55 protein-coding genes, 1 tRNA gene and 1 pseudogene (1 of these 57 cut by a window edge) are annotated in these 56,020 nt (G+C 68.4%); 34 read left to right on the top strand and 23 right to left on the bottom strand.

Translation table 11 applies throughout. The annotated features are described in order from the left end of the window. The 5 genes from C5E05_RS10995 to C5E05_RS10975 all read left to right on the top strand — a co-directional run. Positions 1-330 carry the final stretch of a LuxR C-terminal-related transcriptional regulator gene (locus tag C5E05_RS10995; protein ID WP_181059535.1) on the top strand. 564 nt of this gene lie to the left of the window's left edge, so 330 of the gene's 894 nt are visible here — the last part of the coding sequence; its start codon lies beyond the left edge, outside the window; the stop codon is at positions 328-330. Positions 331-528: 198 nt separating this feature from the next. Continuing rightward, entirely contained in the window at positions 529-1,404 is an 876-nt protein-coding gene (locus C5E05_RS10990) for a MetQ/NlpA family ABC transporter substrate-binding protein (RefSeq protein WP_104341953.1), read from the top strand. 151 nt (positions 1,405-1,555) lie between these two features. Next, the gene (locus C5E05_RS10985; protein ID WP_104341952.1) at positions 1,556-2,608 is read left to right on the top strand and encodes a methionine ABC transporter ATP-binding protein; all 1,053 of its coding nucleotides are present in this window, start codon (positions 1,556-1,558) and stop codon (positions 2,606-2,608) included. Then, entirely contained in the window at positions 2,605-3,264 is a 660-nt protein-coding gene (locus C5E05_RS10980; RefSeq protein ID WP_104244057.1) for a methionine ABC transporter permease, read from the top strand. The genes C5E05_RS10985 and C5E05_RS10980 overlap by 4 nt, the downstream gene beginning before the upstream one ends. Before the next feature lie 157 nt (positions 3,265-3,421). Then, the gene (locus tag C5E05_RS10975) at positions 3,422-3,880 is read left to right on the top strand and encodes an NUDIX hydrolase (protein ID WP_104244059.1); all 459 of its coding nucleotides are present in this window, start codon (positions 3,422-3,424) and stop codon (positions 3,878-3,880) included. Here the strand turns inward: C5E05_RS10975 and C5E05_RS10970 are convergent. Further along, entirely contained in the window at positions 3,877-4,797 is a 921-nt protein-coding gene (locus C5E05_RS10970; RefSeq protein WP_104341951.1) for a DMT family transporter, read from the bottom strand. The genes C5E05_RS10975 and C5E05_RS10970 overlap by 4 nt on opposite strands. 68 nt (positions 4,798-4,865) lie before the next feature. Between C5E05_RS10970 and C5E05_RS10965 the strand changes: the two genes are divergently transcribed. Next, on the top strand, positions 4,866-5,735 hold the full coding sequence (locus C5E05_RS10965; RefSeq protein ID WP_104300360.1) for a LysR family transcriptional regulator: 870 nt from the start codon (positions 4,866-4,868) through the stop codon (positions 5,733-5,735). 34 nt (positions 5,736-5,769) lie between these two features. Here the strand turns inward: C5E05_RS10965 and C5E05_RS10960 are convergent, their stop codons facing one another. After that, positions 5,770-6,315, bottom strand: coding sequence for a hypothetical protein (locus C5E05_RS10960; protein WP_104244064.1), 546 nt, complete (start codon positions 6,313-6,315; stop codon positions 5,770-5,772). Positions 6,316-6,506: 191 nt separating this feature from the next. Here C5E05_RS10960 and C5E05_RS10955 point away from each other — a divergent pair, with 191 nt between their 5' ends. Together C5E05_RS10955 and C5E05_RS10950 are read left to right on the top strand one after the other, a co-directional pair. Then, positions 6,507-7,046: a peptidylprolyl isomerase gene (locus tag C5E05_RS10955; protein WP_104244184.1), complete on the top strand. Its 540-nt coding sequence runs from the start codon at positions 6,507-6,509 to the stop codon at positions 7,044-7,046. A gap of 21 nt (positions 7,047-7,067) precedes the next feature. Then, the gene (locus C5E05_RS10950) at positions 7,068-7,943 is read left to right on the top strand and encodes a rhomboid family intramembrane serine protease (RefSeq protein WP_104307578.1); all 876 of its coding nucleotides are present in this window, start codon (positions 7,068-7,070) and stop codon (positions 7,941-7,943) included. Between the two features lie 157 nt (positions 7,944-8,100). Here the strand turns inward: C5E05_RS10950 and C5E05_RS10945 are convergent. Then, positions 8,101-8,334 (bottom strand): annotated as a pseudogene (locus tag C5E05_RS10945) (cell division protein CrgA); the annotation flags it as partial. A 151-nt stretch (positions 8,335-8,485) separates the two neighbouring features. Here C5E05_RS10945 and C5E05_RS10940 point away from each other — a divergent pair. After that, on the top strand, positions 8,486-9,376 hold the full coding sequence (locus tag C5E05_RS10940) for a class E sortase (protein ID WP_181059533.1): 891 nt from the start codon (positions 8,486-8,488) through the stop codon (positions 9,374-9,376). Beyond that, positions 9,376-9,570 carry a hypothetical protein gene (locus tag C5E05_RS10935; RefSeq protein ID WP_104244072.1) on the top strand — a complete coding sequence of 65 codons (195 nt, stop codon included), beginning with the start codon at positions 9,376-9,378 and terminating at the stop codon, positions 9,568-9,570. Before C5E05_RS10940 ends, C5E05_RS10935 begins: the two co-directional genes overlap by 1 nt. Before the next feature lie 85 nt (positions 9,571-9,655). Here the strand turns inward: C5E05_RS10935 and pknB are convergent, their stop codons facing one another. From pknB to C5E05_RS10900, 7 genes are all read right to left on the bottom strand, one after another. Further along, on the bottom strand, positions 9,656-11,431 hold the full coding sequence (gene pknB, locus C5E05_RS10930) for a Stk1 family PASTA domain-containing Ser/Thr kinase (protein ID WP_104244186.1): 1,776 nt from the start codon (positions 11,429-11,431) through the stop codon (positions 9,656-9,658). 184 nt (positions 11,432-11,615) lie between these two features. Beyond that, positions 11,616-13,415, bottom strand: coding sequence for a protein kinase (locus C5E05_RS10925; RefSeq protein WP_104341948.1), 1,800 nt, complete (start codon positions 13,413-13,415; stop codon positions 11,616-11,618). Then, positions 13,412-14,872: a penicillin-binding protein 2 gene (locus tag C5E05_RS10920; protein WP_104244076.1), complete on the bottom strand. Its 1,461-nt coding sequence runs from the start codon at positions 14,870-14,872 to the stop codon at positions 13,412-13,414. Before C5E05_RS10920 ends, C5E05_RS10925 begins: the two co-directional genes overlap by 4 nt. Further along, the gene (locus C5E05_RS10915; RefSeq protein ID WP_104307581.1) at positions 14,869-16,263 is read right to left on the bottom strand and encodes an FtsW/RodA/SpoVE family cell cycle protein; all 1,395 of its coding nucleotides are present in this window, start codon (positions 16,261-16,263) and stop codon (positions 14,869-14,871) included. Before C5E05_RS10915 ends, C5E05_RS10920 begins: the two co-directional genes overlap by 4 nt. Beyond that, positions 16,247-17,497, bottom strand: coding sequence for a Stp1/IreP family PP2C-type Ser/Thr phosphatase (locus C5E05_RS10910; protein WP_181058074.1), 1,251 nt, complete (start codon positions 17,495-17,497; stop codon positions 16,247-16,249). Before C5E05_RS10910 ends, C5E05_RS10915 begins: the two co-directional genes overlap by 17 nt. A gap of 2 nt (positions 17,498-17,499) precedes the next feature. Beyond that, on the bottom strand, positions 17,500-18,090 hold the full coding sequence (locus C5E05_RS10905; protein WP_104341947.1) for an FHA domain-containing protein: 591 nt from the start codon (positions 18,088-18,090) through the stop codon (positions 17,500-17,502). After that, complete coding sequence (locus tag C5E05_RS10900; protein ID WP_104244082.1) at positions 18,087-18,797, bottom strand: DUF3662 and FHA domain-containing protein; 711 nt, start codon at positions 18,795-18,797, stop codon at positions 18,087-18,089. Before C5E05_RS10900 ends, C5E05_RS10905 begins: the two co-directional genes overlap by 4 nt. A 222-nt stretch (positions 18,798-19,019) precedes the next feature. Here C5E05_RS10900 and C5E05_RS10895 point away from each other — a divergent pair. Together C5E05_RS10895 and C5E05_RS10890 are read left to right on the top strand one after the other, a co-directional pair. After that, positions 19,020-19,104: transfer RNA gene (locus tag C5E05_RS10895), tRNA-Leu, on the top strand. A 227-nt stretch (positions 19,105-19,331) separates the two neighbouring features. Next, complete coding sequence (locus C5E05_RS10890; protein WP_228496671.1) at positions 19,332-20,813, top strand: MFS transporter; 1,482 nt, start codon at positions 19,332-19,334, stop codon at positions 20,811-20,813. Positions 20,814-20,910: 97 nt separating this feature from the next. Here the strand turns inward: C5E05_RS10890 and C5E05_RS10885 are convergent, their stop codons facing one another. After that, the gene (locus tag C5E05_RS10885) at positions 20,911-22,185 is read right to left on the bottom strand and encodes an alpha-amylase family glycosyl hydrolase (RefSeq protein ID WP_104341946.1); all 1,275 of its coding nucleotides are present in this window, start codon (positions 22,183-22,185) and stop codon (positions 20,911-20,913) included. Between the two features lie 121 nt (positions 22,186-22,306). On the opposite strand from C5E05_RS10885, the gene C5E05_RS10880 reads away from it, so the two are divergent. Then, a complete protein-coding gene (locus tag C5E05_RS10880) occupies positions 22,307-23,227 on the top strand; it encodes an aldose 1-epimerase family protein (RefSeq protein ID WP_104341945.1) in 921 nt (306 codons plus the stop codon). A gap of 67 nt (positions 23,228-23,294) precedes the next feature. Here the strand turns inward: C5E05_RS10880 and C5E05_RS10875 are convergent, their stop codons facing one another. Then, on the bottom strand, positions 23,295-24,224 hold the full coding sequence (locus tag C5E05_RS10875) for an N-acetylglucosamine kinase (RefSeq protein WP_104244088.1): 930 nt from the start codon (positions 24,222-24,224) through the stop codon (positions 23,295-23,297). Positions 24,225-24,302: 78 nt separating this feature from the next. On the opposite strand from C5E05_RS10875, the gene C5E05_RS10870 reads away from it, so the two are divergent. The 4 genes from C5E05_RS10870 to C5E05_RS10855 all read left to right on the top strand — a co-directional run bounded on the left by C5E05_RS10870 (position 24,303) and on the right by C5E05_RS10855 (position 27,446). Beyond that, positions 24,303-25,010 carry a hypothetical protein gene (locus tag C5E05_RS10870; protein WP_104341944.1) on the top strand — a complete coding sequence of 236 codons (708 nt, stop codon included), beginning with the start codon at positions 24,303-24,305 and terminating at the stop codon, positions 25,008-25,010. A 190-nt stretch (positions 25,011-25,200) separates the two neighbouring features. Continuing rightward, positions 25,201-26,019 carry a CoA ester lyase gene (locus C5E05_RS10865; protein WP_258063482.1) on the top strand — a complete coding sequence of 273 codons (819 nt, stop codon included), beginning with the start codon at positions 25,201-25,203 and terminating at the stop codon, positions 26,017-26,019. A 162-nt stretch (positions 26,020-26,181) separates the two neighbouring features. Then, positions 26,182-26,646 (top strand): peroxiredoxin, encoded by a 465-nt coding sequence (locus C5E05_RS10860; RefSeq protein ID WP_219819525.1) that lies wholly within the window; start codon positions 26,182-26,184, stop codon positions 26,644-26,646. A 101-nt stretch (positions 26,647-26,747) separates the two neighbouring features. Next, positions 26,748-27,446, top strand: coding sequence for a GNAT family N-acetyltransferase (locus C5E05_RS10855; RefSeq protein WP_104341943.1), 699 nt, complete (start codon positions 26,748-26,750; stop codon positions 27,444-27,446). Positions 27,447-27,491: 45 nt separating this feature from the next. Here the strand turns inward: C5E05_RS10855 and C5E05_RS10850 are convergent, their stop codons facing one another. From C5E05_RS10850 to nucS, 4 genes are all read right to left on the bottom strand, one after another. Then, on the bottom strand, positions 27,492-28,700 hold the full coding sequence (locus tag C5E05_RS10850) for an ATP-binding protein (RefSeq protein WP_219819524.1): 1,209 nt from the start codon (positions 28,698-28,700) through the stop codon (positions 27,492-27,494). A gap of 17 nt (positions 28,701-28,717) precedes the next feature. Beyond that, the gene (locus C5E05_RS10845; protein WP_104300385.1) at positions 28,718-29,200 is read right to left on the bottom strand and encodes a DUF3224 domain-containing protein; all 483 of its coding nucleotides are present in this window, start codon (positions 29,198-29,200) and stop codon (positions 28,718-28,720) included. A 51-nt stretch (positions 29,201-29,251) separates the two neighbouring features. Continuing rightward, on the bottom strand, positions 29,252-30,019 hold the full coding sequence (locus C5E05_RS10840; RefSeq protein ID WP_104307587.1) for an HAD hydrolase-like protein: 768 nt from the start codon (positions 30,017-30,019) through the stop codon (positions 29,252-29,254). 71 nt (positions 30,020-30,090) lie between these two features. Beyond that, positions 30,091-30,786: an endonuclease NucS gene (nucS, locus tag C5E05_RS10835; RefSeq protein WP_104244101.1), complete on the bottom strand. Its 696-nt coding sequence runs from the start codon at positions 30,784-30,786 to the stop codon at positions 30,091-30,093. Between the two features lie 178 nt (positions 30,787-30,964). On the opposite strand from nucS, the gene C5E05_RS10830 reads away from it, so the two are divergent. Continuing rightward, positions 30,965-32,650, top strand: coding sequence for an alkaline phosphatase (locus C5E05_RS10830; RefSeq protein WP_104341942.1), 1,686 nt, complete (start codon positions 30,965-30,967; stop codon positions 32,648-32,650). Between the two features lie 107 nt (positions 32,651-32,757). Here the strand turns inward: C5E05_RS10830 and C5E05_RS10825 are convergent, their stop codons facing one another. From C5E05_RS10825 to C5E05_RS10815, 3 genes are all read right to left on the bottom strand, one after another. Next, positions 32,758-33,390, bottom strand: coding sequence for a LysE family translocator (locus C5E05_RS10825; RefSeq protein WP_104244103.1), 633 nt, complete (start codon positions 33,388-33,390; stop codon positions 32,758-32,760). Between the two features lie 126 nt (positions 33,391-33,516). Beyond that, the gene (locus C5E05_RS10820) at positions 33,517-34,635 is read right to left on the bottom strand and encodes a hypothetical protein (RefSeq protein ID WP_104341941.1); all 1,119 of its coding nucleotides are present in this window, start codon (positions 34,633-34,635) and stop codon (positions 33,517-33,519) included. A gap of 176 nt (positions 34,636-34,811) precedes the next feature. Further along, entirely contained in the window at positions 34,812-36,173 is a 1,362-nt protein-coding gene (locus C5E05_RS10815) for an MATE family efflux transporter (RefSeq protein ID WP_258064839.1), read from the bottom strand. A 142-nt stretch (positions 36,174-36,315) separates the two neighbouring features. Here C5E05_RS10815 and C5E05_RS10810 point away from each other — a divergent pair, with 142 nt between their 5' ends. Further along, positions 36,316-38,328 (top strand): M13 family metallopeptidase, encoded by a 2,013-nt coding sequence (locus C5E05_RS10810; RefSeq protein WP_104341939.1) that lies wholly within the window; start codon positions 36,316-36,318, stop codon positions 38,326-38,328. A gap of 86 nt (positions 38,329-38,414) precedes the next feature. Here C5E05_RS10810 and C5E05_RS10805 read toward each other — a convergent pair whose 3' ends face one another. Both C5E05_RS10805 and C5E05_RS10800 read right to left on the bottom strand, forming a co-directional pair. Continuing rightward, entirely contained in the window at positions 38,415-38,915 is a 501-nt protein-coding gene (locus tag C5E05_RS10805) for a hypothetical protein (RefSeq protein WP_181059531.1), read from the bottom strand. Between the two features lie 175 nt (positions 38,916-39,090). Beyond that, entirely contained in the window at positions 39,091-40,443 is a 1,353-nt protein-coding gene (locus C5E05_RS10800) for a glutamyl-tRNA reductase (RefSeq protein WP_104244113.1), read from the bottom strand. Between the two features lie 143 nt (positions 40,444-40,586). Here C5E05_RS10800 and hemE point away from each other — a divergent pair, with 143 nt between their 5' ends. The 12 genes from hemE to C5E05_RS20165 all read left to right on the top strand — a co-directional run bounded on the left by hemE (position 40,587) and on the right by C5E05_RS20165 (position 51,566). Next, entirely contained in the window at positions 40,587-41,720 is a 1,134-nt protein-coding gene (gene hemE / locus C5E05_RS10795; protein ID WP_258064838.1) for a uroporphyrinogen decarboxylase, read from the top strand. Then, positions 41,717-43,186, top strand: coding sequence for an NAD(P)/FAD-dependent oxidoreductase (locus C5E05_RS10790; RefSeq protein ID WP_104341937.1), 1,470 nt, complete (start codon positions 41,717-41,719; stop codon positions 43,184-43,186). Before hemE ends, C5E05_RS10790 begins: the two co-directional genes overlap by 4 nt. Positions 43,187-43,283: 97 nt before the next feature. After that, positions 43,284-43,607 carry a hypothetical protein gene (locus C5E05_RS10785; RefSeq protein WP_104244117.1) on the top strand — a complete coding sequence of 108 codons (324 nt, stop codon included), beginning with the start codon at positions 43,284-43,286 and terminating at the stop codon, positions 43,605-43,607. Between the two features lie 30 nt (positions 43,608-43,637). Continuing rightward, positions 43,638-44,099: a phage holin family protein gene (locus tag C5E05_RS10780; RefSeq protein WP_104244119.1), complete on the top strand. Its 462-nt coding sequence runs from the start codon at positions 43,638-43,640 to the stop codon at positions 44,097-44,099. After that, positions 44,092-44,388, top strand: coding sequence for a DUF3618 domain-containing protein (locus tag C5E05_RS10775; RefSeq protein WP_104244121.1), 297 nt, complete (start codon positions 44,092-44,094; stop codon positions 44,386-44,388). The genes C5E05_RS10780 and C5E05_RS10775 overlap by 8 nt, the downstream gene beginning before the upstream one ends. A gap of 60 nt (positions 44,389-44,448) precedes the next feature. Then, positions 44,449-45,261, top strand: a complete 813-nt coding sequence (gene hemQ, locus C5E05_RS10770; RefSeq protein WP_104341936.1) for a hydrogen peroxide-dependent heme synthase — start codon at positions 44,449-44,451, stop codon at positions 45,259-45,261. An 89-nt stretch (positions 45,262-45,350) separates the two neighbouring features. Further along, positions 45,351-46,544: a ferrochelatase gene (locus C5E05_RS10765; protein ID WP_258064853.1), complete on the top strand. Its 1,194-nt coding sequence runs from the start codon at positions 45,351-45,353 to the stop codon at positions 46,542-46,544. Further along, positions 46,541-47,464 carry a hydroxymethylbilane synthase gene (gene hemC, locus C5E05_RS10760; protein ID WP_258064837.1) on the top strand — a complete coding sequence of 308 codons (924 nt, stop codon included), beginning with the start codon at positions 46,541-46,543 and terminating at the stop codon, positions 47,462-47,464. The genes C5E05_RS10765 and hemC overlap by 4 nt, the downstream gene beginning before the upstream one ends. 33 nt (positions 47,465-47,497) lie before the next feature. Continuing rightward, positions 47,498-48,412 (top strand): uroporphyrinogen-III synthase, encoded by a 915-nt coding sequence (locus tag C5E05_RS10755; protein WP_104244129.1) that lies wholly within the window; start codon positions 47,498-47,500, stop codon positions 48,410-48,412. A 96-nt stretch (positions 48,413-48,508) separates the two neighbouring features. Beyond that, on the top strand, positions 48,509-49,534 hold the full coding sequence (gene hemB, locus C5E05_RS10750) for a porphobilinogen synthase (RefSeq protein ID WP_104341935.1): 1,026 nt from the start codon (positions 48,509-48,511) through the stop codon (positions 49,532-49,534). Further along, positions 49,531-50,883, top strand: coding sequence for a glutamate-1-semialdehyde 2,1-aminomutase (hemL, locus tag C5E05_RS10745; protein WP_104341934.1), 1,353 nt, complete (start codon positions 49,531-49,533; stop codon positions 50,881-50,883). Before hemB ends, hemL begins: the two co-directional genes overlap by 4 nt. A gap of 47 nt (positions 50,884-50,930) precedes the next feature. Continuing rightward, complete coding sequence (locus C5E05_RS20165) at positions 50,931-51,566, top strand: DedA family protein (RefSeq protein WP_181059529.1); 636 nt, start codon at positions 50,931-50,933, stop codon at positions 51,564-51,566. Between the two features lie 142 nt (positions 51,567-51,708). Here C5E05_RS20165 and C5E05_RS10735 read toward each other — a convergent pair whose 3' ends face one another. Next, positions 51,709-52,368: an FMN-dependent NADH-azoreductase gene (locus C5E05_RS10735; protein ID WP_104300407.1), complete on the bottom strand. Its 660-nt coding sequence runs from the start codon at positions 52,366-52,368 to the stop codon at positions 51,709-51,711. An 80-nt stretch (positions 52,369-52,448) separates the two neighbouring features. Between C5E05_RS10735 and C5E05_RS10730 the strand changes: the two genes are divergently transcribed. Continuing rightward, the gene (locus tag C5E05_RS10730; protein ID WP_104307595.1) at positions 52,449-52,796 is read left to right on the top strand and encodes a helix-turn-helix domain-containing protein; all 348 of its coding nucleotides are present in this window, start codon (positions 52,449-52,451) and stop codon (positions 52,794-52,796) included. Positions 52,797-52,818: 22 nt separating this feature from the next. Here C5E05_RS10730 and C5E05_RS10725 read toward each other — a convergent pair whose 3' ends face one another. Further along, positions 52,819-53,838: an acryloyl-CoA reductase gene (locus C5E05_RS10725; protein WP_104341933.1), complete on the bottom strand. Its 1,020-nt coding sequence runs from the start codon at positions 53,836-53,838 to the stop codon at positions 52,819-52,821. 109 nt (positions 53,839-53,947) lie between these two features. On the opposite strand from C5E05_RS10725, the gene C5E05_RS10720 reads away from it, so the two are divergent. Then, the gene (locus C5E05_RS10720) at positions 53,948-54,424 is read left to right on the top strand and encodes a GNAT family N-acetyltransferase (protein ID WP_104244141.1); all 477 of its coding nucleotides are present in this window, start codon (positions 53,948-53,950) and stop codon (positions 54,422-54,424) included. A gap of 110 nt (positions 54,425-54,534) precedes the next feature. Then, positions 54,535-55,887, top strand: a complete 1,353-nt coding sequence (locus C5E05_RS10715; RefSeq protein ID WP_104244143.1) for an ABC transporter substrate-binding protein — start codon at positions 54,535-54,537, stop codon at positions 55,885-55,887. Positions 55,888-56,020 lie beyond the last annotated feature (133 nt).

Raw genomic sequence — 56,020 nt, 5'->3', positions numbered from 1 at the left:
TCGTCGATGCTCGGCGACGCTCGCGTCCGTGCGCGCCTTCGAGGCGTCGAGGAGCGGCTTGTCAGATTCGCCGGAGATCACGGCGACCCCCGCGATCGAGAGCACTCGAGAGCTGTCGAGTCGGCCGAGGCACCAGTCAGGCTCTCGCCGCGGGAGCTCGACGTGCTCGGGCAGATCGCCCTCGGACTCTCCAATCGGGACATCGCCGGAAAGCTGATCCTGACCGAAAGCACCGTCAAGAGCTACCTCGGTACGGCAATGACGAAGCTGGATGCGAGCTCTCGCTACCAAGCTCTTGCCAAGGCGAGGCAGCTGGGGCTCCTCCCCTGAGCTGAATGCGGGTCTGACCGCAACATTCTTGCGTTCATGACCCCGTCAGTGGACTGTTACGCAACGTGTCAGGATGTACCGGCGCGGAGACCCGCTGTTCTCTTATTCTTGCGACGCCTCGTGGCTCTTCTTGCGAGGCCCTCTAGACCCTTAGAGGATGGCCGGCGCTTGCGCGCCGCATTGAAAGGACCCTCCTCCATGTCACGTCTCACCAAGATCGCCGCAGCAATCGGCGCGATCGCCCTCGTTGGAGGCCTCTCCGCGTGCTCCACCGGCGCATCCGATGAGAACACCATCAAGCTCGGCGTCGTCGGCGCATCCGACCCGTACTGGGAGGTGCTCGTCGAGGAGGCCGCAGCCCAGGACCTCACGGTCGAGCTCGTCGACTTCTCGGACTACAACCAGCCGAACCCGGCGACGACCGAGGGTGAGCTCGACGTCAACGCGTTCCAGCACATCATCTACCTCGCGCAGCACAACGCCGCCAGCGGCGACGACCTCGTGCCGATCGGCTCGACCGCGATCTACCCCCTCGGCTTCTACTCCTCGCAGTACGACTCCGTCGAGGCGATCCCGGATGGCGCCGAGGTTGCGGTGCCGAACGACGCGTCGAACCGCGCACGTGGCCTCCTCGTGCTCCAGGAAGCCGGTCTCATCTCGCTCAAGGACGGCGGCTCGCCGTTCTCGACCCTCGACGACGTGCTCCCCGAGTCGCGCGTCACGGTGACCGAGCTCGAGGCCTCGCTCACGGCGACCTCGCTGCCGGACCTCGCGGGTGCGATCATCAACAACGACTTCGTCGAGAACGCAGGCCTCACGACGGACGACGCGCTCACTCGCGATGACCCCCAGAACGCCTCCGCGTTCCCGTACATCAACATCTTCGTCACGTCGGCCGAGAACGCCGACAACGCGAACTACCTGAAGCTGGTCGAGATCTACCAGAACTCCGAGGCAGTCGCGGCTTCGGTCAAGGAGACGTTCGGTGACACCGCCGTGCTCACCAAGACCCCCGTCGACGAGCTGAAGTCGACGCTCGACGAGCTCGTCGCCGAGATCGAAGCGCAGGGCTAGAACCCACCGCTCGCGTGCTCGCCGCCCGGGACCCGATGATGATCATCAGGCCTCGGGCGGCGATCTCGCTTGCACCGACGGATGGCGTCCCGACGTCGTCCACCAGCACCACCCACACGGTTCGACCGTGAAAGAAGGCGAGAGCGAAGACATGGCCCTCATCACACTCACCGACGTCGTCAAGGAGTATCCGTCGCCGAAGCGCGGAGCCCCGGCGATCAGAGCCGTCGACGGCGTCTCGCTCAACGTCGAGGCCGGCGACATCTACGGGGTCATCGGCTACTCGGGGGCTGGCAAGTCGACCATGGTGCGCCTCATCAATGCGCTCGAGCCGACCACGTCCGGCAGCATCCACGTCGATGGCGTCGACATCACGACGCTCAGCGAGACGAAGCTGCGCTCGGTGCGCGCGGGCATCGGCATGATCTTCCAGCAGTTCAACCTCTTCAACTCCCGCAACGTCGCGGGCAACGTCGCGTATCCGCTGCGCGTCGCGAAGACACCAAAGGCGGAGCGAGAGAAGCGCATCGCCGAGCTCCTGGAGTTCGTCGGGCTCTCCGAGAAGGCCCGCGCCTTCCCCGACCAGCTCTCCGGCGGTCAGAAGCAGCGTGTCGGCATCGCCCGTGCGCTCGCAACGAATCCCAGCATCCTGCTCGCCGACGAGTCCACGAGCGCCCTCGACCCGCAGACCACGGCCGACGTGCTGCAGCTGCTCAAGAAGGCCAACCAGGAGCTCGGGGTCACGATCATCGTCATCACCCACGAGATGGACGTCGTGAAGGAGATCGCGAGTCACGTCGCCGTCATGGAGCACGGCAAGATCGTCGAGCAGGGCGAGGTCTTCGACATCTTCGCGAACCCGCAGGCGCCCGCGACCCAGCGGTTCGTCTCAACGGTCGTCCAGGGAGTTCCGGATGCTGCCCTGCGGTCCGACCTGCATGCGCGACACCCGGGAACTCTCGTGACGCTGAGCTTCCGCGACGGGCGGACGAACCAGGGCCAGGCGCTGCGCATCCTGCACGACGCCGGCATCACCGTCGAGCTCGTCTACGGAGGCATGAACGAGATCCGCGGTCGGTCGTTCGGCGACCTGACGTTCGCCCTGCAGGGCGATGCCGCAGCGCAGCGCAGAGCGCTCGACCAGATCAGGGAACTCGCCGTCGTGACGGAATTCCAGGACACCAACGCTGGAGGTGCCGCATGAACGATGTGATCGACCTGCTGCCGAAGCTCTTCGAAGCCACAGGCGCCACCCTCTACATGGTGGCCCTGAGCCTCGTCTTCGGTGGCGTCGGCGGACTCTTCGTCGGCCTGCTGCTGTATCTGACGCGCAAGGGCAACCTCTACGAGCAGCCGGTCGTCAGCACGATCGTCAACATCATCGTGAACTTCTTCCGACCCATCCCGTTCATCATCTTCATCGCTGCGGTGCAGCCGGTCTCACGGATGATCGTCGGTGTGGGGATCGGGGCAGAAGCGGCCATCGTCGCCATGTCGCTCGCTGCGACGTTCGGTATCTCGCGCCTCGTCGAGCAGAACCTGCTCACGGTGTCGCCAGGCGTGGTGGAGGCCGCACGGTCCGCAGGAGCGGGGCGCTTCCAGATCGTATGGTCGGTTGTCGTTCCCGAGGCCCTCGGGCCCCTCATCCTCGGCTATACATTCGCGGTCGTCGCGCTCGTCGACATGTCGGCCATCGCCGGTGCGATCGGCGCAGGTGGTCTCGGTGACTTCGCCATCCAATACGGCTACCGCCAGTTCAACCCGGCCGTCACGTGGGCTGCGGTCATCGTCATCGTGGTGATCGTGCAGGGTCTGCAGTTCCTCGGGAACTGGGCCGCCCGCAAGACGCTGCGCCGCTGATCCGGGCAGACGACAGTGCCCGGCGACCGCGCGTCGGCGCCTCCCTGTACGGAGGCCCGGCGCGCGGCGGCGTACGATAGCGATCGCCCGTGGTTCGGGTCGGCCCAGGCATCAGGCCGCTGACCTCGAGACCTCGGCAGAGATCTTTGGGGGTTCCGTGCATCGACGACTCGCTTCCTACGGTGTCATCGTGCGCGACGGGCAGATCCTCCTCGCGCACTGGCGTGACCGTGGTCGTTCCGGCTGGACCCTGCCCGGCGGTGGGACCGACCCCGGTGAGGATCCGATCGACGGCGTCGTCCGCGAGATCTGGGAGGAGACCGGCTACCACGCGTCCATCGACCGGCTCCTCGGCATCGACTCGCACATCATCGCGGGCCGCGACCGGCTCGAGCCAGGCAAGACGCCCATGCAGTCGGTTCGGGTCGTCTACGAGGCCAGCATCGTGAGCGGCGAGCTCCGCAACGAGCGGGGCGGCTCGACGGACGAGGCTCGCTGGTTCGACCTCGACGAGATAGCTGCGCTCCGCACGGTGTCGCTCGTGGACGTGGGGCTCAGGCTCCACGAGGAGCGTCCGGCCAATGGCCACCTGCGTTCGACTCGGGCCCCCCGCTAGGCGCTTGAGGGCGCGACCCCGTCACGGGGCTCGTGGGCGACACGAGACCCCCGAAGGCTGCGGGACACCGCGACGGCGTTGACGGCCACGATCATCGCCATCCCGACCCACTCATGGGTGGCGGGCACCTGACCGAGCACCACGACGCCGGCGATGGCGGCGAACATCGGGTTGATGCTCATGAACACCCCGAAGAACCTCGTCGTCACCCAGCGAAGCGCGATGACGTCGATCGAGTACGGGATGACGGAGCACAGTACGCCGGAGAGCGCGGCCAGCAGCAGCGGCCAGCCGAGCAGCCGGCCCTCCGCGATCAGCTGCACCGTGATCGGGAGCGTCAGCAGGCTCGACACGAGCGTTGCCGTAGCGGGCGCCTGGAGGCCGCTCAGGCGACCGCCGAGCATCCGGTTGAGCAGGATGTAGCTCGCCCAGCAGCACGCCGCGAGCAGCCCGAGGGCGTAGCCGAGGATGTCGCTCGACGCGTCTGGGAGCAGCAGCACGTAGACGCCGACGGCGGCGCCGGCCGCGAGCAGGAGATCGGCCTTCGTGCGGGATGCGCACAGCGCCACGGCGAGGGGTCCGAGGAACTCGAGGGTCACGGCAAGGCCGAGCCCGATGCGGTCGACGGCTCCGTACAAGGACAGGTTCATGGTCGCCAAGACGACGCCGAGCAACAGCGCGGGCCACCATTGCGCCCACGTGAAGCTCCGCAGGCGAGGACGCGCGACAGGCAGCAGGATGGCTGCGGACACGAGCTGGCGGATGGCCACGACGCCCGACGTGCCGAGGGGGCCGAAGGCCAGTGCGCCGAGTGCCGCGCCGAGCTGGTTGGAGAGTCCGCTTCCGGTCAGCATCGCTGCACCCGTCACCACGCTGCGTGGTGCGGCAGCGGCGGCCGTTCTCCCGGTTCCTGTCATGCGCCCATGGTGAACCCGCCTGCGCAGGCCCAGAAATGCGCGACACGCGTGAGTTATACGCTGGACGCATGAGTTTGGAGATTCGCCACCTACGCGCCCTCGCTGCGGTCGTCGACACGGGAACCTTCACCGATGCGGCGATCGAGCTCCACTGCTCGCAGGCGGCCGTCTCCCGGGCGATCCTCGCCCTCGAGACGCAGCTCGGAGCCCAGCTGCTCTCCAGGTCGACTCGGCACGTCGCGCTCACCCCACTCGGCGAGCGTGTCCTGACCCGCGCCCGCCGGGTGCTGCTCGAGGTGCGTCTCATCAGCGACGAGGTCGCCGAGACGACCCGGGAGTTGCGCGTCGGCTATGCCTGGTCGACCCTCGGCGCGCACACCGGTGCCGTGCAGCGCACCTGGCGAGCACAGCATCCTGAGTCGCACCTCGTCTTCCGGCAGAGCAACACGGCGACGGCGGGGCTCCTCGACGGCGAGGTCGAGCTCGCCGTGTTCCGCACGGTTCCCCGTGATCCCCGAATCGAGACGGTCCGCCTCGGCGAGGAACGACGCGTCGCCGTCCTCGCGAACGACGATCCGCTCGCCAGACGCAGGGCGCTGCTCCTCGACGACTTCGCCGGCAGGACCATGGCGGTGGATGCACGCACCGGCACGACGGTCGGCTCACTCTGGCCGGCGGAACGCGCCCCGGTCTTCATCCCCACGAGCTCACTCGACGAGTGGCTCACCCTCATCGCGGACGGCGGCGTCTACGGGGTGACAAGCGAGGCCACGGCGGCGCAGCATCCGCGGCCCGGCATCGCCTACCGGCCGCTGCGGGACGCCCCCACGATCGAGGTCAGACTCGCGTGGTGGCGAGGCGCCAAGCCAGCGATGGCCGACGCGCTCGCGCAGGTCATCATCGCCGCCTACGACGAAGCCCCGCAGCTCACCAGGTGAGTGCGGGGCCAGTCGTGCGCGTGTGCGGCGAGAACTACTTCGCTGCCGAAGCGGGCGAGACCGTCGTGACGGGAGCGTCGAGCTCCTCGTCGGCGATCCACAGGTCGTCGTCTGCACGGAAGGTCTGCCAGAGGGCATAGCCGACAGCTGCGACGGCGGCGACGCCTGCGCCGATGAGCAGCCAGCCACCGACACCGACGCCGGAGCTGTTGTACTTCTTGTCGTACGCCTTCGAAGCCTTCTTGGCGCGCGAGTTGAGCTCCTTCGAGACCTTCTTCGCGGTGCCAGCGGCGTCCTTGAAGTCGTTGTTCTTCGAAGCGAGGTTGCTGACCGTGCCGGCAAGCGAGCCGGAGAGGCCGGCCACGACAGGAAGGACCTTGCCGTTGAAGCGGACGCTCGCGTCTTCGTACTTGTCGCGCGCGGCGTTGTAGCTGCGGTCGAAGCTGGGGCGGACGTTGTTGTCGTAGCTCTTCTGCAGCGCTGGCACGAGCTCGGACTCAGCCAAGCCCTTCGCGCTCACGCCTGCTGACTGCAGGATGCCTCGAGCGTGCTCGATGACAGACTGCTGCTCGCTCCACAAGTTTGTTGCGTCCTTGCGGAGACGCTTGAGTTCACGCGACTGCTTCCGTGAAAGGGCCATTGGTACCTCCGGACGTTGACAAGTAGGTACTGCATATCTTGGCACGCTTCTGCCACACGGAACCTGAATCACCGCACGCTGTCGGCGGACAGGGGGGAGAGAAGTCGGGGGGCTATGGAAAGATGACCAGCATGTCAATCGCCACTGCACTCGCAACGATCAACACGAACCACGGCCCCATCAAGGTGGAGCTCTTCGGCAACCACGCGCCGAACACGGTCAAGACCATCGTGGGCCTCGCCACGGGTGAGCTCGAATGGACCGACCCTCGTGACGGCCAGACGAAGAGCACGCCCCTGTACGACGGCGTGATCTTCCACCGCATCATCCCCAACTTCATGATCCAGGGCGGTGACCCCACGGGCACCGGCACCGGCGGTCCCGGATTCGCGTTCGACGACGAGATCCACCCCGAGCTCAACTTCAACGAGCCCTACATCTTCGCCATGGCGAACGCCGGCAAGCAGATGGGGCGCGGCACGAACGGCTCGCAGTTCTTCATCACGACGGACCCCACTCCCTGGCTCCAGGGAAAGCACACGATCTTCGGCCGCGTCGCGGACGATGAGTCGCGCACCGTCGTCGACGCGATCGCGAAGGTCCCCACCGACGGCCGTGACAAGCCGCTCAAGGACGTCGTCATCGAGAGCGTCACCGTCGAGCAGCTCTAACCTCCAGGAGCCACTCCCCGCATGACATCACCCGAGCTGTCGCAGCAGCGTGAGAACTTCTGCTACCGGCACCCAGACCGACAGAGCTTCGTGCTCTGTCAGCGATGCGGGCGCACCGTGTGCCCCGAATGCCAGACACTCGCGCCGGTCGGCGTGATCTGTCCAGAGTGCATCCGGGAGGCAAACGCGAAAGCCAAGGCCGCCCAGCGGCCCTCGGCTCGAACGCGGTTGCGACGGCTCGGGCAGGATCAGCGTCCGCTCGTCACCTACGCCATCATCGGCATCTCGGCGGTCCTCTGGCTGCTGCAGCAGGTGACGGGGGACTGGCTCACGGGCATCCTCGTCTACCACGGCATCTACTCTCACGCGGGTAGCGGGGCATTCGAGCCCTGGCGCATGCTGACCTCGGCGTTCGCGCACTCGACCGTCTTCCACCTGGCGTTCAACATGCTCACGCTGTGGATCTTCGGTCGGGTGCTCGAGCAGGTCTACGGGCACCTGAGGTTCGCAGCGCTCTATGTCGTCAGCGCGCTCGGCGGTTCGCTCGCGATCGCCCTGGTTGCCCCGAACACCACGGTGCTCGGCGCCTCCGGTGCCGTCTTCGGACTCTTCGGCGCGTACTTCGTCGTCATGCGTCAGGCGCGGATGAACACCATGTCACTCATCGTCCTGGTCGGCATCAACGTCGTCATGGGGTTCGTGATCCCAGGTATCGCCTGGCAGGCGCACCTCGGCGGGCTGGTCACGGGAGCACTGTGCTCCTGGCTGTTCCTGTGGGAGTCGAAGTCGGCGAAGCCCTCGCAGAAGGGGCTCTGGATAGTGGCGGCACTCGGCGTCCTCATCGTCGTGGGTGCCACCGTCAGCGTCTCCCAACTGCCGCTGGCGGCAGCTGGCTAGCTCCCCCCCGTCTCCGTCGCAGAACCAGAGAAGCCGCGCATCCGGTCGGATGCGCGGCTTCTCTGTGTTGTGTGAGAGTTATCCACAGGGTTATGCACACCTGGGGATGAATTACACAGCTGTCATTCGAGGCCCTGTGGATAACTCGTGGAGTCTGCTATCGCCAGTTCGTCGTCATGATGAAGCCGATGAACGCGATGCCGAAGCCCACGAGGATGTTCCACGAGCCGAGCTCGGCAATCGGGAGAGCACCGCTCGTCAGGTAGAACACGATGATCCAGAGGAAGCCGAGCAGCAGGAAGCCGAACATGAGCGGCTTGAACCAGACCGGGTTCGGGTTGCGCTCGTCGCTGTCGCTCACCCCGGAGCTGCGCTTCTGCCGACGCTGCTTCTCCGTCGCCGCGAGAGCGGCCGCAGCTGCGGACGCTTCCGAGGAACGGTGCTTCTTCGTACCGGCCGGAGTCTTCTTCTCCGGCTCGTCGGACTTGGAGTCGCTGGACTTCTCACGAGACATGCGGGCCATCCTATCTATGATTGCTCCTATGCCATCTGCTGAACGGCCCGGACGAGACGACGGGACGACCTCGATCGAGTCTCTCCTCGCGGCCGACGACGGCTACGAGACCAGGTCGGAGCGACGCCTGCGAGAGCAGCGGGCCGCATCCCAGCAGCACAACAACCCCTCGAAGCCCACCGGCTCGAAGCCGAGGCGGCGGCTCAGCATCATCGGCGTCTCGGGTGAAGTGCTCATGACCCTCGGGGTCGTCGTCCTGCTCTTCGTCGGGTGGAAGTACTGGCTCAACGACCTCATCGTCGGCGATGAGCAGAACCAGGCCGGGCAGGAACTCAGCCAGGTGCTCGCGGATGGCGGTGAAGAAGCGACGACCGTGACCACAACAGATCCGGCGATCGGCATCCCCATCTCCTCGGCGCCGACGGTCACGAACGAGCGCTTCGCGATCCTCTACGTTCCCACCTGGGGGGCCGACTACGCCCGTCCCATCGCACAGGGCATCGAACAGCACGAGGTTCTCGACAACAACATCGGCCACTACCCCGACTCGCAGATGCCCGGTGAGGTCGGCAACTTCGCCATTGCTGGCCACCGTCTTGCCTACGGGGCTTCGATGCAGAAGATCCACGAGCTGCAGCTCGGCGACGAACTCGTCGTGGAGACCGCGGACGGCTGGTACACCTACTCCTACCGTTCCGGCGAGTACGTCGCCCCCACACAGGTCGACGTCCTCGGCTCGGTGCCTCGCTACCCGGAGCAGACCGGCACCGACCGGCTCATGATGATCATGAGCTGCAACCCGTTCTGGTCGACGGCAGAGCGAATCATCGGCTACGCGGTGTTCGACAGCTTCACGCCGCGGGCCGACGGCCCGCCGGCGTCGATCGCCGCGTCCGTCGCCACGCAAGGGGGTCTCTGATGTACGGCGCGCTCTGGCGTGTGCTCCCCGGGCCCTGGCCCGTCAAGCTCCTGATCACGCTCGTCGTGATCGCAGCCGTCCTGTACGGCCTGGTCTTCTACGCCTTCCCGTGGGCGGATGCACTGCTCACGCCCCAGAACGACGTCACCGTCGGCCTCGGAGTCGGCGGCTCCGCGGCCGCACTGCGCTCCTGACGGCAACGGCTCCTCCCGGTCATCGGAAGGAGCCGGAGCGCGTTGCGCGGGCGCCGCGACCGTGGCCGCGGGTCGTCGTGCGGCCCTAGTTCTCCGTCGAGGAGGAGGGCCCTGCGCTCGAGGTGGGCTCGGGTGCTGGCGCGGTCGTCTCCGGTGGGGCGGGCACGGACGTGCAGTAGGTGACCTCGACCTGGGAGTGCTGGGCGACTGGTCCTGGTGGAACCGACATGTTCACGATCGGGTCGCCGTCGACCGCGAGGCATCCAGGGTCCTGCTTCACGACCGCGAGGAGTCCGAGTTCTCGGAGCGTGGCGGTCGCGGACTCGAGGGGCTGACCGATGAGGTCAGGCAGCGCCACGTTGCCCGTGGAGGTCACGAGGTTGATGCTGGAGCCCGCGGCGACGCTGGAGCCACCCGCAGGGTCGCTGCGGACGATCGTGCCGGCAGTGACCGTCGGAGAGTCCTCTGACGTGATCTGGCCGACGCTCAAGCCCGCCCCCTGGAGAGCGACAGTCGCCTGCTCCACGGTCATGCCGTTGATGTCGGGCATCGTAACCGCGGACGGGCCGGTGGAGACCAGGACGGTGATCTCCTGGCCGGGAGACACGCTCAGTCCTGAGCCCGGGGTGGTGCTGATGACCTGGTTCTCGGGAACCTCATCGCTCGTCTGCGCCGCGCGCACGGGCGTCAAGCCCGCGTCTTCGAGCGTTGTGCGAGCCGCATCCCATTGCTCGCCCACGACATCTGGCACATCGACGCTCGTTTCGGGCAGCTGACCGACGTCGGGGAGGGAGGAGACCCAGATGCTGACGGCCACGATGACGACCACGAGTAGTGCCGCGGCGCCCCAGATCCACATCGCGGGGGGACGCCGCTGCACCTGTGGTGCGCGGTCATCGGTCTCGGAGAGCGAATTGAAGGCAGACTCCGTGGCGCTCACGCCAGAAGGGGCCGGCCCGAAGAGCTGGGTGCGGTCGTCGTCCTCGACCTTGGTGGCGAACGCCGGCATGATGCCCTGCGCTGCGAGGTCGAGGTCGCGACGGAACTCCGAAGCCGACTGGTAGCGGTCCTCGCGGTTCTTCGCGAGGGAGCGCTTGACGACCGCGTTCATCGCCTTCGAGACCTTCGGGTTGATCTCGTTGGCATCGATGGGGCGCTCGGTGACGTGCTGGTACGCGACGGCAACGGCGGAGTCACCCTGGAACGGGACCTTGCCGGTGAGCATCTCGTAGAGGACGATGCCCGCGGAGTAGAGGTCGCTTCGCCCGTCGACGTTCTCGCCCTTGGCCTGCTCGGGGGAGAAGTAGGAGGCGGTGCCGAGGATCGCCGTCGTCTGGGCGATCGTGCCCGCCGTGTCGGAGATGGCCCTGGCGATGCCGAAGTCCATGACCTTGACCGTGTCCTCCGGCGTGATCATGATGTTGCCCGGCTTGATGTCGCGGTGTACGACGCCAGCACGGTGCGAGTACTCGAGCGCCGTCAGGATGCCCGTCATGTACTCGTGGATCTGCGTGTCGGCGAGCGGGGCACCGGCCATGACGTCGCGGAGCTGCTGCCCCTCGATGTACTCCATGACGATGTAGGGCACGACGAGCTCATGCCCATCGGCGCGCACGAACGTGTCCTCACCCGCGTCGAAGACGCGGACGATCGTCGGGTGCGTCATCCGTGCAGCGGCCTGGGCCTCCTGTCGGAAGCGCGACCGGAAGTCGGGCTCTCCGGAGAGCTGTGTGTTGAGGAGCTTGACGGCGACACGGCGGCCAAGACGCTCGTCGGTCCCGAGGTAGACCTCAGCCATACCTCCACGACCAATACGCCGGCCGATGTCGTATCGGCCAGCGAGCGTGCGTTCGCCCTGCATCACGGAAGCAAGCTCCTCTCCCCTTGGCAGTGTTCGCCAAGCTCAAGCCTCGTTAGTCTGCCGATCTTATCTCGACGCGAATGAGTGATCGGTGCCATCGAAGCTGTGAACCGCGCATTCCATGTGGATGCATGGAGTTGAGCGAATTCGTTGCTTTCCGGAGCCGCCCGCCGGGCCTCCGAGATCAGCCTCCCGTGCCGTTCGTCGGGGGAGTGGAACTGGTCGGCGTCGGCTGGGGGACGGTCGCCGAACCGGTCGGCGAGTCGGCACTCGTGTTGCCCGAGCCGCAGGTGGCGCTGTACGAGGCCTCGACGATCGTCGAACCCTCTTCGACGTTGACGTTCACCGAGGTTCCCGTCACGCTGCCCGGTGATTCGGCGCCGGACACGTTCACGTTGTACGCGGAGAGGCTCTGTCCTGGAGGGCACTGGAACGACGGCCAGCTGATGGTGGCCTGCGTGCCGGCCGCGTTGACGGTGACGGTCGGTGCCGTCGTCGGGGTGTTCGGCGTCTCCACGTTCGCGTAGACCGTGAGCGTCACGGTGGAACCGAGGTCGACGGTCCCGGTGGGGCTCACCGCCGTGACCGTGTTGACGTCTTCCTGGTTCGTCGCGACAGGGCCCTCGGCTCGCGCCGGCGTCAGCCCGAGCTCGGAGATGCGGTTCGCTGCCGTGTCGTAGTCGAGGCCGAGGAAGTCGGCCTGCGCGATCGACACGGTGGTCGGCGTGCTCACGCTGGGGGTCGGCTCCTGCGACGGAGTCTCGGCCGGCGTGGTCTGGGTGATCGAGGGCGGCGGTGTCGTCGCCCCATCGGCGTCGGTGTTGTTGGTCACCAGCGCGAACGCGAACCAGGCCAGGGCCGCAGCGAACAGGATGATCGCCCCGATGAGCACCCACAGCCAGGCAGCCGGCTTCTTGCGCTCCTCGTCGGCTGGCGAGACGAGCGAGGTCGACTCCTCTTCCGAGCCTTCGACGGGGGGTCCGCCGATGAGCGTGTCGAAGTCGTCCTTCATGACCTCGGTCGTGCCGGCGGCCGTGCCGAGCACGGTGGTGCGCGCACCCTCGTCCATGATGGCGGTGCGATCGAGCGGAGCGGTGGCGTCACCGACCTCGTCGGCGGACGTCAGCCCCAGGACCGCGGGGACCGCCTGCGCTGCACGCGTGACGTTGCCGTCGCGGAGCGCGCGCGCAGCGCGCGCGAAGACCTCCGCCGAGACCGGCCGGTCTTCCGGCTTCTTCGCGATGGCAGCGAGCACGAGGTTGCGAACCGGCTCTGGCACCGTCACGGGAAGCGCCGGGGGTTCGTCGTTGATGTGCGCCATGGCGATCGCGACCTGCGATTCGCCGGTGAATGGTCGCCTGCCGGCGAGCGCCTCGTAGGCGACGATGCCAAGCGAGTAAATGTCGGTGGACGGGTTCGCGGCGTGGCCGGAGGCCTGCTCGGGCGAGAGGTACTGGACGGTGCCCATGACCTGGCCCGTCGCCGTGAGCGGCACCTGGTCGGCGATCCGAGCGATGCCGAAGTCGGTGATCTTCACGCGACGGTCCGGCGTGATGAGCAGGTTGCCTGGCTTGATGTCGCGGTGCACGAGACCCGCCTTGTGAGCGGCGTGCAGGGCGAGCGCCGTCTGCGACACGATGTCCATGACCTGGTCGGGCGGCAGCACCCGCTCGCGCTCGAGCACGGTCGACAGCGCCTCGCCCGGTACGAGCTCCATGACGAGGTAGGCGGAGCCGTTCTCCTCGCCGTAGTCGTACACGTTGGCGATGCCCTCGTGGTTCACGAGTGCGGCGTGCCTCGCCTCAGCGCGGAAGCGCTCGAGGAAGCCAGGGTCGCCCATGTACTCGTCTTTGAGGATCTTGATGGCAACGGTGCGCCCGATCACCTGATCGGTCGCCTCCCAGACCTCGCCCATGCCGCCGATGGCAATGCGCGAGCTCAGCTTGTATCGGTCTCCGAACGAAACACCTGCAGCTGGTCTCATCTGCTCAGCACCGCCTTCATCACTTGCTGCCCAATCGTCGCCGCCAGGCCGTTTCCGGTCCCAGACTGTCCCATTCCGCCACCGTCTTCGAGCACTACCGCGACCGCGATCTGCGTATCGCCCGATTCGGCGAATCCTGTGAACCACAGCGAGTACGGCTCACCCTGGCCGTTCTCCGCGGTCCCTGTCTTGCCAGCCACGTTGATCCCGTCAATTCTTGCATTACTGGCAACGCCCGAGTTCACGCTGCCCTCCATCATCGACTGGAGTGACGCCGCAGTCTCCTCGCTGATGGCCCTGCCGTAGCTCGAGATCTCCGGCCCCTGGATCTCCTGGAACGTCGGAGTCTGGATGCTCTCGACAAGCGACGGGTTCATGACCTCGCCGCCGTTGGCGATGGCCGCCGAGATCATCGCGAACTGGAGTGGCGTCGCCCGCACGTCGAACTGGCCGAAGCCCGTCAGGGCGAGCTGCGCGTCGTCGTCGAGCGCCGTCGGGTAGCTGCTCGCGCTCGCCGTCATCGGGATCTCGAATTCGTGGTTGAAGCCGAACGCCTCGGCCATAGCGCGTACCTTGTCGGCACCGAGGTCCATGGCGAGCTGCGCGAACGGCACATTGCACGACTGCTCGATGGCGATACGGAGGTTCGTCGTGTCGCCGCTTCCGCACTTCGCGCCGGCGGACGGGTTGTTCACCGAGACGTTGGTGCCCGGGAGCGTGAGCGTCGCCGGGTTCGGGAGCGGGGACTCGGCCGTCGCGAGCCCGTTCTCCAGTGCCGCGGCGGCGACGACCAGCTTGAACACCGAGCCGGGCGGGTTCATGTCACCGCCGATCGCGCGGTTGCTGAGCGGATCGTTCGGGTCGGCCAGGAGCGCGTTGTACGACTCGAGCACGCTCGTCTGATCGTGGCTCGCCAGCAGCGCCGGGTCGTAGGTCGGCGTCGAGTACATGGCCAGGATCGCGCCCGTCGCCGGGTTGATCGCCACAGCCGCACCCTTGTACTCGCCGAGAGCATCCGCCGCCGTCTGCTGGGCGACGGGGTCGATCGTCGTCTCGACGAATGCGCCAGCAGGATCCTGGCCCGTGAAGAGACGCTCGAGGCCCTGGAAGAACTGCGTGTCGCTGTTGCCCGAGAGCTCGGGATTCAGGGCGCCCTCGAGGCCCGTGGATGCCCCGTCGACCGAGTAGTACCCGGTCACGGCGGCGTAGAGGGGGCCGTTCTCGTACTGTCGCTCGTACTTGTAGGCAGTGTCGACGGGCGTCGAAGATGCGATCGGCGTCCCGTTGACGAGGATCGGCCCACGCTGGATCTCGAAGCTCTCTTCACGGGTCCGGCTGTTGCGCGGGTCGTCCCGGAGCGACTCGGCCTGGAAGACCTGGATGCTCGTCGACGCCACGAACAGCGACATGAACATGATCATGACGAGGACGCCAACGAGGCGGATGTTCTTGCTCATTCGTCGATCGCCTCCGTCGGCACGTTACGCACGGTGTCGCTCAGTCTGAGAAGGATCGCGACGATGATCCAGTTGGCGAGCAGGCTCGAGCCACCTGCAGCCATGAAGGGCATCGTGAGGCCCGTCAGGGGGATGACGCGCATGACGCCACCGGCCACGACGAAGACCTGCACGGCGATCGTGAACGCGAGGCCTGTCGCGAGGAGCCGCCCGAAGTCGTCGACCCCCTGCTGCCCGATGCGGAAGCCGCGCGCCACGAAGATCACGAAGAGGAGCAGCACGACGAAGATGCCGGCCATGCCGAGCTCCTCGCCGATGGCCGCGATGATGAAGTCGCTCGACGCGAGGGGGGTCGTGCCTGGGCTGCCCGAGCCGAGGCCCTTGCCGATGAGACCGCCAGCCGCGAGGCCGAAGAGTCCCGTCACGAGCTGCCCGCTGCCGCCGTCGGCGAAGTACATCTCGTCCTCGAACGGGTCGAGCCAGGCGTGGACGCGGAACTCGACGTAGCTCAGCGACGTCGCCGCGATGATTGCGCCGCCGACGAACAGGCCGAGGCCGATGAGCACCCACGAGAGGCGCCCCGTCGAGACGAAGACCATGACCAGGAACAGTCCGAAGTACAGGAGGGAGGTTCCCAGGTCGCGCTGGAAGACCAAGACCCCCATGCACACGGCCCACACGACGAGGATCGGTCCCAGGTCCCTGATGCGCGGGAAGCGCATCCACAGGAACTTCTTGCCGACGACGGAGAGCGAGTCGCGCGCGGTCACGAGGTAGCCCGCGAAGAAGATGGCGAGCGCGATCTTCGCGATCTCACCGGGCTGGAACGAGAAGCCCGCGACGCTGATCCACACGCGCGCGGCGACGTCGGTGCGCCCGAGGCCCGGGATGAGCGGCAGCAGCAGGAGGACGATGGCGATGGCCATGAACACGTACGTGTAGCGCTGCAGCACTCGGTGGTTCTTGAGCAGGATGAGCACCACGATGGCGACGCCGACGGCGAGCATCGTGAGCACGATCTGCTGCGTCGAAGCAGTCCAGAACACACCGTCGTTATCGGAATTGCCGATGTCGATGCGGTAGATCATCGCGATGCCGAGGCCGTTGAGCACCGCCGCGATGGGCAGGATGAACGGGTCGGCGCCCGGCGCGCGGAAGCGCAGCACGATGTTCACGCCGAGGGTCAGCGCGCCGATGATGGCCGACAGGGTGACGACGTTGAAGTCGAAGGTGCCGCGCACACCGAGCTGCACGAGCAGCAGCGCGGAGAAGTTGATGATGAACGCGAAGACCAGCAGGCCGAGCTCCATGTTGCGGAGCCCCTGACCGGTCTTCCTCGGGGCGCCTGGTACGACTGGCGCCTCTTCGCGTTGCTTACTCAGGAATGGCATCTCGGAGCCGTTCCACGATCTCGTCGGCGGCCTCGCGGTCGCCGGCGCTGATCGTCTTGTCGACCTGCGATTGCTGGTACTCAGGCAGGCTCGAGATCTTGATGTCGGTCGTCTCGGTGAGCTCGTGCAGGGTGATCGGTCCGATGCCCTGCTGCACGCCCTGGTAGACGGCGACGTAGCCGACGCTCTCACCGACGTAGTACTGCTGCTGCGTCCAGTTGTAGGCGAGGAGCCCAGCACCGGCGACCGCCGCGAGGAAGACGATGGATGCCGCGAGCCACGAGACCTGCCGGAGTCGCTTCCGTCGCTTGTCCTCCGCGATGAGCTCCTGCAGCGCCTCGTCGCTGAACGGCACGAACTCCTCGTCCTGCGGGCGAGGAGCTGGCCGCCGTAGGGGGTGCAGGATGGACGGGATGATCTGGTTGCTGCGCTTCTGCAGGTTCGCCGAGTAGCGCAGGGGGTTCGCGGCCGACCCCACGACTCGCGTCTTCATCGGCTCGAGCGGCTCGGGGCCGATCTCGAGCATCACCACGGTCACGTTGTCCGGTGCGCCGTTGTCGAGCGCGAGCTGCACGAGGTCATCGCTGATCTCGCGGCTCGACTCGTCCATGCGGGCCAGGGTGCGCTCGATCTGCGACTCGTCGACGTAGCTCGAGAGGCCGTCCGAGCAGAGCAGCCAGCGGTCGCCCTCCTGGATATCGAAGACCTCCGTGTCGACGTCGGGCCTGGTCTCGACGTCGCCGAGCACGCGCATGAGCACCGAGCGCCTCGGGTGCGTGAGCGCTTCCTCAGCTGTGATGCGGCCCGCATCCACGAGCCGCTGCACGAACGTGTGGTCGACGGTCATCTGCACGAGGGATCCCTCGCGGAAGCGGTACACCCGCGAGTCGCCGATGTGCGCGAGCACGAGGGACTGGCCGACGAGGCTGAGGGCGCTCACCGTGGTTCCCATGCCGCGGAGCTCGCTGTGCTCCTCGACGGCACCCGCGATGAGGGCGTTCGCGTCGAGGAGCATCTCCGTCATGGCCTGCTCGGCATCATCGGTGCTCGAGTACTGCTCGTCGTTCTCCGCGAAGTGCTTGACCGCGATCGCGCTCGCCACGTCACCGCCGGCGTGCCCGCCCATGCCATCCGCGACGACGAACAGGTTGGTGCCGACGAAGCCGGAGTCCTGGTTGTTGCTTCTGACCTTGCCGACGTGGGAGACGGCGCCGGCGCGCGCGATGACCAGCATGCCTATCGCAGCTCGAACGTCGTCGTCCCGATGCGGACAGGCGTGCCGACCGGTACGTGGGTCGGCTGGGAGACGCGCTTGCCGTTGACGTAGGTGCCGTTCGTCGAGTCGAGGTCCTGCACCATCCACGCATCGTTCCAGAGCAGCAGGCGCGCGTGGTGCGTGGAGCTGTAGTCGTCCTGGATGACGAGGTCGGAGTCGCCGGATCGGCCGATCGAGAGCGGTTCGCTGCGCAGCGACAGCTCCGTGCCGCGCTTCGGGCCGGAGGTGATGACCAGCTTGCTCGGCCGCTCGGAGCGCGCAGCCGGACTGGGCACGGGGGTCGACGGCCGGTGGCTGCCGGGACCAGCATCGCCCGAGTCGGAGGAGCGGACGGGAGCAGCAGGCGTGGGGGCCGGTGCCGCCGCCGGTGCCGCGTCGTTGTCGGCCGAGGCGAACACCTGCTGGCGCGACTTCTCCATGGCCTGCTTGTAGGCGGAGGACCGGGTGCCGAAGAGGTCGCTGCGAAGCGAGTAGATGACGGAGAACACGAAGATCCACAGCGCGGCCAGGAAGGCGAGGCGCAAGACGAGGAGAGTCAGCTCACTGGTCACGTGAGGCCTCCCTGTCGCGGGAGGTACCCGGTGTCGTCGCTCGGGTCGGCCTGGGGGATCACCCGGAACACAATACGGTGACGACCGATCTGAATCGTCGAATCGGGCTCGAGACCCGCCTGGGAGATCGAACGGCCGTTGACCTTCGTGCCGTTCGTCGAGCCGAGATCGCGGATTCCCGCACGCTTCCCGTCCCACACGACTTCGGCGTGCTTTCGCGAGGCGCCGGTGTCCGCGATCGTGATGTCGGCTTCGGAGCCGCGCCCGATGACCGTCGATCCGACGCCCACGTGGATGCGCTCGCCATCGACGTCCAGGATGGGAGCCCAGGCGACCTGGCCCTGCACGCTGCGCGAGTCGACCTCGATGCGCCCCTCGGAGAGCGAGTCGTTCTCCAGGAACTTGATGCTGAGGCCGCCCGAGAACTGGTAGCCCTGCTTGGCGGCGTGCTGCTCGACGACGCGCATGAGCTCGTCCTGGATGCCAGCGATCTGCGAGATGCGCGTGTAGTCGACCTGCGACATCTGCACGTTGAAGCGATTCGGGACCAGCACGCGGTCGCGTGTGACGATCGACGCCCTGGTGTCCATCTCGCGTTTCAGCGCGGCGCTGATCTCGACGGGCTGGAGCCCAGAGCGGAAGGTCTTCGCGAACGCACCATTGAAGAGACGCTCGAGCCCACGCTCAAATCTGTCGAGGATTCCCACATGTCTCCTGGTTCTCGAGGGCACGCAACAGCCCGCACCGGGTGGCGCGAATCTGTTTCATGCTAACGGCACTGGGCTGGATGTCCGACTTCTTTGCCTTGGCTATGGGCTTCCGGTGCCCCGCCTGGGCGCTTCCCGGAGGGCGTTCTCGGGTCTGAAACGCGTGCATCCGCGCCTCGGTTTCGCACTCTGCGACAGTGTCTGGTAATCTCTCGGAGGTTGGCGCGAGTGGCGGAATTGGCAGACGCGCACGGTTCAGGTCCGTGTGCCTTCGGGTGTGGGGGTTCAAGTCCCCCCTCGCGCACCAGGGTCCCAGGGCAAGAGCACTGGGAATGCGAAACCCCCGGAACTTCGGTTCCGGGGGTTTCGTCGTCCCGGCGCGAACCCACACCGGTGGACTTATGTCGAGCTTCAGGACTTGCTAAGGTGGCCGATCTGTCGAGCGTCGCCGCTCGGGTAGGTCGAGGCGGCGACGTCCTCGGTCCGAGGCTTGAAACCTCCAGCACTCGCTTTCTGAGAACCTGGAGGGTTTTCTTGTCTTCTGACGCGTCTTCCGTCGAGCGCGCATCTGCGCCACGCACCATCTCCAAGTGGTGGGCACTCGCCGTGCTCGCCCTCACCCAGCTCGTCGTCGTGCTCGACGGCACGATCGTCACGATCGCACTGCCGCAGGCGCAGATCGACCTCGGCCTCACCGACGTGCAGCGGCAGTGGGTCGTCACCGCGTACGCCCTCGTCTTCGGAGCGCTCCTCCTGCTCGGCGGTCGTATCGCCGACTACTGGGGACGCAAGCGCGCCTTCCTCGTCGGCATGATCGGCTTCGGGGTCGCCTCGGTCTACGGCGGCTTCGCCCAGAGCGCCTTCGACCTCATCCTCGCCCGCGGACTCCAGGGGCTCTTCGCAGCGCTCCTCGCCCCAGCCGCCCTCGCGCTGCTCACCGTCAGCTTCCCCTCCGGCAAGGAGCGCACCACCGCGTTCGCCGTCTTCGGAGCCATCGGCGGAAGCGGGGCCGCAGTCGGCCTGGTGCTCGGCGGAGCGCTCACCGAGTTCGCCAGCTGGCGCTGGTGCCTGCTCGTCAACGTCTTCTTCGTCATCGCCGGTGTCATCGGCGCGCTCATCGTCCTGAAGGAGAGCAAGGCAGAGGGCGACAACACCTACGACCTCTGGGGCACCGTCACGGTGTCGCTCGGGCTCGGCTCGCTCGTCTACGGGTTCAGCCTCGCCGAGGAGGGCTGGGGATCCCTCGGGACCATCGGCTTCCTCGCGCTCGGCGTTGCACTCCTCGCCGCGTTCGTGTGGATCGAGACCCGCGTCGCCCAGCCCCTGCTCCCGCTGCGGGTCGTGCTCGACCGGGTGCGCGGCGGAGCGTTCCTCATCCAGGCCGTCATCGGCAGCGTGCTCATCGGTGCCACCATGTACCTCGCGCTGCACCTGCAGATCGTCATGGGAATGGAGCCGCTCGTCGCTGGCCTCGCGAACGTCGCGATGACCGTCGTCATCCTCGTGTGCGTCCCCGTCTGGGCGCGTCTGCTCCCCAAGTTCGGGCCACGCCCGTTCATGGTCGTCGGCCCGATCGTCGTCGCCGGCGGACTCCTGCTGCTCTCCGGTGTGACCGTCGACGGCAGCTACCTCACGCACATCCTGCCCGGACTCGTGCTGCTCGGCATCGGCCTCTCGATGATCTTCGTCCCGCTGCAGAACCTCGCGCTCACGGGCGTGGAGCCGCACGACGCTGGTGCCGCCGCGGCAACCGTGAACTCGACCATGCAGATCGGCGGGTCGATCGGCCTCTCCGTCTTCACCGTGTTCTACGCGAACGCCGTGGCTTCGGGACTGGAGGCGGGTGAGACGCAGCTGCAGGCCTTCACGAACGGCTACTCGGCGGTCTTCCTTGCCGCGGCGGGTGCCATGCTCCTCGCGGCGCTCATCGCCGGCTTCATGATCAGGGGCACCAAGGACCGCCCGCTCGTGCAGTCGGAAACAGCCGAGCAGGACTCCCTCGTCTCGATGCACTGACGCGCGCCCTGACCAACTTCAGTGCTGATCTGGTCGTTCCGGGTCGTCTCGGGCGAATCCGGGGCTTCTCTGCACTGAAGTTGGTCAGTCGTCGTCGCTAGCTGCCGTCGCTCCAGCGCTCGAGACCGTGGCCGTCGACCGATCGGCCGCCGAGCAGCACCGAGTCGTCGCCGAGGTTCACCGCGAGGAGAGCACGCTCGCCCTCGCTGCCCTCGGCGATGAACAGTGCCGCCGTGTTCGCGAGCTCTTCCGTGCGGATGCGCGCTGTCGCGAGCCAGGGATGCTGGCGCCGGAACGCGATCGCGTCTCGGTGCGCCCGCGAGTAGGCGTTCTCCGGCCACTCCCTCGGGTCGCTGGGAAACTCCGGCCTGATGGCGTCGTCTCCACCGGCCCGCTCCTCCTTCAGCGCCTCGAGCCCGCGCTCGTCGCCCGCGTACACGCTCGGGGCGCCCGAGAAGAAGAACAGCATGGCGATGGCGATGGCGTGGTTGCGCTCATCGTCGATGGCGCTCGCGATGCGCGTCACGTCGTGGTTGCCGAGGAACGTCATCGGCAGGAAGTGCTCCACGAAGTCGTTGTGTCGCTGCAGCGACCAGTCGAGCTCGAACAGGTTCTGCTCCTGCACGGACGAGCGGAGCGCCTTCCACAGCTCGTACTGCGTCACCGAGTCGAGGCCGGACTCTCGCACGTACCCCTCGTAGTCGCCGTGGATGACCTCGCCGACGAACCAGGAGTCCGGGAACCGCTCGCGCAACGGGTCGATCGTCGACCGCCAGAACAGCGGCGGGACCGCGTAGGCCGCGTCGAGGCGCCATCCGTCGACGCCCCGCTCCAGCCAGTGCGCCATGGCGACCTCGACGAGCTCGACGACCTCCGGATGCTGGTGGTTGAGCACCACAAGCGCGTCGTGGCCCTCGAACACGTCGACGGGGAGTCCGTCGACCTCGCGTGCATCCGCGCCTCTCGCGAACCGCGCGGCCGCTCCCGAGTCGGGGCCCGCCTCGACCGCCTCGCGCCACCACGGGTGCTCGCGGCCAACATGGTTGAAGACACCGTCGAGGAGCACGCGGACGCCGCGTTCACGGCAGGCGGCGATGAGCGCGTCGAAATCGGCCTCGTCGCCGAGCCGCGGGTCGATGCGGAGATGGTCGACCGTGTCGTAGCCGTGGGTCTGCGAGGCGAAGATCGGGCCGAGCAGCAAGCCATTGAGGCCGAGAGCGACAAGTTCGTCCAGCCACGCCGTGATGCGATCGAGGCGGTGCTCGACCGGGCTCGAGAGGGGAGCGCCCGCCGTATCCGCACCGACGAAGCCGAGCGGGTACACGTGCCACCAGAGTGCGGTCTGCGGCCAGGGCTGAGGAGCTGGAGTCATCGTCTCAGGCTAGTGACGCGGTCTGGGAAGCACTCCGTGAGCTCCCGCGACCCGCCCGCCTCGCCTCGGCGTGAAAGACTGCCTTGGTCCTACCCCCGACAGCACCGAGGAGTCCCCACAGATGTCGATCACCCCGCGCTCAGGCTCCTCCTACTTCCTCTCGCACGGTGCCTACGAGGCCTCGATCTCCAGCGTCGGCGCGACCCTGCGCGAGCTCACGCACAACGGCAGGCACCTCGTGCACACCTTCGACATGGATGAGGTTCGGCCCGCGTACAAGGGGGCGACGCTCGCCCCATGGCCGAACCGCATCATCGACGGCCGGTACCGCATCGACGGGCAGGAGCTGCAGCTGCCCCTCTCCGAGCCCAAGCGCGGGCACGCCCTGCACGGCCTCGCCCTCTGGCTCGACTTCACACCGGAGAATGTGCGCCCCGACCTCGTCGTGCTGACGGCCACGATCGAGCCGCAGACGGGCTACCCATTCCGCATCGAGGTGCGCACGAGCTACGTGCTCGGCGACGACGGCCTCACCACGACGGTGGAGCTGCGGAACGTCGGAGCCGGGACCGCACCTGCCGGTGCATCCACGCACTCGTACCTGGTCGCCGGCGAGGGACAGATCGACGAATGGACCCTCGAGTCTCCCGCGCAGAAGCTCATGCACGCCCACGGCGCACGTCTGCTCCCCGGCTCCGTCGTCTCGGTCGAGGAGGTCGCGGGGGCCTTCGACTTCCGCGCCGCCCGGCGCATCGGCGAGATGGAGATCGACCACGCCTTCACCGATGTCTTCGGCGAGGGCGACACCGCCACAGTGACGCTCACGACCCCCGACGGCACGGGCGTCGGCATGACCTGGGGCACGGACGCACCGTGGGTGCAGGTCTTCACGAGCGACCAGCCTGGCATCGAATGGGACCGCCAGGCCGTCGCGGTCGAACCCATGACCTGCGCACCCGACGCCTTCAACTCCGGCGTCGACCTCGCCTGGCTCGAGCCCGGCGAGAAGCTGGAGACCTCGCAGCGCATCTTCGCGATCTGACGATCGAGCCTCTCAGGGAGGCCGTCCGCGCGCGGGCCTCGAACGTCACGACCTAGAGCGTCACGACCTAGAGCGTCACGACCCCGATCGAGGCGATGAGCGCGTGGTCCCTCTCCAGATGGGGGAGCATCGCCGCCCCGTCCAGCGGGTGGCTCTCGCCCACCGCCACCCGAGCCTCCGGCACCCGCTCGAGCAGCGAGCGCCGGAACGCCGCGGCCACATGCGGCGACGAGAACACGTTGCCGATCGCCCGCACCTGCACGACCTCACGCCCGCCGGGCAGACCGACCCGCGCGAGCCCGGCCGCGACCGAGGCGGCTAGCTCCGAGCCCGCCGCCGCCAGGATTCCAGCAGCGACCGCATCCGTCTCCGCCAGGTCGCCGACCGACCGAGCGAACGACGCGATGTGACGGACCTTCCCCTCGTTCGTCTGCAGCGACACGTACATGCTCGGCAGATCCGGGTGGTGGGCGAGCACGACCTCGGTGAGCGCCGTCTCCGGGCCACGGCCATCGAAGGCGCGCATCACCGAGTCCAGCGCGGCGCGACCGATCCAGTACCCGGAACCTGCATCTCCGACGAGGTAGCCCCAGCCGTCGACCTGCGCGAGGCGTTCCTCGCCGACCGCGAGCGTCACGACACCCGTGCCAGCGGCGACGACCGCACCGAGCTCGGACCCGAGGGCCCCCAGGAAGGCCGAGATCGAATCGTGCGCGATGAAGACTCTCGCGACGCCGAACTGCCCGACCAGCAGAGCGAGTTCATCCGCAACCGTCTGCGCGTGCGTCACCCCCGACACGCCACCGGACACCGTGACCCCCGTCAACCCAGAATCTCGCAGCGACTGCTCCACGACGCTCGCGAGCTGGGGCGCCAACGGGAGGTCGGTGCGAATCGCGGCGAAGGAGCGAACCTCGCCAGAATCGATCTGCGAGCGGATGCCGCTCTGGCCAGCGTCGATGGCAAGAACAGGCGAGGGGGAGAACGTCGTCGTCATGCACCGAATCGTATTGCAGAGAGGCGACGGGCAGAGGTGCCCGCGTCACGAATACACCAACGGTCCTAGGGTGAACGCATGACGACACCGAGCCAGTGGAACGGACAGCACAGCCCCGACCCCCAGTCGAACGCAGCCCAGGGCGCGTCCGGCTACGGCACCCCGCCGAGCGGCACACCCGCCGCCTACGGTCCTGCTGGTCAGGCGCCGTCGGGGCAGGGATACGGTCAGGTAGCGGGTGACCCTCAGCAGCCTGGCGAGTACCAGCAGCCCGGCGGCTATGCACAGCCCGGCGGCTATGCCCAGCCTGGGGGCTACGCACAGCCCGATGCCCACCAGCAGCCGGGGAGCTATGCCCAGCCTGGCGAGTACGCCCAGCCGGGTGGCTACCAGCAGCCGGGCAGCCCCCAGCAGGCCAAGGCGCCGAGTCGAACGCAGCTGGCCAGCTTCTCGAGCCTGCGCGAAGAGCTCTCTTTCTCGACGAACCGCTTCGGCATGATCTCGCTGGCGAGCGCGCTCGGAGGGTGGGCGATCAACACGTTCCTCTCCTTCGTGATGAGCATCCTGGCGCGCACTGGCGGCTACGAGATCTACGGGGTGCTGAGCCCCGCGACCGGCATCCTGCAGCTGCTGACCTCCGTTGCCGCCATCGTCTTCGGCGTCCTCGCGCTTCGATCGAGCGGATGGCGCAACATGCCAGCCGCTGTCGGCTCCGTCGTCGGCGTCATCACCCTCGTTCCCGCAGTTCTCTTCTTCCTCATCGGCCTGATCCCGTTCTCCTACTGATCAGGATCCCTGGCCGTTCTTGTAGAGGTCCGCAAGAGGACACCGCGTTTCGTCGTACTAAGCTCACACCTTGGCTGCGTGTCACGCGGCCGTACGCGGTCGAGCAGACCCGTGCATCCAGTCGATGAATGAGGCGAGAGTTCTGAACGCTCCAGCGAGCCCCCACCCCAAGTCAACCGCCGGACACGTCGTGCCCCCGGCAGACGCCAGGTCCTGGTTGCTCGTCCCGGCGTCCAAGCCCGAAGCTTTCGACGCTGCGGCAGCCTCGCGCGCCGACGTCGTCATCCTCGATATCGAGGACGCCGTCGACCCCAAGCACAAGGCCGCCGCCCGGGCTGATGTCATCGCCTGGCTCAAGGCCGGCAACGCCGCCTGGGTGCGCATCAACGACACCCTGTCCGACTTCTGGGCCGACGACGTCGACGAGCTCGCGGGAGTCCCCGGTCTCCTCGGAGTCGTGCTCGCCAAGACGGAGCAGGCCGAGCAGGTCGTCAACACGTACCAGCGACTCGGCGCCCGCATCCCCGTGGTGCCGCTCATCGAGTCGGCACTCGGACTCGAAGAGGCCACGAACATCGCCCGCGCTGACGGCGCCTTCCGCCTCGCCTTCGGCAGCGGCGACTTCCGTCGCGACACCGGCATGTGGGCGACGCGCGAGGCCATGGCCTACGCACGCTCGCGCCTCACCGTCTCCTCCAAGGCGGCCGGCCTCCCGGGCCCTGTCGACGGACCCACCACCGACGAGAGCCTCCGTGTCCTCCGCAACGAGTCCGAGTGGACGCTCGAACACGGCATGACCGGCAAGCTGTGCCTCCGCCTCGAGCAGACGGCCGTCGTCAACGAGGTCATCTGCCCGCAGACGAGCGACATCCTCTGGGCACGCGAGTTCCTCGCCGACTTCGACGCTTCCGGCGGCGTGGTCCGCGACGGCAGCGACCTCCCGCGTCTCGGTCGCGCACGCAAGATCCTGCGCCTCGCAGAAGCCTTCGGCATCACCGTGGAGGCCTAGAGAGTCCAGCCAGGGTCGGCTTCGCGCCGATCGCTCGGTTCCGTTCTGCAGTTGCGGGCCGCTCGCCCCCGGTGGGCGGGTGGCCCGCGACTCGTTCACAGGCGACGGTGGATGCGCGCTCGCTAGAGTCGGGCAGGTCTGATTCCCGAGCGAGGAGCAATCTTGGTCACCACTCTCAGCGTTGGCGACAGCGCCCCCGATTTCGCGCTCACCGACCAGCACGGCGAGATCATCCGCCTCAGCGACCTGGCCGGCTCGCCAGTCGTCGTCTACTTCTACCCGAAGGCCGGCACGCGCAAGTGCACGCAGCAGGCATGCGACTTCCGCGACAACTACGCCGCACTCAGCGACGCCGGAGTCACCGTGCTCGGCATCTCGCTCGACCAGCCGCGAGAGCTCGCCATCTTCGGCGAGGAGCAGCGGGTGCCATACTCGCTCCTCAGCGACTCGGGGGCGACCGCCATGGAATGGGGCGCGTGGGGCGAGCGTCCCGTCGCGGGAATCGCGGGGACCGGAGTCATCAGGTCGACGTTCATCGTGGATGCCACCGGGAAGCTCTCCTGGGTCGCGTACGACATCGACCCGGACGGCCACGTGGAGGAGCTGCGCGCGAAGCTCGGCATCTGAGCCGAGCGGGAGGCAACGGGTCGTAACCGTCGGTCACGACGTCGAGAGCATCGTGCCGTGTGCGTGACAATCGGAGACACATCCACCGTCTCGAGGACCCCATGACCGACACCACCATCACCTCCACCTCCGTGCTCGACAACCCCGCCTGGAAATCGCTGACGGGCGCCCACGCGCACCTCGCTGTCGGTGGCGACCTCGTCAAGCGATACCCGGCCGACGTGTCGCCGTTCGTGGGCGTCCGCTCCTGGGAGGAGCCCGGCGTCTGGGACGCGATCGCCGAGCTCCTCGGCTCCGGGGCCGAGCTCGCGATCTCGCACGCAGACCCCGAGGTTCCGGCCGGCTGGGCGCAGACCTGGCGCGGCGAAGGGGTGCAGCTGGTCGAGACGCCTCGCCTGCAGACGAGACCCGACGAGGAGGTCGTCGAGCTCGGGGCAGACGACGCCCCCGAGATGCTGGCGCTCGTGGAGCGCAACCAGCCTGGCCCCTTCCTGCCGCGAACGTACGTGCTCGGGCGCTACGTCGGCATCCGCCGCGACGGAAAGCTCATCGCCATGGCCGGAGAGCGACTCCACCCCGCGGGTTGGACGGAGATCAGCGCGGTCGCGACCGACGCCGACTACCGCCGACAGGGACTCGCATCACGTCTTGTGCTCGACGTCGCCTTCCACATCCAAGAACGCGGCGATCGTGCGCTCATGCACGCTGCGGCCGCCAACACGGGTGCCATCGCCGCGTACGAGAAGCTGGGCTTCGAGCTGCGTCGAGCGACGCCGTTCACCGGCGTGCGCGTTCCCTGAGTCCGTCGAGGCCGACCCCGCCCCTTACGACTGGGCCGGAGGGGCTCAGTCGTCGAGGTCCTCGTCCTCATCGGGCGGCGGCGGGAATGCCCGCCCCTGCGGAAGCGCGATGGCCTCGCTCACCACGTGCTCTCGCAGATACTCCCGCAGGTACGGCGTCGTGAACTGCACGCTGCCGTAGCCCGCGGGCTCGATGATGCCGGCGTTGATGAGCCGCTGGCGGTACACGCCCACGTAGCCGGCCTTCGCGCGCATCCGCAACCGGATATCGCTCGAGCGCGACGGCCCGTCGTCGCTCGCCATGGCGGCCAGGTAGGTCCGGTCGCCGACGGACAGTGCGGCGAGGGTGGGTTCGTAGATGTACTGGCCCATGGCCTGCCGTGCGAGCCGAACGGCCCGGCGGGCGTGCGCGAGCTGGATGCGCTCGGCGGCGCCTGCCTCCTGCCACGATTTCGAGCCGATGAACTGCACGAGGAACGGGTACCCCTGCGTGCCTCGCACCGCGTAGTCGAGGGCGTCGTCGTCGATGCTGCGTCCACCCTCCGCGATGGGCTCCCGGAGAGCCCTCGCCGACGCCTCGTAGTCGAGCTGCCCGAGTTCCTGGACGTGCGCGCGGCGCAGGAACGTCAGCATGCGGTCGCTGCGCAGCTCGTTGATGTTCGGCTTGAGGCCGGCGCCGACGAACGCGACGTCGAGCCCCTCGCGGAACGCGTGCTGCACGACCGTCGTGATCTCGCGGAGGTCGTCGATCGCGCCGCGGTGGATCTCGTCGACGGTGATGAGCACCCCTGTGCCGTTCGGGGCGAGCAGACGCGTGAGCTCCGTCAGCTGTGACCGCAGGTTGGCGACGGGTCGGTAGCGCTCCTCGACCGTCGACACGAACCCTCCGGTGCCCATCGGCAGGGTGACTCCCGTGATGCGGCGCTTGCTGGCCCTCGGGTCGTGCTCGGCCAGGAGCTTGGGGAGCGCTTCGGTGGTCATCCGCTCGGCCAGCCCCTTCGTGGCCGTCTCCGAGATCACGAGCCAGCCGCGTGTGACGGCGATGTCCTCCAGCGCGTTGAGCATGACGGTCTTGCCGACGCCGCGCAGCCCGGTGACGAGGGTCGCCCTCCCCACCTCGCCCGGCGTGCCGTCGATCGCCGCTTCGAACGACGCCAGCATCGCCGACCGGCCGACAAGCAGCGGCGGCGTCACGCCGAATGAGGGCGTGAAGGGGTTCGGCCGCGTGGATGCGGCTCCCGCCTTCGTTGGCACGGGCGGCCGGCTTCCGGTCAGGCCTCGCTCTTCGACGAGCCCGCCTCGACCTCGCCCGCGAGCACCTCGCCGTCGATCTCCACGTCGTCGGCATCGTCGAACTCGATCTGCAGGACAAGCGTGTGGTCGTCGCCACGGGCGATGATCTCCCCTGTGCCGCTCGCGCCGATCAGCTCTCCGGTGCCCGAGTCGGGGACGATATGCAGCACGCCGCCGCCAGCAGCAGGACGGCCCCTCGCGACCGTGTTCGCGTGCCAGAACGCGAGCGTGCCCGTCCTGCCCGCTATCGAGCCCTCGAAGGCGTCGATCGCGACGTACGTGCCCGAACCGTGCTTCTCGTTGAAGGCACCAGCGAAGAGCACCTCGCTGCGCCCCTCGATGTCACCGCCCGAGATCGCACGGACGATGAATGCACCGCCAAGCGGTGCGGCGGTCTCGATGCCGACGGCCCTGCCGTTGGCGTCCCAGGCTTCGATGGTGAAAGAGCTCTCTGCGCGCATGCCATGAGGATACGACGACGCACCGACAAAGCGACGGGAACTCCGGCGTGGTCAGTCGAGCGAGAGGAAGGCTCGGAGTCGTTCCGCCGAATCGGCGACCGCGACGGAGCCCGCCTCCTCGCCGAGGCGGCCGTAGCCCCAGGACACGTAGACCGCGGGCACGCCGTGCTCGGCAGCCCCCTCGACGTCGTAGAACCGGTCGCCGATCATCAGCACGTTGCTGAGGTCGACGCCCGCCACGTCGAGTCGACGAAGCGCCTCCTCGATGACGTCGGCCTTGGCCGAACGCACCTCGTCGTCGGAGGCTCCCGTGATGGTGAGGAATCTGTCGGCGACCCCGTAGCTCTCGAGGATGACCCTCGCCGAGCTCTCCGGCTTGCTCGTCGCCGTCGATTGCGGGATGCCCGCGGCGTGCACGTCGCGGATGACCTGGAGCACCCCCGGGTACGCGTCGCCGATGAACGACTCAGAGGCGCGGTAGATCGCGCGATAGCGTTCGGTCGCCTCGATGGGGTCGAGCCCGTAGGCGGCGAACGTCTCGTGGATCGGCGGGCCCACGTGCTTGAGCAGCTCGCTGTCGCTCGGGATCGGCAGCCCGTAGCTCGAGAGGACGGTGCGCAGGCTGTTCAGGATGCCCGGCGCCGAGTCGCTGATCGTCCCGTCCAGGTCCCAGAGCACCGCCGTGTACGGGGCGATGCCGGTACCGCGCTCGAGGTCGACCCTGCGCGTCGTCGTAGTCGCCGCAGGCTGGACGGCCGGTGCCGGCTGCGGGTCTGTCGGGACCCGACCTTCCGTTTCTGGAGAGCTTGTGTGCGTCATGTCCGAGCCAGTGTAGTGAGGGCTGGCCGAGTGGCAGGCGACAGCCCGCTGAACGGTTGGGGTGCGCGCGGCTAGAACAGGCGCATGTGGCGCGGGTCGACGCCGCGCATCTCGTCGTAGTCGAGGATGACGCAGCGGATGCCGCGGTCCTCGGCGAGCGTGCGTGCCTGCGGGGCGATCTCCTGCGCGGCGAACACCCCCGAGACGGGAGCGAGCAGAGGGTCGCGGTTCATGAGCTCGAGGTAGCGCGTCAGCTGCTCGACGCCGTCGATGCCTCCACGGCGCTTGATCTCCACGGCAACAGAAGCGCCGCTCTCGTCGCGCGCCAGGATGTCGACCGGCCCGATGGCGGTCATGTACTCCCGGCGCACGAGGGCATGCCCCTCGCCGAGCAGGTCGATCTGGTCGGCGAGCAGCTTCTGGAGGTGCGCCTCGACGCCGTCCTTCTCGAGGCCGGGGTCTTTGCCGAGCTCGTGCGAGTGGTCGCCGAAGACCTCGCCGATCGTGACGAGCAGCTGGTCGCCGGTCTTCGTCTGCGTGACCCGCCAGAGCGCGGTGATGCCAGCTTCGAGCTGGGTCGCGTCCGGTTCCTCCTCGACGATGGAGCAGGGTGCGCTCATCCAGTTCAGCGGCTTGTAGCTGCCGCCGTCCGAGTGCACCAGGAGGCTGCCGTCGGCCTTGCGCATGAGCACCCGTGGGGCCATGGGGAGATGGGCGGTGAGACGGCCGATGTAATCGACGCTGCAGTTCGCAATGACAAGACGCACCTGACGAGGGTAATCGCTCCCGATGCACCGGGTGGTCGTGCGCGCCGGTTTCGGCCCTCGATGAGGTCACTCGAAATTCACCGGGGAGCTACCCGGGGGAAACTGCGGCTTCGCCGGACATGCGAATGGTTCTCATAGCGTCGCCGAGGTACCCCGAAGACGGACCGGAAGGAACCAGATGCCCAGCATCATCCGCAGACCACTCGCCGGAGGCGCAGTCGCGCTCACCGCGCTCACCGCGCTCGCCATCGCAGGCACCGCGTTCGCCGCGACGCCGGCCGTCGCCGACGAGACCGGCCCGAAGAACGTCATCGTGCTCATCGGCGACGGCATGGGCTACAACTTCGTCGACCTCGCGAACGCCCACACCAGCGGCGAGACCTACTACCAGGTCACCACGGGCGGGGACAAGAAGGTCATCCCAGCTGGCAGCAACGCTGACCGGCCGACGGAGGGCTTCCAGAGCTGGGACCTCGCCGGCATGTCCACGAACTGGGCTGAGGGCCCCGCGTACGACCCCGCGGAGTCCTGGACCGACTTCGAGTGGAACAAGAACGACCCGACCGACTCCGCCGCGGCAGGAACCGCCATGGCGACAGGCGTCAAGACCTACAACGCGGGCATCGGAGTGGACGTCGACGAGAACGTGGTCGAGAACCTCTCGGAGCGTGCGAACTCGCTCGGCAAGTCGACGGGCGTCGTCACGAGCGTGCCGTTCTCGCACGCCACACCCGCTGCCTACTCGGCACACAACGTGTCGCGCAACGACTACCACGGCATCGCCGCCCAGCAGCTCTCTGGCGAGATGGATGTCGTGATCGGCGCGGGCCACCCGTTCTACGACGACGACAACCAGCCCTTGGCAGCACCGAACTACCAGTACGTCGGCCAAGCGGAGTGGGAGGCCGCCACGAACGGCGCGAGCGACTACGCCTTCCTGGAGACGAATGAGGACTTCGCGGCGCTCACCGAGGGCGACACCCCCGAGCAGGTCTTCGGGGTCCCCCAGGTCGGCTCGACGCTGCAGCAGGGCCGCACGGACAGCGGCGCGAGGAACGACGTGCCGAGTCTCGCGACGCTCACCGAGGGCGCCCTGAACGTGCTCGACAACAACGACAGCGGCATGTTCCTCATGGTCGAGGGCGGCGCGATCGACTGGACCGGGCACGCCAACCAGACCGACCGAGCACTCGAGGAGACCCTCGACTTCAACGACGCCGTGGATTCCGTCATCGACTGGGTCGAGACCGAGTCGAGCTGGGATGAGACGCTCGTCGTCGTCACCGCCGACCACGAGACCGGCTACCTCTCTGGCCCGGTCGAAGGCCAGTTCACGCCCATGACGGTCGAGAACCACCTCGACTACGCCACCCACTCGTGGAACTCCACGAACCACACCAACCAGCTCGTGCCCTTCTTCTACAAGGGTGCAGGTGCCGAGCAGCTCACGGCGCTCGCCGATCAGCGGGACCCGCTGCGCGGCCACTACCTCGACAACACCGAGATGGCGCAGTGGCTGCTGACGTCCGCGTGGGTCGAGGTCGCTCCGCCGGCTCCGACCGTGCCGACCGAGCCGACGGCCACGACCGTGCCGACCGCGACCACAGAGCCGACGGCGACCGCGACCACCGAACCGACGGCGACGACCGAGCCGACCGCGTCCACGACGGCATCCGTCACCGCTGCGGCCACTGCGGCCCCAGCACCCACGAGCACCTCGGCGACCGGACAGGGCGGGGACTCGCTGGCCACGACCGGCGCCGACGGTGCAGCGCCCATCGCGATCGGCGCTGGTCTGCTCCTGGCCGCAGGCATCACCGTGGCGCTCGTCGCCCGTCGGCGCGCTGCGACCGAGCGCGAGTAGCGGAGGAGCTCCCAACAGCGAGGCGTCACCAAGAGCACGCCGCTCGCGCGCGGAGCGCATGGCTGGCCGGTCCCGGATGCACGGGACCGGCCAGCCTGACCACGTCTCTAGGACTTCGCGCCGGTGAAGGCGAGCGCCCCGCCGAGCCCGATCATCATGGCTCCACCCGTCGCTGACATACCGGAGATGCGCTTGGGGGAGCGTGCGAACCAGGCCCGTGCGGTGCCGGCGAAGAGCGCCCACGCACCGTCGAAGACGAGCGCCAGCAGAAGGAAGCAGACGCCGAGCTCCATGAGCTGGAGCCAGGCCGGCCCGGCCGCCGGTGACACGAACTGGGGGAGCACGGCCACGAAGAACGCGATCGTCTTCGGGTTCGTGCTGCCGACGATGAAGCCCTGCGTGAGCAGCTTGAAGGCGCTCGCGGGAACGGGCGGTGCGGCCTCGAGATGGGCGTTCCTCGTGCGGATCGCCTGCACGCCGAGCCAGACGAGGTAGACCGCGCCGACGATCTTGATGATCGTGAACGCCACGACCGACGAGGCGACAAGGGCCCCGACCCCGAGCGCCACCGCGAGGACCGCCGGGATCATCCCGATGGCGTTGCCGACGACGCTCAGCACGCCGGCCCGACGGCCGAGCGCGATCGACCTGCCGATCACGAAGAGCACGCTCGGCCCCGGGATGAGGATGAGCAGCACCGACGCGATGGCGAAGGCGAGCAGGCTGTCGAGTGGGACCATGACGAGAACGTACCGCTCCCGAGGCCCGAGCGCGAGCGATCCTGGGGCCGGTCAGGCCCATGTTCGGACCCTCCCCGAGTGGGCCTCGCTCTCAGCCGGAGCCCTTCGGAGGCCCGCCCTTCACGCTCAGGCCGGGACGACGCCGTAGGCGTAGGCGAACTCGGTGGTGCGCTGGTTGCGGTCGTTGTTGTCGGCCGGGAGGAAGCCCACGTGCCCAGCGGTCGACGCCACGTCGAAGGAACCAGCGCCCGGAGCGTCGTAGACGATGTCGAACTCGAGGAAATCGCCAGCGTCGAGTGGTGTCCCGAACACGGCGACAAGCTCCTGCACACTCGAGCCTGCCTGACGCTCCGGTGCGGTCACGTTCTGGAGGAAGTCACCGGTCTCGGTGCCGTTGCGGCGGACGTTGGCGATGGAGAAGGTCGTCGTCGAGCGGTAGTCGAACCTGACGACGGCTGAGCCCGACGCGGGAAGCGGGCTCGGGCCGACCGACGTGATCTTGACCGACGTCGGACGGCTCGTGCGGGCCGGCCCGGTGCCGAGGGGCACCGTCTCGAAGCTCGCCTCGGTCTCCGCGGCGTACGGTGCGGCCGGCTCGAGCTCGGTGACGCCGACGCCCTGCAGCACGTTGTTGTCGGTCTTGGTCTCGGGAGCCAGAGACGTGGCGCTGACCCGGGATCCCGTGATCTTCGCCGGGTCGTACGCGTCGTTCGGGTAGCGCAGGAGCACGGTCGACTCGACGACGAGCACCACCGCACCGGTGGGGAAGATCGGGTCGTCGGACTCGTTGACGGGAACCGAGACGGGGACGAGCCACCTGTGCTCGGTGCGCGTTCCGGTCACGATCGTCTCGACATCGTCGACGTACGTGGGCTCAGCGGCCCCGGCGACCCGGTACCCGACGCGGTCGATCGTGGCCACCTCGTTGTCGACCGTGTAGCTGGCCTGGAAGCCCGAGGCAGGGGAAGGCGTGTCGCCGAAGTTCGCGACGGCGAAGTTGCTGAGCGGCACGAACGACGTGTACCGCTGGGAGTAGTCCGGCGTGAAGAGGGGGAGGGAATCCCCGAACTGCAGGCCGACGATCGCGAGGTCGAACCCGGCGGTCGTCGTGCTCGCCGACGCCGACGGTGCTCCGACGGCCAGTGTCACGAGGGGGATGCTCCAGGCGCCGGCAGTCACGATGGCGCGCCGCGAGGGGAGCTGCTTGTCGGTCGAGCTGCTGTTCGAGGGAAGGGATGCACGCATGGTGGAACTCCAGAGGGGGATCTGTTGGCGCCGGCGTCAGATGCGCGCAGCGTCTGCGAGCCCAGGGGCGACCCGCAATCCCCACATTTGCAGGAAATCACCCGGGGAGCGATGGGGAGAACTCCCCGTGGCTCGGCTCGGCTCCGCGAAGCCGAGCGAGCGGATCCGTGCGTCCGCTACCTCGCGGCGCCCGGAACGAGCCACTTCGTGCCGCGCTCCCTGGCACCCAGGACGAGCGCCCGAGCGCCCATGGTGCCAACGGCGAACGACGCCCACAGCACGCCGAGACCAGCAGCACCCTGCATCCCGAGCTGCAGCACGACCGTCACGCCGACCACCAGCACGAGCAGCGGCGGGATGCCCGCCAGCGCCAGGTAGCGGACGTCACCCGCGCCGATGAGGATGCCGTCGAGCACGTAGACGAACCCCGCGATCGGAGTCCCGGCAGCGAGGATGAGGAACCCGACGGGCAAGAGGGAGAGCACGGCGGTGTCGCTCGTGAAGACGTACCCGAGAACCCACGCGAGGGCCGCGAACACGACCGCGAGGATCACGCCGAACCAGAACCCCCACTGCTTGAGGCGGCGGGAGATCGCCGTGACCCGCTTCGTGTCACCGGCACCGAGGGCGTGCCCGACCATCGCCTGGCCCGCGATGGCGAGCGCATCCAGGGTGAAGGCGATGAGGCTGTTGACCGAGAGGAGGATCTGCAGGGAGGCCAGCTCCGCGACCCCCTGCTGTCCGGCCGCCCAGACCAGCACGACGAGGGAAGCGCGCAGCGTGAGGGTGCGCAGCACCATGAACGCGTTCGCCGAGAACACCGTCCGAGGGTCGCCGATCCCCGGCCGCAGCGAGACGCCGAGCTCGCGGCCCGCCCGGACCGCGATGACGATGTAGACGATGGCCATGCCCCACTGCGCGATGACCGTGCCGAGGGCAGACCCCGCGATGCCCCAGCCGAAGCCGTAGATGAAGACCGCGTTCAGCGCCCCGTTCACGGCGAAGCCCGCGATGGCGACGACCAGGGGCACCTTGGTGTTCTGCAGGCCGCGCAGCAGGCCCATGGCGGCGATGACGAGCAGCATCGCGGGGAGACCCCACAGGCTCAGGGACAGGTACGTGTTCGCGGCATTGATGGCGCCGGGATCGCTCGTGAAGACGCCGACGAGCGGGGCGCTCAGGGGGAGGCCGACGATGAAGAGCACGAGCCCGCAGAAGGCCGCCAGCCACATGCCCTCGATACCGGCGCGGATGGCGCCTGGCCGGTTGCCGGAGCCGAGCAGCCGCGCCACGACCGGGGTCGTCGTGTAGGCCAGGAACACCATGATGCCGACGATCGTGTGCAGGATCGTCGCCGCGACTCCGAGGCCAGCGAGCGCCGTATCGCCGAGGTGGCCGACGAGGGCCGTGTCGGTGAGCAGGAACAGCGGCTCGGCGACGAGCGCCCCGAACGCCGGAACCGCGAGCGTCAGGATGCTGCGGTCGAGTGCGCGTGCATCGGTGCGTCCAGCGGGTTGGGAGTTCCGAGTTGCGCGCACGGATCCATCCTCCCAGGAGTCAGCGCGAAGCCTGTTGCCCAGACGCGGGCAGGTGCACGGTGGGTGACCCCGCGTCCCCTCGCGTGTTCGCCCTGAGGTGATCTCAGCGCCTGTGTCGGTGGCGTGTTCTAGCCTGAGGGACATGTCACAGACGGACGACCTCGCCTCCACCGCTCCCGCAACCGAGCAGCTCCCCTCGGGCATCGACCTGGAGGCGCTCGACGCCTCGGTCCGCCCCGCAGACGACCTGTTCAGGCACACCAACGGCAAGTGGATCGCTGCCACGGAAGTGCCCGCGTACCTGCCCGCCTACGGCAGCTTCATCCAGTTGCGCGAAGACGCCGAGAAGGCGGTCCTCGACATCCTGAAGAGCGGCACGGACGCGGAGCCCGGGTCGGAGCTGCGCAAGGCGGCAGACGCCTACGCGGCGTTCATGGACGAGGAGAAGCTCGAGGCCCTCGGCTTCGACCCGGTTCGCCCCGACATCGACCGCGCACTCGCCGCATCGACGATCGACGAGTTCCTCCACGTGCTCGGCGACCTCGAGCGCACCGGCCTCGGCTCGTTCGTCTCGGCCTACGTCTACCCCGACCTCAAGTCGCCCGCAGAGTACGCCCTCTACTTCGAGCAGTCGGGCCTCGGCCTGCCTGACGAGAGCTACTACCGCGAGGAGCAGTACGCCGAGATCCGCGAGCAGTACACGGCGCACATCGCCCGCATGCTCGGCCTCGCAGGACTGCCGGACGCAGAGGCTCGGGCCGCGCGCGTCTTCGCGCTCGAGACCGAGATCGCCAAGCTCCACTGGGACGTCGTCAAGTCGCGCGAGGCGGAGCTCGCGTACAACCCGCGCACCTTCGCGGAACTCAGCGCGGCCTACGCGAACGTCGACTTCGCGGGCTGGACCGCACGCTGGGGTGCACCGGCCGGCGCACTCGACCGCGTCATCGTCCGTCAGCCCGACTTCTTCGAGGGTGCAGCTGCCCTGCTCACGCACGAGCGGCTCCAGGCCTGGCAGGACTGGCTCGTCTGGGGCATCGTCTCGCAGTACTCGGGCATCCTCGCCCCGTCGGTCTCCGCAGCCAACTTCGACTTCTACGGCAAGACCCTCCAGGGCACGCCAGAGCAGCGCGAGCGTTGGAAGCGGGGCACGGGCCACGCTGAGGGCAAGCTCCCCGAGGCCATCGGCAAGGCCTACGTCGAGCGGCACTTCTCGCCGACCGCGAAGGCCAAGATGCTCGAGCTCGTCGGCTACCTCACCGGGGCCTACCGCGCATCCATCGCCGAACTCGAGTGGATGAGCCCAGAGACCCGTGAGCGAGCCCTCGACAAGCTCGAGAAGTTCGTCACCAAGATCGGGTACCCCGACCGCTGGCGCGACTACTCCGACCTGGAGATCAGGGACGACGACGTGGTCGGCAACTCGCGCCGGGCCTCCGTCTACGAGGCGGCCTACGAATTCGCCAAGCTCGGCACGCCCGTGCGACGCGACGAGTGGATGATGCCGCCACAGACCGTCAACGCCTACTACTCGCCAGGGGAGAATGAGATCGTCTTCCCCGCCGCGATCCTCCAGCTGCCATTCTTCGACGAGCACCGCGACCCCGCCGCGAACTTCGGCGCCATCGGCGCCGTCATCGGCCATGAGATCGGGCACGGCTTCGACGACCAGGGGTCCAAGTACGACGGAGACGGGCGCCTCGAGGACTGGTGGACCGCGACCGACCGCACCGCCTTCGAGCAGCGCACCCGGGCGCTCATCGACCAGTACAACGAACTCTCACCTGAGGGCACCGAGGGCCAGAAGGTCAACGGCGAGCTCACCATCGGCGAGAACATCGGCGACCTCGGCGGACTCGGCATCGCCTGGAAGGCGTACCGCGCCTACCGCGCAGACGCCGGCTTCGACGCAGACGACGAGAACGTCATCGACGGGCTCACCGCGGCGCAGCGGTTCTTCCTCAGCTGGGCGCAGGCGTGGCAGCAGAAGGCGCGCCCCGAGTACGCGAAGCTGCTCCTCGCGGTCGACCCGCATTCGCCCGCCGAATTCCGATGCAATCAGATCGTCCGCAACGTCGATGCCTTCTACGACGCCTTCGACGTCACCGAGAGCGATGCCCTCTGGCTCGCCCCCGAATCCCGGGTCACCATCTGGTAGCCGGGCGCTGAGCCAGGCATCACCTCGACGCCTCCCGGGACGCAAGACGGCTCCGGGAGGCGTCGTCTCGTCTCGTCGCTGCGCCGCTACTCGACGCCGATCGGTGCCCAGGCCCCGGTCGACCCCGTCAGCATGATGCGGGCGCCTGAACCCAGGTACGTCGACGCGACGGCGTCACCTGCACACAGGTCGACGCCTTCCCCCGTGTACAGGGTCGATGTCGTGATCCTGTCTTCCGCATCGCCGAAGAGCAGGGCGAACGAGCCATCGGCGACCGGCAGGGTTCCATCCGCGAGCTCGTAGTTCCCCGCGTCGATGCCAGTGCTCTCAGCAAGCGACTCGACCGTATCGCCGGGGCAGGCGATGACCGCGCCGGTCGCGCCGCTCGGCAGAAGCGCGGCGAAATCGAGGGTGGCCCCCATCTCGTTCTCGCTCAGGGCATCCGTGATCGACGTGTCTGGCGGCTGCATGCCCTCCTCGGGGACGGCACCATCGGTCTGCCCGGAGCCCGAGCATCCGCTCAGCGCGAGGAGCGCGGTCGCAGCAACGGTGCCGACAAGCAGCTTGGAGCGGTGTTCGCGGAGCATTCGCAGGGGTTCCCATCGACGGAGCGTGCACTCGGTGGTCATCTCGGGATGCTCAGCCCAGGGCGAGAAGGTGCGGTTCCCGAGATCGCCGGCGCGCATCGATTCTGCCCCGTGTGCTCGAGGATTCGGGTGAGCCTGACCGCAGTGCCGCGCATTCGGCGTCGGGTGGGGGCTGCTAGGAGGTGTGCACGGGGCACTCGAGCGCCCCGTCGTCTTCCGCCTGAGCGACGCGGGGGAGCGCGGTGGGCACGACGGGTGCCGCCGCCGGGGTCGCCGGCTTCGTCGCGGGGGTCTCGCGCTCGACGGTGATGCCGAAGAGCAGCTCGATCGCGTCGAGGTACTCGTCGCCGCGACCAGCGCGGGCGAGTTCCTTCGCGCGCACCGACGGGCTGTGCAGGAGCGTGTTCGCGAGGCGACGCAGAGCAGCCTCGGCGACGCCCGATTCGTCCTTGTTCGCGACGCGCTCGGTCTCCGCGCGCGCGATGTCGGTGATGTGCGAGCGAAGCGCTGCGATGCCCTCCGCGACGCTCGTCTCAGCCTGCTGCTCGACGAACTCGCTGGCTGCGCGGGACACGATGCAGCGAGCCTCATCGGCGGCCCCGAGCTCTTCGAGGGGAGCGTGGATGCGGATGGTCTCGAGGTCGAGCACCGAGATGCCGTCGAGGCGGCCCACGGCCGGGTCGACGTTGCGCGGCATGCCGAGGTCGATGATGAGCGTGGCCTCGGCGCATCCGGGCGCGAGTCGCGCGCCGAGCATGAGGTCGTAGTCGATGACCACCGTGTCGGCGCTCGAGCAGGTGACGACGAGGTCGGCGTTCGAGAGGTGCTCTGGCAGGTTCTGGCCGTCGATGACGAAGACGCCGTCGCGCTCGGCGAACTTGTGGGCGCGACCCGAGGGGGAGTACACGCCGACGCGGGTCACGCCGCGGTCCTGCAGGGCCTTGAGCGAGGCTGCCGCGTACGAGCCGGTGCCGACGAGCACGACCTGCGCGGTGCTCCAGTCGGCGATCTGGGATGCGGCGAGCTCGAGCGAGAGGCGCACGAGCGATCGGCCAGCGCTCTGGAGCTTCGTGCCCGACTTGATGCCACGCGATGTGGTGGACGCCGACTGGAAGAGACGCTCGAGCTGCGAGGTCGACATGCCGGCCGCACGTGATTCCTCGAGCGCGCGGCGCACCTGACCGGAGATCTCGCCCTCGCCCACGACCACGGACTCGAGGCCGCTCGAGACGGCGAAGAGGTACTCGGGCACCTGCGTGTCGTGGATGACGGCCATGTTGGCGCGGAGCGTCTCGACGGAGACGTCGAGTGCCGTCGCGATGGTCGGCATGAGCTCGGGAGCGACCGGCTGAGCCGTGTCGATGTCGAGGTAGATCTCGAAGCGGTTGCAGGTGGCGAGCACAATGGCTCCGTCGACGCCTGGGGCGTCGCGGAGCGCGGACTCAAGTCCGCCATCTTCGCGGGCCGCGAGCTTTTCAAGGACTGGGAAGCTCGCGGTGCGGTGATTGGCACTCAGACACAGCAACACGATTACTTATTGTAGAAGTTCTCCGCGTTTCCGCTTCTGAGCCATACCTTCCCTTAAACCTCTTGCGGTCCGCCAGAGCCGGGAATCCGTCGTCGGATGCCCGCTGTACGGCCCCGTCCGGGCGCCGGGTGGAGAATGGGCGGGTGACCGAAACAGCTCCCGCACCCCTGCCGCTCAGCGACTCGCATCCACTCTCCTCCGGCCTCACCGCCGATGCTCCGCTCATCCGCGCGGCACGCGGGGACCGGCCTGAGACGCTCCCGGTGTGGTTCATGCGACAGGCTGGCCGTTCGCTGCCCGAGTACCGCGAGCTGCGCAAGGGCATCGAGATGCTCGACTCCTGCCTGCGCCCGGAGCTCGCCGCGGAGATCACGCTGCAGCCCGTGCGCCGTCACGGCGTCGACGCGGCGGTCTTCTTCAGCGACATCGTGGTTCCGCTCAAGCTCATCGGCGAGGCCGTCGATATCGTTCCAGGCACAGGCCCGGTCTTCGAGAACCCGGTGCGCTCCTCGCAGGAGGCACACGAGTTCGCTGCGCGCATCAGGGCCCGCATCAGCCCGGAGCTCTTCGCTCCCATCACCGAGGCCGTCTCGCTGACGGTGGCGGAGCTCGGCTCCACGCCGCTCATCGGCTTCGCCGGGGCGCCGTTCACGGTCGCCGCGTACGTCGTCGAGGGCGGCCCCTCGAAGGACCACCTCCGCACGCGCACGCTCATGCAGGCCGACCCCGAGGCGTGGGTCGACCTCTCCGGCGCGATTGCGGAGCTCTCGGCCGCGTTCCTGGAGGCGCAGGTGCGCGCGGGGGCGAGCATCGTGCAGCTCTTCGACTCGTGGGCTGGCTCGCTCAGTCGCGATCGCTACCAGAAGTCGATCGCCGCCTCGAGCGGCCTGGCGCTCGAGCGGGTACGGGCCCTGCGCACGCCGGGTGGCGAGCGGGTCCGCACGATCCACTTCGGCGTGGGCACTGCCGAGCTGCTGCCGGACATGCACGCGATCGGGGCCGACGTCATGGGAGTCGATGACCGCATCACGCTCGACGAGGCCTCGCGGCGCCTCGGCGGCGGAGTGCCGCTGCAGGGCAACGTCGACCCCGCTGTGCTCGGCGCGGGCGATGCGGTGCTGCAGGAGCACGTGCGAGATGTCGTTCGCCGGGGGAACTCGGCGCCCGCGCACATCCTCAACCTCGGCCACGGCGTTCCGCCGTCCGCCGATCCAGCGGTGCTGACCGGCCTCGTGGAGTTCGCCCACTCGCTGCCGGACGGCGGTCGGGTCGAGTGAACCGATCGCCCCTCGGTCAGTCGACGCCAGACCTCGTCGTCGTCGGCGGGGGCATCGCGGGCATGCTCGCCGCCCGACGGGCAGCTGGCCGTGGTGCCAGCGTGGTGATCGTCGAGGCGGGAGATCGGCTCGGCGGGATGATCTGCCGCGCAGACCTGGGCGGGCTGCCGATCGACATCGGTGCGGAGGCGTTCGCCACGCGCGGTGGCGCGTTCGCGGCCCTGCTGCACGAGCTCGGGATGCACGATGACATCGTCGAGCCGCGGTCACTGGGCTCCTGGGTCGTGACCGATGCGACTGCTGCTCCGATGCCGGCCGGGGGGATGCTCGGCATACCCGGGGAAGCGGCTCTGCGTGATGTGGAGTCCCGCGCCGCGGTGCACGCCGCGATCGGCGATGAGGGCATCGCGGAGCTCGAACGCGACCGGACGCTCGACCCGCGTGTCGGCGCCGACGCCTCCGACCTCGAGTCGCTGGTGCTCGCGCGCATGGGGCCGACGGTGCTCGGCCGGCTCGTCGCGCCGGTCACGCGGGGCGTGTACTCGCTTGACCCGGCGGAGCTCGACCACCGGGTGCTCATCCCCGGTCTCGCCGAGCGCGTCCACGAGCACGGCTCCCTGGCGGCCGCCGTCGCGGCGCTCAGGAAGAGCGCGCCCCCTGGCGCCGCAGTTCGCACCGTCGAGGGAGGCATGCACCGCGTGGTGGCGCGGCTCGAGCACGAGCTCGCTGAGCTCGGCGTCGATGTCCGGCTCTCCACTCGCGTCGCCTCAGTGCTCGAAGACGGCTCCGCCCTCGAGCAGGCCTGGCGCGTCGAGCTCGAGGGCGCTGGGTCGCTCTTCGCGAAGCGCATCCTGTCGACCGTCGCCGTGCCGCGCTCCGTCTCCGCCCGCGGTGACGACTCCGAGGGGCCATCCGGCGAGGCGGTTGCGATCGGCGGCGCTACCGCAGTCCCCGCCGAGGTCGTCGCGCTGCTCGTGCGAGCCCCGCAGCTCGACGCTCACCCGCGAGGCACTGGCGTGCTCGTCGGCGACCCGAGTACGACCATCCGGGCGAAGGCCCTGACTCACGTCACCGCCAAATGGGCCTGGCAGGAGGCGGCAGCCGACGGGATGCACGTGCTCCGGCTCTCCTACGGTCCACACGCTCGCGGGGGCAGCGAGCCGCTCACGCATTCGCTCAGCGACGACGAGACGACCGAGCTCGCGCGCGGCGATGCCGGGCGCCTGCTCGGCACGACCATCGAGCGCGAGGACGTCATCGCGATGGCCAGGCACGTCTGGCGCATCCCGGCCCCGGCCGCGCGCATCGGACGATCCGCAGAGCTCCGGGGTGCGCGGGACGAGGCGCGGCGGACGGCTGGGGTCGCGCTCGCCGGCACCTGGATCGACGGAACGGGGCTCGCGAGCGTCATCCCAGGGGTGCTGCGCGCCGTGGATGAGCTCTTCCCCGAGGACGCACAGGCTTAGCGCGAGTTGAGATGCCTCGCGGGGCTAGGCTTGCTCCGTGGCTTGATCGCGCCCGATTGACCGATCGCTGGCGTACCGGCGAACGATAGGAGTTTTCATGAAGAAGTTCGTGTTTGTGCTTGGCCTCGGTGCCGGGTACGTCCTTGGTGCTCGCGCGGGGCGCAAGCGCTACGAGCAGATCTCCTCCGTCGCGCAGACGGTGTGGGACACGAAGCTCGTCCGCTCCAAGCGTGCTGAGGTCGACGAGTTCTCCCGCAAGCTGGCTCCGAAGGTCGCCGACGCGGCCGTCAGCGGTGCGAAGCTCGTGACGGCCCAGGTCACGAAGGCGGTCAAGGACAACGGCAAGAAGAGCTCGTCCGGCAAGTCGAACCCGCCTGCTCCCTCCGGAACCGTCGGCAACCCGAGCAGCGACGCGTCCTAACCAGCACTCCCAGCAGAGAGCGACACACCCATGTCTGAGTCGTCAGAAAAGACGCCGATCCGCGGGCCCTTCCCCGGCATCGGCCGCACGAGGGCCAACCCGAAGTCACGGTCGAGCCTCGGCACGCTCGTGACCGACGTCCCCAAGCTCCTCACGAAGCTCGTGCGCGACGAGGTCGAGCAGGGCAAGCGAGAGCTCATCTCGACCGGCACGAAGTACGGCATCGCGGTCGGTCTCTTCGCCGCCGCGGCGTTCTTCGCGCTCACGCTCTGGGCTGTGCTCGTGACCGCCGCCGTCCTCGGACTCAACACGGTGTTCGCGCCGTGGCTCTCCGCGCTCATCGTGGCAGGCGCGTTCCTGCTGTTGGTCATCGTGCTCGGCCTCGCCGGCTACCTCGCGCTGAAGCGCGCGGGCAAGCTCGCGCCGGAGCGCACGATCGCCAGCGTCAAGCAGGATGTCAACGCAGTGAAGGGGCTCGGACAGTATGAGTGAGCAGAACGGCGAGGCGACTCTCGCGAAGAAGGAAGACAAGCGCAACGACGGCCAGCTGAAGGCCGACATCGAGCGCACCCGACGTGAGCTCGCGGCGACGCTCGACGCGATCGAGGTGAAGGTCGACCCGCGCATCCGCGGCCGCGAACTCCTCGAATCAACGCGTCACAGCATCCAGCGCCTGAAGGAAGACAATCCGCTCCTGCTCGCGGGCATCGCAACTGGCGCCGCGGTCGTCGTGGCCGGTGGCGTGACCGCCGCCGTCGCCCTGTACCGCCGCTCCCGCTGAGCTCGTGGTCGGCTGTGCGCCGCACCCCAAACACTCCTCGACATTTCGTAGAATAGGACCATGACCCACTCGAATGAGGTCCCGGCTTTCGCCGCCGAGCCCAACGCAACGTCCGCAGTCCCCGCAGAGCACGCATCGGCTGCTCAGCAGGGCGCCCCAGAGGCCCACCAGGGCGCTGAGGAGCAGGGGGGAGGAGCGACGCTCACCGAGTACACGATGATCTCGGTCTTCCGACGAGAGACGCTCAACGAGCTCGTCCTGTCCGGGCGCGACGCCATCAAGGCCGTCGACGAACTCGACGGCATCGTCGCGGAGCTGGCGGAGAACGGCGTCAAGGTGCGCGGCTTCTACGACGTCTCCGGGTTCCGGCACGACGGCGAGCTCATGGTCTGGCTGCACGGTGAAGTGCCCGAGAGTCTGCAGTGGGGCCTGCGCCAGATCCGCCGAAGCGAGCTCATCGCGCCGCTCACGCCGTCCTGGCAGATCGTCGGGGTGCATCGCGCCGCCGAGTTCAGCGCGCGCCACATGCCGGCGTACATGCTCGGCAAGGAGCCGCGCCAGTGGGTCACCGTCTACCCGTTCGTGCGCTCCTACGAGTGGTACCTGCTGCCAGAGGACGAGCGTCGTCAGATGCTCGCCGAGCACGGCCGAGCCGGATCGGCGTACACGTCGACGCTCACCAACACCGTCGCATCCTTCGGCATCAGCGACTACGAGTGGCTCCTCGCGCTCGAGGACGACAACCTCCTCAACCTGGTCGACATGATGCGTGACCTGCGACAGACCGACGCTCGGCGCCACGTGCGCGAGGAGGTGCCGTTCTACACGGGTCGCTTCCTGCAGACCTCCGAGATCGTCGAGGTACTGCAGTGACCGACGTCGCCGCACAGCAGACCGGTTCGAAGCCGCAGGGCCGCAAGCCAGGCCCGGCGACCTTCACCCGCGTCGAGGTCAATGCTGCCGTGAGCGCCGCCTCCGACGCCGCCAAGTTCGGCCCCGAGCACACGACCGAGCCGGTCGCCTACGACGGCATCCTGCTCGCCTCCTTCGGCGGCCCGGAAGGACAGGACGAGGTCATCCCGTTCCTGCGCAACGTCACGGCAGGCCGTGGCATCCCCGACGAGCGGCTCGAGGAGGTGGCCCACCACTACCGGCACTACGGCGGCGTGAGCCCCATCAACGAACAGAACCGTCAGCTGAAGGCCTCCATCGAGCGGGAGCTCGAGCGGCGCGGCATCGACCTGCCCGTCTTCTGGGGCAACCGCAACTCCGAGCCGTACTTCAACGACGTGCTGCTCGACGCCCGCGAAGCGGGCTGCTCGACGCTCATCGCAGTCGCCACGAGCGCCTACTCGTCGTTCTCCAGCTGCCGTCAGTACCGCGAGGACTTCGCTGACGCGCTCGAGGACACGGGGCTCGGCGGGCAGCTCACGATCGACAAGGTGCGCGCCTTCTTCGACCACCCTGGCTTCATCGCCCCCTTCATCGAGGGTGTTCGCGACGCCGTGCTCAGCCTCGCTCGGGAAGACGCCGAACTCGACCTGGCCACCGAGGTCGAGGTGCTCTTCACGACGCACTCGGTGCCGATGGCGGACGCCGCGAACTCGGGCCCTCCTGGCGCGGGCTTCGGTGAGAGCGGCGCATACGCCGCCCAGCATCTCGCCGTCGCGGAAGTCGTGGCCCTCGCGGCCCTGCAGGAGCTCGCGGAGGACACGACCATCTCAGGCCGAGTGCCAGAGCAGCTCTCCTGGCAGCTCGTCTACCAGTCGCGCTCCGGCCCGCCCTCGCAGCCGTGGCTCGAGCCCGACATCAACGACGTCATCGCCGAGCTCCCCTCGAAGGGCGCCAAGGCGGTCGTCGTCGTGCCGATCGGCTTCGTCTCTGACCACATGGAGGTGCTCTGGGACCTCGACAACGAGGCGAAGGACTCGGCAGCGGATGCGGGACTCGCGTTCCGCCGCACTCCGACCCCCGGCATCCACGCCAAGTACGTCGAAGGGCTCGTCGACCTCGTCCTGGAGCGCCGCGACGCGCTCCCCGTGGAAGAGCGTCCTGCGATGACCTCGATCGGACCGTGGTTCGACGTGTGCCGCCCAGGGTGCTGCGCGAACAAGCGACTGGGCTTCAAGCCGGCGGTCTCCGGACTGCTGCCGTGACCCTGCGGATCGGCACGCGAGGCAGCGCGCTCGCGGTCGCGCAGACGTCGACGATGGCTCGGGAGCTCGAGCGCATCACGGGTGAGCAGACCGAGCTGGTGCGAGTGACGACCCATGGCGACGTGACGCGCGCCGCACTGTCGTCGCTCGGCGGCACCGGTGTGTTCGCGAGCGAGCTGCGGGATGCGCTGCTCGCGGGGGAGTGCGACCTCGTCGTGCATTCGCTCAAGGATCTCCCGACCGCGAAGGCTCCCGGCCTCACGGTGGCCGCGTACCCCGTGCGGGAAGATGCGCGTGACGCGCTCTGCTCGCTCGGCGGAGCCTCCGGACTCTACCTCGCGGAGCTTCCGCACGGCGCGAAGGTCGGCACCGGTTCGCCGCGGCGCGTGGCGCAGCTCCTGACGCTGCGGCCCGACCTCGAGATCCGCGATATCCGCGGCAACGTCGAGCGTCGTCTCCGCTTCGTCACGGACGGCGAGCTCGACGCCGTCGTGCTCGCTGCTGCCGGGCTCGAGCGGCTCGGCTTCGCGGATGCCATCACCGAGCGCTTCGACCTCGCCGACTTCCCCAACGCTCCCGGTCAGGGCTGCTTGGCCATCGAGGTGCGCGACGACGACGCACCTGCGGGCGTCGCCGAACTCGACGACCGAGAAGCGCGTGCGGCGGTGCTCGTCGAACGCGGCATTCTCGCGACGCTCGAAGCCGGATGCGCGGCTCCCGTCGGCGCTGCAGCCCGGTACGCCGACGGAAAACTCGAGGCGTGGGCTACCGTGTATGCAGTAGACGGATCTTCGCGGGTCTCCAGCAGGCGTGCCGTGGAGGTCTCCGACCCCGGCGCATTCGATGCCGCCCAGGCAGAACTGGTCTCGCTCATCTCGACGGACCTCTTCGATCAGGGTGCTGTCGCGCTGATGGCCTGAACGGAGGGTCCGGACGTGAACGGAGGAACCACGATGGATGCACCGCTGAAGGGCTGGAAGATCCTCGTACCCCGTGGAGGCGTCTGGGGTGGCGACGTCGCGGAGGCCGTTCGCGCCCGTTCGGCGTTCCCCATCACGGCCCCGCTCATCAACTTCGCGAGCCCGAACGAGGACGACTCCCGGGTGCTGAGCGACAAGATCCGCCTGCTCGAGAGCGGGCACTACAACTGGATCGCGGTCACGAGCGCCACGGCTGCCGATGTCATGCACTCGCTCGGCGTGAAGGTGCCGGACCACACGCTCATCGCGGCGGTCGGCGAGACGACCGCGGCCTCGCTGACGACGGCCGGGTACCGGGTGGACTTCGTTCCCACGCACGACAACTCCGCCAAGGGGCTGCTCCTGGAGTGGGCCGAGGCGGCTCGCCGCCAGCCGCCCATCTCGGTGCTGTGGCTGCGATCGGAGGTCGCTCGACCGACGCTCGCGGAAGGGCTCGCCAGGCGCGGGCACCTCGTCGACTCGGTCGTCGCGTACCGCACGGTGGGTGTGCCAGCGGCGGAGAGCATCCAGTACGACATCCGCAACAGCCGGATCCGAGCGATCCTCGTGACGAGCGGATCCGTGGCGGAGCAGGTGCACAAGCAGTTCTCGCCGATCCCTGATGAGATCTACATCGCCGCGATCGGCCCCCGCACCGCGAAGGACGCCAGGCAGCTGGGTCTCCGCGTCGATGTCGTCGCCAAGCAGCGCTCGGTCGCATCGCTGCTCGACGGCCTCGAGTGGCTTGCGAGCGGCAGCGACATGCCGGTGACCGAGGCCATCGATCTGAAGGCGCTTCGCGCGTTCGAGGCGAGCGAGCTGCAGGCCGAGCACGACAGTCGACCGGTGCCGAAGGAAGACATCCCGGCCCTCGACGAGGGACGCGGTCAAGCCCCCAATGACCGCTGAGTTCGCCGCCTGCTGGGCGGATCGGACCCACATGCCGACAAGCCGGGCCGCGTCCGCGACCGTCGGCGCAGAACTCCTGAGGAAGGACACGATCGCATGATCTCCCCGAGCCGCAGGCCTCGTCGCCTGCGCCAGAGCGACGCCGTGCGCCGCCAGGTCCGTGAGGTGCGCGTGCACCCGAACGACCTCATCCTGCCGCTGTTCGTCCGCGAGGGCGTGAGCGAGCCGATCGCGATCTCGTCGATGCCCGGCGTGCAGCAGCACTCGCTCGACTCGCTGCGCCGCGCGGTCGAGGAGGCGGCGACGCTCGGAGTCGGCGGGGTGATGCTCTTCGGCGTGCCGGAGACTCGCGACGCCGTGGGCTCGGGCGCGACCGATCCGAACGGCATCCTCAACGTCGCGGCCCGCAAGCTGGCGGAGGAATTCGGCGAGGACATCGTCGTGCAGACCGACCTCTGCCTTGACGAGTTCACCGACCACGGCCACTGCGGCGTGCTGGATGCGGCCGGTCGTGTCGACAACGACGCGACGCTCGAGCGGTACGACGCGATGGCGATCGCCCAGGCCGACTCCGGTGCCGCGATGCTCGGGATGTCGGGGATGATGGACGGCCAGGTCGCGAGTGCGAGGGCCGCCCTCGACGCAGCCGGGCACACCGACGTCGCGATCGTCGCCTACTCCGCGAAGTACGCGTCGGCGTTCTACGGACCGTTCCGGGAGGCTGTGGACTCGCAGCTCCAGGGAGACCGTCGCACCTACCAGCTCGACCCGGCCAACCGCCGCGAGGGCATGCGGGAGGCGCACATCGACATCGATGAGGGCGCCGACGTCGTCATGGTGAAGCCGGCTGGCTCGTACCTCGACGTGCTCGCCGATGTCGCCGCGGAATCGATCGTTCCCGTATGGGCCTACCAGGTCAGCGGCGAGTACGCCATGATCGAGGCCGCCGCGGCGAATGGCTGGATCGACCGCGATCGCGCGATCGCGGAGTCCATCACGTCGATTCGACGCGCTGGCGCCGATGCCGTGCTGACCTACTACGCGAGTGAGCTCGCGCGCACCCTGGCGTCGCAGTCGGGCACGCCAGTGTCGGCGGCCCATGGCAGAGTGGATGCACGATGAACCACGACGTCTCCGCCTCGCTCTTCGCCCGCTCGCTCGAGGTCACGCCCGGGGGTGTGAACTCGCCGGTCCGCGCGTACGGCTCGGTTGGGGGCACGCCTCCCTTCGCTGCCTCCGCGACGGGTCCGTACCTGACCGACGTCGACGGCAACGAGTACGTCGACCTCGTCAGTGGGTGGGGCCCCATGCTGCTCGGGCACGCGCATCCCGCCGTCGTCGAGGCAGTCCAAGACGCGGCGGCTCGCGGACTCTCGTTCGGAGCCCCCACCCCCGCTGAGACGCAGCTCGCGGAGCTCGTCGTCGATCGCATCGCCCCCATCGAGCAGGTGCGCCTCGTCTCCACGGGAACCGAGGCGACCATGACGGCCCTGCGGCTCGCACGCGGCTACACGGGCCGCGACCTCATCGTGAAGTTCGCGGGCTGCTATCACGGCCACTCCGACGGCCTCCTCGCGGCCGCGGGCTCGGGCCTCGCCACGCTCGCGCTCCCGGGCTCTGCCGGTGTGCCGGAAGCCATCACCTCGCAGACCATCGTCGTCCCGTTCAACGACCTCGACGCCGTGCGCGCCGCGTTCGCCGAGCATCCCGGCGAGATCGCCGCTGTCATCACCGAGGCGTCACCCGCGAACATGGGCGTCGTCCCTCCCGAGCCTGGCTTCAATCGCGAGCTCGCCCAGCTGTGCTCGTCCGAGGGTGCCCTGCTCGTCTGCGACGAGGTGCTCACCGGGTTCCGCACCGGGCCAGCAGGTTGGTGGGGCGAGGAGCAGAAGACCGAGTCCTCGAGCGGATGGCAGGCCGACCTGTACACGTTCGGCAAGGTCATCGGCGGCGGCATGCCCGTCGCGGCCCTGGGCGGTCCGCGCGAGATCATGAGCCACCTCGCCCCGCAGGGCCCCGTCTACCAGGCTGGCACGCTCTCGGGGAACCCCGTCGCGGTCGCCGCCGGCATCGCGACGCTCTCGCACGCCGACGCCGCCGTCTACGCTCGCGTCGACGCGGCTGCCGAGCGCATCCGCACCGCGACCTCCGAGGCGCTCACCGCCGCGGGCGTCGCCCACTCGGTGCAGAACGTCGGCAACCTCTTCAGTTTCACCTTCGGCGATGGCGCGGCGCTCGGCTGGACCGGAACCGGCGGCGGGCCGCGGAACGAGGACGAGGTCAAGCGCCAGGAGGCCTGGCGCTACCCGCCGTTCTTCGCCGCGATGCTCGACGCCGGTGTCAACCTGCCGCCGAGCGTCTTCGAGGCCTGGTTCGTCTCGGCTGCCCACGACGATGCGGCCATCGACCGCGTCCTCGCGGCGCTCCCCGCAGCAGCCCGGGCCGCGGCCAACGCCTCGGCACCCGAGTAGGGCCGCGTTGGAACGCCGAGCCGTCGACGAAAGGGCCTAGAAGCCACGTGGAGGAACTCACCAACTGGGTGCTCGACCTGAGGGGCTCCGGCTGGAGCTTCGCGGTCGTGGCGCTCGTGCTGCTCGTCGGCGGCGTCGTCACCTTCCTGCCGAGTCAATCGCTGGTCGTGGCGATCTCCGCCCTCACCGCCGGAGATCAGGGGTGGACGGCCCTCATCAACCTCTTCGGACTCTTCGCGTTCTGCGTCGTCGGCATGGTGCTCGGCGACATCGGCACGTACTGGCTCGCCAGGGGCGTCGGGTTCGGCAAGTGGAGCTGGATGAACGGGCGCCGGCTCACCGCCGTGCGCACGCGAGTCGGCGATCAGCTGAAGACCCGTCCGAAGTGGGTCATGGTCACCGTGCGGCTGCTGCCGCTTGGGCGCATCGCGACGGTGCTCGCCGCATCCGACGCCCGGATGCCGATGCCCACCTTCCTTCCGCTTTCCGTGCTCGCGAGTGCCGTGTGGGTTGGCTACGCGGTGGTGATCGGCGCCGTGTTCGGCTCGTTCAGCACGGACAACCCGCTGCTCATGATGGTGCTCGCCGTGGTCACGGCCATTGCTCTTGGCCTTCTCGCGCAGGTGGTCAACGGCTGGTTCGAGAAGCTCACCGACCGCCGGAAGGCCGACGTCGCAAGCTAGGGCACCCCGCCCACGGAGTCGGAGAGTCTGCGGGATGCAGAACGCGCTTCGCTGAGAGGCGTTCCCCTGAAGGACGCGAGTTCCCCATCCCGAGACTGCCCGGCTGTCGACGGTCGGAGCGGTGGAGCTGGGCTCCGCCTGCCTACGCGGCGTCGGTCTTGCCGCGGAGCTCGGCGAGCTCGCGGCCGGACTCCACCGCCTTCGTCTCGGCTTCGGACTTGAGGTCGGCGGCGAGGTCGGCGAACTGGTCGAGTGCCGGGTTGACGCCCACGAGCGTGAAGGGACGCTGCACGACGCGGAGGTCGAGGCCCCATGCGTCCTGGAGCAGACGGGTGAGGTACGGCGTGGAGTGGTCCCAGCCTTCCTTCGGGGTGCCCTCGTCGTAGTTGCCACCGAGGACGGTCGCGAGGGTTGCGGGCTTCCCGGCGAGCGTCGTGCTTCCAGCGTTGGTGCGCGGGTCGGTGTAGGCGAGGTCGAACCAGAGCTTGAAGTGCTGCGAGATGCCGTAGTTGTAGAGCGGCACGGTGAAAAGCAGGGCGTCGGCCGCGATGATCTCGTCGGCCAGCTGCGCTGCCAGGGCGACAGCGGCGCGCTGCTCCTCGGTGCGGTCGTCCTCGGGCGTGAAGCCAGCGTAGACGGCGTTCTGCCAGGCGTCGGCGGGGATGGGCGACTCGATGAGGTTGCGGCGTGTGACGACCGAGTCGGGGTGTGCCTGGGTCCACTCGGCCTCGACGAGGTCGCCGAGCGCGCGGCTGGCGGAGGTGGCGGGGAGCAGGCTGGCATCGATACGGAGAAGGGACATGCGGGGCTCCTTGAAATTTCACAGAGTCGCTATGAAAACCAGAGCGACTCTGTGCAGATTAGCACGGGTACACTGGCGGCATGGCAGAGAAAGCGCAGGAGCACGGCGCCGCGGAATGCGACGGCGCCATCTCGCTCGCCTTCACGCTGCTGGGCAAGCGCTGGAACGGCATGATCATCGATGTGCTCGGCTCGCAGCCCCTCACCTTCGTCGCCCTGCGCCGTGCGGTGACGGGCATCAGCGACGCGGTCCTCTCCGACCGTCTGACCGAGCTCGCCGGGGCCGGACTCGTCGCGCGCACCGTCAACGACGGCCCGCCGGTCTCGGTCAGCTACGAGCTCACGACGGCAGGTCAGCGCCTCATTCCGGTGCTCAAGCAGCTCGGCACGTGGGCTTCGGAGAACCTCGAGCACGCCCCGCTGGCCTGATCCAGCGTCAGTCGCCCTCGAATCAGGCGTCACCCCGCACGCGCACGACCGTTCGCCCGCGCACCGTCCCATCGAGGATGGGCTGCGCGACCTCGATCGCCTCCTCGAGGGCGACGACTTCGGTCATCGACTCGAGCAGTTCGCTGTCGAGCTCGAGGAGCCTGTTCCAGGCCTCGGCCCGCACCTCCAGGCTCTGCACGACCGAGTTGATGCCGCGCAGCGTCACGCCGCGCAGGATGAACGGCAGGACCGTTGTCGGCAGGTCGGTACCCTGCGCCAGCCCGCACGCCGTCACCAGCCCTTCTCGTCTCGTCTGCGCGATCACGTTCGCGAGGGTCGTCGAGCCGACCGCGTCAATGGCCCCGGCCCAGCGCTCCGTCTGCAGTCCCTTGCCCGGCGCATCGGAGAGCACGTGCCGGTCGATGATCTCGGCCGCGCCGAGGCGGCGCAGGTAGTCACCCTCCTCGTCACCGCGGCCAGTGGATGCGACGACCCGGTAGCCGAGTCCCGCCAGCAGGGCGATCGCCACGCTGCCGACGCCACCCGCCGCACCCGTCACGAGCACATCGCCGTCGCCGGGCGCGACCTGCTTCTCGAGCGCCAGCACCGATAGCATCGCCGTGTACCCGGCAGTGCCGATGGCGGCCCCCTGCAAGAGGGACATCTCCTCGGGTAGGTGGATGAGCGACTCGTCGTCGACGAGGCACAGCTCGGCGAGGCCGCCGTGCCTGCTCTCGCCGAGCCCCGCACCGTTCAGCACGACGCGGTCGCCTGGCACGAAGTTCGGCGTGCGCGACTCCCGAACGACGCCGACGACGTCGATGCCCGGGACGAGCACATCCGCTCGACTCACGCCGGGCCTGCCGGCGAGCAGCAGGGCGTCCTTGTAGTTGAGGCTCGAGTAGGCCACGTCGACGAGCACCTGGCCGCGATGGAGGCGGCCGTCGCCGAACAGCTCGTCGCCGAGCTCATCGAACGCGACGTCGATGCGAGGCTTCCCCGCGTCGTCGGTGGACTTCGTCGTCAGGTATCCGCGAACCATGGCGCCATCGTAGGGGGCGCGGATCAGAGCTCCCCAGCATCCGCTGCACGGAGCCGACCGCTCGCCGCTTGCTGCTCTGCTGCGCTGCCGCTCTGCAAGACTGGCTGGCATGATCACGGTCCGCACCTTCACCGAACTCAGTGCCGCCGAGCTCTGGGGCATCCTGCACCTGCGCTCGAGCATCTTCGTCGTCGAGCAGGACTGCGTGTACCTCGACCCGGACACGGCCGACTTCGCCGACGGCACCCTGCATGCGTTCATCGGCGACGACCCCCTCTACCCGCACAGCTACGCGAGACTCCTCCCCATCGGCTGGCCGGACGAGCACCTGCCGACGCACCTGTCACGCCCCATCGGCAGGGTCGTGACGGCCGAGAGCTCCCGCGGCCTCGGATACTCGGCTCAGATCATCCGCCACCTCGTCGAGATCGCCGAGAGTGAAGGCCTCTCGACCTCCCTCAACGGGCAGGCCCACCTCGAATCCTGGTACGCGAGATTCGGGTTCGAACGATGCGGTGAGAACTTCATGGAGGACGACATTCCCCACGTGCCGATGGTGAAATACACATCGAGCCCTGACTCATGATTTACTCGCTCGTAACAAGCATGAATCAGTTAGTCGCAGTGCCGCGGCTAGCTTGAGATCCGGGCGCCGCTGCGCGGCGCTCGCTCTCTGCTTACGTATAAAGGAGCACCATGAGTAACTTTGCCAAGTCGTCTCCCTCCAGGAAGTTGCGCATCACCACAGGAATCGCCGCCATGAGCGTCGGCGTCTTCATGCTGGCTGCGTGCTCGTCGACGACCGAAGGTGGCAGTCCAGATGCGGAGGGCGATGCTGCCGCTGCCGTCTGTGGGCCCGACACGGCTGCATCCGTAGCCGACGTCACGCCCGTCGACGCACCGACCGCTCAGGAGCGCTCCGAGGCGCTCAAGATCGGCTCGCTGCTTCCGCAGACTGGAACCCTCGCCTTCCTCGGCCCGCCCGAGATCGCGGGTGTCGACCTCGCAGTCGCCGAGATCAACGCCTCGCCGTCCGGTGTGCTCGGCGGCAACATCACCGTCGTCCACCGTGACTCGGGCGACACGTCGACCGACATCGCGACGCAGTCGGTCACCGACCTGCTGAGCCAGAACGTGTCCGCCATCGTCGGCGCGGCATCCTCGGGCGTCTCGATGACGGTCATCGACCAGATCACCGGTGCAGGCGTCGTGCAGATCTCGCCGGCGAACACCTCGGCCGAGTTCTCCACCTACGCCGACAACGGCTTCTACTTCCGCACGGCCCCCTCGGACATCCTCCAGGGACGCGTCAACGGAAACACGATCGTCAACGACGGCAACGCATCCGTCGGCATCATCTACCTGAATGACGCCTACGGCTCGGGCCTCTCCGAGAGCATCACCACAGCAGTCGAGGCTGCTGGCGGCGAGGTCGTCGCGTCTGAAGCCTTCAACGAGGGCGACAGCCAGTTCTCCGCGCAGATCGACGCCGTCACGGCCGCCGACCCCGACGCGATCGCGCTCGTCGCGTTCGACCAGACGGCGACCATCGTTCCGCAGCTCATCGGCACCAAGGGCTTCCCCGCCGACAAGCTCTACATGGTGGACGGCAACATGGCCGACTACTCCGCTGACTTCGAAGAGGGCACGCTGAACTGCGCCAAGGGCACCATCCCCGGTGTCGTCGCCTCCGACGACTTCCGCGCCCAGCTGCTCGGTATCGACCCGGACCTGAAGGACTTCACGTACGGCGCTGAGTCGTACGACGCGGTCATCCTGGCAGCCCTCGCCGCACAGGCCGGCGGTGCCGCTGACCCGGCGACGATCAAGGACAACATGCAGAAGGTCTCCGTAGAGGGTGAGAAGTGCACCACCTACGCCGACTGCGTCGCGCTCCTCGAAGCTGGAACCGACATCGACTACGACGGCGTCTCCGGACCGATCTCGTTCGACGAGAACGGCGACCCGTCAGAGGCAACGATCGGCATCTACCAGTACGGCAACGGCAACACCTACTCCAACATCGGAGAAGAGGCTGGCCAGCTCTAAGCTGACCCGCTGAGCGAAGGGCCCGGGATGCACGCATCCCGGGCCCTTTCGCGTGCCCTGGCGGGGCTGGGCTTGGCCCTATCGCATGCCCGAGCCGAGCATCCGCCCCCCGCTGCCGTCCTCTCCCTCCCCC

The organism is Pseudoclavibacter sp. AY1H1, from assembly GCF_002931055.1.
Classification (GTDB): domain Bacteria; phylum Actinomycetota; class Actinomycetes; order Actinomycetales; family Microbacteriaceae; genus Pseudoclavibacter.
This window is presented reverse-complemented; position numbering and strand designations above follow the sequence as displayed.

Excerpts from the sequence above, each read along its gene's own strand:
- C5E05_RS10910 (WP_181058074.1), bottom strand. The coding sequence starts at position 17,497 with ATGCTGGTCATCGCGCGCGCCGGCGCCGTCTCCCACGTCGGCAAGGTC.
- hemB (WP_104341935.1), top strand. The coding sequence starts at position 48,509 with ATGATCTCCCCGAGCCGCAGGCCTCGTCGCCTGCGCCAGAGCGACGCC.
- C5E05_RS10875 (WP_104244088.1), bottom strand. The coding sequence starts at position 24,224 with ATGACGACGACGTTCTCCCCCTCGCCTGTTCTTGCCATCGACGCTGGC.
- C5E05_RS10855 (WP_104341943.1), top strand. The coding sequence starts at position 26,748 with ATGACCGACACCACCATCACCTCCACCTCCGTGCTCGACAACCCCGCC.
- C5E05_RS10870 (WP_104341944.1), top strand. The coding sequence starts at position 24,303 with ATGACGACACCGAGCCAGTGGAACGGACAGCACAGCCCCGACCCCCAG.
- C5E05_RS10990 (WP_104341953.1), top strand. The coding sequence starts at position 529 with ATGTCACGTCTCACCAAGATCGCCGCAGCAATCGGCGCGATCGCCCTC.
- C5E05_RS10970 (WP_104341951.1), bottom strand. The coding sequence starts at position 4,797 with ATGACAGGAACCGGGAGAACGGCCGCCGCTGCCGCACCACGCAGCGTG.
- C5E05_RS10830 (WP_104341942.1), top strand. The coding sequence starts at position 30,965 with ATGCCCAGCATCATCCGCAGACCACTCGCCGGAGGCGCAGTCGCGCTC.
- C5E05_RS10735 (WP_104300407.1), bottom strand. The coding sequence starts at position 52,368 with ATGTCCCTTCTCCGTATCGATGCCAGCCTGCTCCCCGCCACCTCCGCC.
- C5E05_RS10810 (WP_104341939.1), top strand. The coding sequence starts at position 36,316 with ATGTCACAGACGGACGACCTCGCCTCCACCGCTCCCGCAACCGAGCAG.
- C5E05_RS10965 (WP_104300360.1), top strand. The coding sequence starts at position 4,866 with ATGAGTTTGGAGATTCGCCACCTACGCGCCCTCGCTGCGGTCGTCGAC.
- C5E05_RS10935 (WP_104244072.1), top strand. The coding sequence starts at position 9,376 with ATGTACGGCGCGCTCTGGCGTGTGCTCCCCGGGCCCTGGCCCGTCAAG.
- C5E05_RS10840 (WP_104307587.1), bottom strand. The coding sequence starts at position 30,019 with ATGACGCACACAAGCTCTCCAGAAACGGAAGGTCGGGTCCCGACAGAC.
- pknB (WP_104244186.1), bottom strand. The coding sequence starts at position 11,431 with ATGCAGGGCGAACGCACGCTCGCTGGCCGATACGACATCGGCCGGCGT.
- C5E05_RS10825 (WP_104244103.1), bottom strand. The coding sequence starts at position 33,390 with ATGGTCCCACTCGACAGCCTGCTCGCCTTCGCCATCGCGTCGGTGCTG.
- C5E05_RS10785 (WP_104244117.1), top strand. The coding sequence starts at position 43,284 with ATGAAGAAGTTCGTGTTTGTGCTTGGCCTCGGTGCCGGGTACGTCCTT.
- C5E05_RS10925 (WP_104341948.1), bottom strand. The coding sequence starts at position 13,415 with ATGAGACCAGCTGCAGGTGTTTCGTTCGGAGACCGATACAAGCTGAGC.
- C5E05_RS10915 (WP_104307581.1), bottom strand. The coding sequence starts at position 16,263 with ATGCCATTCCTGAGTAAGCAACGCGAAGAGGCGCCAGTCGTACCAGGC.
- hemL (WP_104341934.1), top strand. The coding sequence starts at position 49,531 with ATGAACCACGACGTCTCCGCCTCGCTCTTCGCCCGCTCGCTCGAGGTC.
- C5E05_RS10845 (WP_104300385.1), bottom strand. The coding sequence starts at position 29,200 with ATGCGCGCAGAGAGCTCTTTCACCATCGAAGCCTGGGACGCCAACGGC.
- C5E05_RS10980 (WP_104244057.1), top strand. The coding sequence starts at position 2,605 with ATGAACGATGTGATCGACCTGCTGCCGAAGCTCTTCGAAGCCACAGGC.
- C5E05_RS10940 (WP_181059533.1), top strand. The coding sequence starts at position 8,486 with ATGCCATCTGCTGAACGGCCCGGACGAGACGACGGGACGACCTCGATC.
- C5E05_RS10730 (WP_104307595.1), top strand. The coding sequence starts at position 52,449 with ATGGCAGAGAAAGCGCAGGAGCACGGCGCCGCGGAATGCGACGGCGCC.
- C5E05_RS10985 (WP_104341952.1), top strand. The coding sequence starts at position 1,556 with ATGGCCCTCATCACACTCACCGACGTCGTCAAGGAGTATCCGTCGCCG.
- C5E05_RS10920 (WP_104244076.1), bottom strand. The coding sequence starts at position 14,872 with ATGAGCAAGAACATCCGCCTCGTTGGCGTCCTCGTCATGATCATGTTC.
- C5E05_RS10780 (WP_104244119.1), top strand. The coding sequence starts at position 43,638 with ATGTCTGAGTCGTCAGAAAAGACGCCGATCCGCGGGCCCTTCCCCGGC.
- C5E05_RS10805 (WP_181059531.1), bottom strand. The coding sequence starts at position 38,915 with ATGCTCCGCGAACACCGCTCCAAGCTGCTTGTCGGCACCGTTGCTGCG.
- C5E05_RS10880 (WP_104341945.1), top strand. The coding sequence starts at position 22,307 with ATGTCGATCACCCCGCGCTCAGGCTCCTCCTACTTCCTCTCGCACGGT.
- C5E05_RS10725 (WP_104341933.1), bottom strand. The coding sequence starts at position 53,838 with ATGGTTCGCGGATACCTGACGACGAAGTCCACCGACGACGCGGGGAAG.
- C5E05_RS10885 (WP_104341946.1), bottom strand. The coding sequence starts at position 22,185 with ATGACTCCAGCTCCTCAGCCCTGGCCGCAGACCGCACTCTGGTGGCAC.
- C5E05_RS10715 (WP_104244143.1), top strand. The coding sequence starts at position 54,535 with ATGAGTAACTTTGCCAAGTCGTCTCCCTCCAGGAAGTTGCGCATCACC.
- hemQ (WP_104341936.1), top strand. The coding sequence starts at position 44,449 with ATGACCCACTCGAATGAGGTCCCGGCTTTCGCCGCCGAGCCCAACGCA.
- C5E05_RS10720 (WP_104244141.1), top strand. The coding sequence starts at position 53,948 with ATGATCACGGTCCGCACCTTCACCGAACTCAGTGCCGCCGAGCTCTGG.
- C5E05_RS10955 (WP_104244184.1), top strand. The coding sequence starts at position 6,507 with ATGTCAATCGCCACTGCACTCGCAACGATCAACACGAACCACGGCCCC.
- C5E05_RS10755 (WP_104244129.1), top strand. The coding sequence starts at position 47,498 with ATGGATGCACCGCTGAAGGGCTGGAAGATCCTCGTACCCCGTGGAGGC.
- C5E05_RS10775 (WP_104244121.1), top strand. The coding sequence starts at position 44,092 with ATGAGTGAGCAGAACGGCGAGGCGACTCTCGCGAAGAAGGAAGACAAG.
- C5E05_RS10820 (WP_104341941.1), bottom strand. The coding sequence starts at position 34,635 with ATGCGTGCATCCCTTCCCTCGAACAGCAGCTCGACCGACAAGCAGCTC.
- C5E05_RS10950 (WP_104307578.1), top strand. The coding sequence starts at position 7,068 with ATGACATCACCCGAGCTGTCGCAGCAGCGTGAGAACTTCTGCTACCGG.